Annotated in this window: 47 protein-coding genes (1 of these 47 only partly in view); 35 read left to right on the top strand and 12 right to left on the bottom strand. The window is 38.5% G+C overall.

Features of this window, described 5'->3' with window-relative positions; translation table 11 throughout:
- The first annotated feature begins 58 nt into the window (after positions 1-58).
- On the top strand, positions 59-2,722 hold the full coding sequence (locus tag AC3E7H_RS05340) for a YhgE/Pip domain-containing protein (RefSeq protein ID WP_000472054.1): 2,664 nt from the start codon (positions 59-61) through the stop codon (positions 2,720-2,722).
- A 31-nt stretch (positions 2,723-2,753) separates the two neighbouring features.
- On the opposite strand, the gene AC3E7H_RS05335 is transcribed toward AC3E7H_RS05340, so the two are convergent.
- Together AC3E7H_RS05335 and AC3E7H_RS05330 are read right to left on the bottom strand one after the other, a co-directional pair.
- On the bottom strand, positions 2,754-5,303 hold the full coding sequence (locus tag AC3E7H_RS05335; protein WP_075228434.1) for a YfhO family protein: 2,550 nt from the start codon (positions 5,301-5,303) through the stop codon (positions 2,754-2,756).
- Positions 5,304-5,364: 61 nt separating this feature from the next.
- Positions 5,365-6,987: an ATP-binding cassette domain-containing protein gene (locus AC3E7H_RS05330; RefSeq protein ID WP_000958799.1), complete on the bottom strand. Its 1,623-nt coding sequence runs from the start codon at positions 6,985-6,987 to the stop codon at positions 5,365-5,367.
- A gap of 206 nt (positions 6,988-7,193) precedes the next feature.
- Here AC3E7H_RS05330 and trpS point away from each other — a divergent pair, with 206 nt between their 5' ends.
- Both trpS and guaB read left to right on the top strand, forming a co-directional pair.
- Complete coding sequence (gene trpS / locus AC3E7H_RS05325; RefSeq protein ID WP_001039668.1) at positions 7,194-8,219, top strand: tryptophan--tRNA ligase; 1,026 nt, start codon at positions 7,194-7,196, stop codon at positions 8,217-8,219.
- Between the two features lie 161 nt (positions 8,220-8,380).
- Positions 8,381-9,859 (top strand): IMP dehydrogenase, encoded by a 1,479-nt coding sequence (gene guaB / locus AC3E7H_RS05320; protein ID WP_000073399.1) that lies wholly within the window; start codon positions 8,381-8,383, stop codon positions 9,857-9,859.
- Positions 9,860-9,910: 51 nt separating this feature from the next.
- Here the strand turns inward: guaB and recF are convergent, their stop codons facing one another.
- Together recF and yaaA are read right to left on the bottom strand one after the other, a co-directional pair.
- Positions 9,911-11,002, bottom strand: a complete 1,092-nt coding sequence (gene recF, locus AC3E7H_RS05315; RefSeq protein ID WP_000266314.1) for a DNA replication/repair protein RecF — start codon at positions 11,000-11,002, stop codon at positions 9,911-9,913.
- A gap of 2 nt (positions 11,003-11,004) precedes the next feature.
- Positions 11,005-11,373 (bottom strand): S4 domain-containing protein YaaA, encoded by a 369-nt coding sequence (gene yaaA, locus AC3E7H_RS05310; protein ID WP_000455869.1) that lies wholly within the window; start codon positions 11,371-11,373, stop codon positions 11,005-11,007.
- Between the two features lie 161 nt (positions 11,374-11,534).
- Here yaaA and yfmF point away from each other — a divergent pair, with 161 nt between their 5' ends.
- The 13 genes from yfmF (at position 11,535) to tsf (ending at position 24,328) form a co-directional block, all read left to right on the top strand.
- A complete protein-coding gene (yfmF, locus tag AC3E7H_RS05305) occupies positions 11,535-12,785 on the top strand; it encodes an EF-P 5-aminopentanol modification-associated protein YfmF (protein WP_000424581.1) in 1,251 nt (416 codons plus the stop codon).
- Positions 12,782-14,065, top strand: coding sequence for an EF-P 5-aminopentanol modification-associated protein YfmH (gene yfmH, locus AC3E7H_RS05300; RefSeq protein WP_000197955.1), 1,284 nt, complete (start codon positions 12,782-12,784; stop codon positions 14,063-14,065). Before yfmF ends, yfmH begins: the two co-directional genes overlap by 4 nt.
- 37 nt (positions 14,066-14,102) lie before the next feature.
- Positions 14,103-14,927 carry a cytoskeleton protein RodZ gene (gene rodZ, locus AC3E7H_RS05295; RefSeq protein WP_001227967.1) on the top strand — a complete coding sequence of 275 codons (825 nt, stop codon included), beginning with the start codon at positions 14,103-14,105 and terminating at the stop codon, positions 14,925-14,927.
- Positions 14,928-14,938: 11 nt separating this feature from the next.
- Entirely contained in the window at positions 14,939-15,478 is a 540-nt protein-coding gene (gene pgsA / locus AC3E7H_RS05290; protein ID WP_000711962.1) for a CDP-diacylglycerol--glycerol-3-phosphate 3-phosphatidyltransferase, read from the top strand.
- 2 nt (positions 15,479-15,480) lie between these two features.
- Positions 15,481-16,308 carry an energy-coupling factor ABC transporter ATP-binding protein gene (locus AC3E7H_RS05285; RefSeq protein WP_490676214.1) on the top strand — a complete coding sequence of 276 codons (828 nt, stop codon included), beginning with the start codon at positions 15,481-15,483 and terminating at the stop codon, positions 16,306-16,308.
- Positions 16,293-17,132 (top strand): energy-coupling factor transporter ATPase, encoded by an 840-nt coding sequence (locus tag AC3E7H_RS05280; protein ID WP_490676213.1) that lies wholly within the window; start codon positions 16,293-16,295, stop codon positions 17,130-17,132. The genes AC3E7H_RS05285 and AC3E7H_RS05280 overlap by 16 nt, the downstream gene beginning before the upstream one ends.
- A complete protein-coding gene (locus AC3E7H_RS05275) occupies positions 17,125-17,919 on the top strand; it encodes an energy-coupling factor transporter transmembrane component T family protein (RefSeq protein WP_061863872.1) in 795 nt (264 codons plus the stop codon). Before AC3E7H_RS05280 ends, AC3E7H_RS05275 begins: the two co-directional genes overlap by 8 nt.
- A gap of 21 nt (positions 17,920-17,940) precedes the next feature.
- The gene (gene mreC, locus AC3E7H_RS05270) at positions 17,941-18,762 is read left to right on the top strand and encodes a rod shape-determining protein MreC (protein ID WP_490676212.1); all 822 of its coding nucleotides are present in this window, start codon (positions 17,941-17,943) and stop codon (positions 18,760-18,762) included.
- The gene (mreD, locus tag AC3E7H_RS05265) at positions 18,759-19,253 is read left to right on the top strand and encodes a rod shape-determining protein MreD (RefSeq protein WP_490676211.1); all 495 of its coding nucleotides are present in this window, start codon (positions 18,759-18,761) and stop codon (positions 19,251-19,253) included. Before mreC ends, mreD begins: the two co-directional genes overlap by 4 nt.
- Positions 19,254-19,345: 92 nt before the next feature.
- A complete protein-coding gene (pcsB, locus tag AC3E7H_RS05260; RefSeq protein WP_485716733.1) occupies positions 19,346-20,581 on the top strand; it encodes a peptidoglycan hydrolase PcsB in 1,236 nt (411 codons plus the stop codon).
- Between the two features lie 195 nt (positions 20,582-20,776).
- Positions 20,777-21,991 carry an aminoacyltransferase gene (locus tag AC3E7H_RS05255; RefSeq protein ID WP_049503297.1) on the top strand — a complete coding sequence of 405 codons (1,215 nt, stop codon included), beginning with the start codon at positions 20,777-20,779 and terminating at the stop codon, positions 21,989-21,991.
- A gap of 435 nt (positions 21,992-22,426) precedes the next feature.
- Positions 22,427-23,209 carry a 30S ribosomal protein S2 gene (rpsB, locus tag AC3E7H_RS05250; protein WP_000268462.1) on the top strand — a complete coding sequence of 261 codons (783 nt, stop codon included), beginning with the start codon at positions 22,427-22,429 and terminating at the stop codon, positions 23,207-23,209.
- Positions 23,210-23,287: 78 nt separating this feature from the next.
- The gene (gene tsf, locus AC3E7H_RS05245) at positions 23,288-24,328 is read left to right on the top strand and encodes a translation elongation factor Ts (protein ID WP_490676210.1); all 1,041 of its coding nucleotides are present in this window, start codon (positions 23,288-23,290) and stop codon (positions 24,326-24,328) included.
- 119 nt (positions 24,329-24,447) lie between these two features.
- Here the strand turns inward: tsf and cysK are convergent, their stop codons facing one another.
- The 3 genes from cysK to AC3E7H_RS05230 form a co-directional block, all read right to left on the bottom strand.
- Positions 24,448-25,374, bottom strand: a complete 927-nt coding sequence (cysK, locus tag AC3E7H_RS05240; RefSeq protein WP_001029455.1) for a cysteine synthase A — start codon at positions 25,372-25,374, stop codon at positions 24,448-24,450.
- A 96-nt stretch (positions 25,375-25,470) separates the two neighbouring features.
- The gene (locus AC3E7H_RS05235; protein WP_075228431.1) at positions 25,471-25,914 is read right to left on the bottom strand and encodes a PH domain-containing protein; all 444 of its coding nucleotides are present in this window, start codon (positions 25,912-25,914) and stop codon (positions 25,471-25,473) included.
- 16 nt (positions 25,915-25,930) lie between these two features.
- On the bottom strand, positions 25,931-26,566 hold the full coding sequence (locus AC3E7H_RS05230; RefSeq protein ID WP_000456747.1) for a YigZ family protein: 636 nt from the start codon (positions 26,564-26,566) through the stop codon (positions 25,931-25,933).
- A 55-nt stretch (positions 26,567-26,621) separates the two neighbouring features.
- On the opposite strand from AC3E7H_RS05230, the gene AC3E7H_RS05225 reads away from it, so the two are divergent.
- The 9 genes from AC3E7H_RS05225 (at position 26,622) to polA (ending at position 37,369) form a co-directional block, all read left to right on the top strand.
- Positions 26,622-27,920, top strand: coding sequence for an ATP-dependent helicase ComFA (locus AC3E7H_RS05225; RefSeq protein WP_490676209.1), 1,299 nt, complete (start codon positions 26,622-26,624; stop codon positions 27,918-27,920).
- Complete coding sequence (locus AC3E7H_RS05220) at positions 27,917-28,579, top strand: ComF family protein (protein ID WP_000649950.1); 663 nt, start codon at positions 27,917-27,919, stop codon at positions 28,577-28,579. Before AC3E7H_RS05225 ends, AC3E7H_RS05220 begins: the two co-directional genes overlap by 4 nt.
- A 79-nt stretch (positions 28,580-28,658) precedes the next feature.
- Positions 28,659-29,201, top strand: a complete 543-nt coding sequence (gene hpf, locus AC3E7H_RS05215; protein WP_000599097.1) for a ribosome hibernation-promoting factor, HPF/YfiA family — start codon at positions 28,659-28,661, stop codon at positions 29,199-29,201.
- A gap of 148 nt (positions 29,202-29,349) precedes the next feature.
- The gene (locus tag AC3E7H_RS05210; protein ID WP_000739181.1) at positions 29,350-31,323 is read left to right on the top strand and encodes a DHH family phosphoesterase; all 1,974 of its coding nucleotides are present in this window, start codon (positions 29,350-29,352) and stop codon (positions 31,321-31,323) included.
- Positions 31,320-31,772 (top strand): 50S ribosomal protein L9, encoded by a 453-nt coding sequence (gene rplI, locus AC3E7H_RS05205; RefSeq protein WP_000864204.1) that lies wholly within the window; start codon positions 31,320-31,322, stop codon positions 31,770-31,772. The genes AC3E7H_RS05210 and rplI overlap by 4 nt, the downstream gene beginning before the upstream one ends.
- A gap of 42 nt (positions 31,773-31,814) precedes the next feature.
- The gene (gene dnaB / locus AC3E7H_RS05200; RefSeq protein WP_000852500.1) at positions 31,815-33,173 is read left to right on the top strand and encodes a replicative DNA helicase; all 1,359 of its coding nucleotides are present in this window, start codon (positions 31,815-31,817) and stop codon (positions 33,171-33,173) included.
- Positions 33,170-33,436, top strand: a complete 267-nt coding sequence (locus tag AC3E7H_RS05195; RefSeq protein ID WP_000128621.1) for a Veg family protein — start codon at positions 33,170-33,172, stop codon at positions 33,434-33,436. The genes dnaB and AC3E7H_RS05195 overlap by 4 nt, the downstream gene beginning before the upstream one ends.
- A gap of 101 nt (positions 33,437-33,537) precedes the next feature.
- Positions 33,538-34,671, top strand: coding sequence for an SH3 domain-containing protein (locus tag AC3E7H_RS05190; protein WP_490676208.1), 1,134 nt, complete (start codon positions 33,538-33,540; stop codon positions 34,669-34,671).
- Positions 34,672-34,735: 64 nt separating this feature from the next.
- Positions 34,736-37,369, top strand: a complete 2,634-nt coding sequence (gene polA, locus AC3E7H_RS05185) for a DNA polymerase I (protein ID WP_490676207.1) — start codon at positions 34,736-34,738, stop codon at positions 37,367-37,369.
- A 116-nt stretch (positions 37,370-37,485) separates the two neighbouring features.
- Here polA and AC3E7H_RS05180 read toward each other — a convergent pair whose 3' ends face one another.
- Entirely contained in the window at positions 37,486-38,934 is a 1,449-nt protein-coding gene (locus AC3E7H_RS05180) for an APC family permease (protein WP_075228428.1), read from the bottom strand.
- A gap of 425 nt (positions 38,935-39,359) precedes the next feature.
- Positions 39,360-41,444, bottom strand: coding sequence for a GH92 family glycosyl hydrolase (locus AC3E7H_RS05175; RefSeq protein WP_075228427.1), 2,085 nt, complete (start codon positions 41,442-41,444; stop codon positions 39,360-39,362).
- Positions 41,445-41,615: 171 nt separating this feature from the next.
- Here AC3E7H_RS05175 and AC3E7H_RS05170 point away from each other — a divergent pair, with 171 nt between their 5' ends.
- The 10 genes from AC3E7H_RS05170 (at position 41,616) to AC3E7H_RS05125 (ending at position 55,161) form a co-directional block, all read left to right on the top strand.
- Positions 41,616-42,896: a glycoside hydrolase family 125 protein gene (locus AC3E7H_RS05170; protein ID WP_075228426.1), complete on the top strand. Its 1,281-nt coding sequence runs from the start codon at positions 41,616-41,618 to the stop codon at positions 42,894-42,896.
- A 76-nt stretch (positions 42,897-42,972) separates the two neighbouring features.
- On the top strand, positions 42,973-45,618 hold the full coding sequence (locus AC3E7H_RS05165; RefSeq protein ID WP_075228425.1) for an alpha-mannosidase: 2,646 nt from the start codon (positions 42,973-42,975) through the stop codon (positions 45,616-45,618).
- Positions 45,619-45,702: 84 nt separating this feature from the next.
- Positions 45,703-46,572, top strand: a complete 870-nt coding sequence (locus AC3E7H_RS05160; RefSeq protein WP_075228424.1) for an ROK family protein — start codon at positions 45,703-45,705, stop codon at positions 46,570-46,572.
- Positions 46,566-48,446 (top strand): beta-N-acetylhexosaminidase, encoded by a 1,881-nt coding sequence (locus AC3E7H_RS05155; RefSeq protein WP_075228423.1) that lies wholly within the window; start codon positions 46,566-46,568, stop codon positions 48,444-48,446. The genes AC3E7H_RS05160 and AC3E7H_RS05155 overlap by 7 nt, the downstream gene beginning before the upstream one ends.
- Positions 48,447-48,652: 206 nt before the next feature.
- Positions 48,653-49,582 (top strand): ABC transporter permease, encoded by a 930-nt coding sequence (locus AC3E7H_RS05150; RefSeq protein ID WP_049530327.1) that lies wholly within the window; start codon positions 48,653-48,655, stop codon positions 49,580-49,582.
- A gap of 13 nt (positions 49,583-49,595) precedes the next feature.
- Positions 49,596-50,516: a carbohydrate ABC transporter permease gene (locus tag AC3E7H_RS05145; protein ID WP_001074703.1), complete on the top strand. Its 921-nt coding sequence runs from the start codon at positions 49,596-49,598 to the stop codon at positions 50,514-50,516.
- A 109-nt stretch (positions 50,517-50,625) separates the two neighbouring features.
- Entirely contained in the window at positions 50,626-52,113 is a 1,488-nt protein-coding gene (locus AC3E7H_RS05140; RefSeq protein WP_075228422.1) for an ABC transporter substrate-binding protein, read from the top strand.
- Positions 52,114-52,391: 278 nt separating this feature from the next.
- On the top strand, positions 52,392-53,066 hold the full coding sequence (locus tag AC3E7H_RS05135) for a CPBP family intramembrane glutamic endopeptidase (protein WP_075228421.1): 675 nt from the start codon (positions 52,392-52,394) through the stop codon (positions 53,064-53,066).
- Positions 53,067-53,194: 128 nt separating this feature from the next.
- Positions 53,195-54,181, top strand: a complete 987-nt coding sequence (trhO, locus tag AC3E7H_RS05130) for an oxygen-dependent tRNA uridine(34) hydroxylase TrhO (protein WP_075228420.1) — start codon at positions 53,195-53,197, stop codon at positions 54,179-54,181.
- 122 nt (positions 54,182-54,303) lie between these two features.
- A complete protein-coding gene (locus AC3E7H_RS05125) occupies positions 54,304-55,161 on the top strand; it encodes a DUF4299 family protein (RefSeq protein ID WP_000241129.1) in 858 nt (285 codons plus the stop codon).
- A gap of 158 nt (positions 55,162-55,319) precedes the next feature.
- Here AC3E7H_RS05125 and AC3E7H_RS05120 read toward each other — a convergent pair whose 3' ends face one another.
- From AC3E7H_RS05120 to AC3E7H_RS05110, 3 genes are all read right to left on the bottom strand, one after another.
- The gene (locus tag AC3E7H_RS05120) at positions 55,320-56,288 is read right to left on the bottom strand and encodes a DUF6574 domain-containing protein (RefSeq protein WP_000191314.1); all 969 of its coding nucleotides are present in this window, start codon (positions 56,286-56,288) and stop codon (positions 55,320-55,322) included.
- An 87-nt stretch (positions 56,289-56,375) separates the two neighbouring features.
- Entirely contained in the window at positions 56,376-57,284 is a 909-nt protein-coding gene (locus AC3E7H_RS05115; RefSeq protein ID WP_001233681.1) for a DUF4097 family beta strand repeat-containing protein, read from the bottom strand.
- On the bottom strand, positions 57,277-57,671 hold the 3' portion of the coding sequence (locus AC3E7H_RS05110; RefSeq protein WP_000198673.1) for a DUF1700 domain-containing protein. Its footprint extends 199 nt past the window's final position; only the last 395 of its 594 coding nucleotides appear in the window; its start codon lies off the right edge, out of view; it ends in the stop codon at positions 57,277-57,279. Before AC3E7H_RS05110 ends, AC3E7H_RS05115 begins: the two co-directional genes overlap by 8 nt.

The raw sequence follows: 57,671 nt of genomic DNA, 5'->3' as shown, positions 1-57,671 counted from the left end.
TTTATGTATAATCTATTATATCAAAAATTTAGACAAGTAGTTTAAAAAAGGAGACAATATGTTTAAAGAATGGAAAGCAATCTTTAAAAAACCGACATTTATTATTGTCATGATAGGAATTTCCTTAATTCCAGCTCTTTACAATATCATTTTCTTATCATCAATGTGGGATCCATATGGTAAACTTTCGGAGTTACCTGTAGCAATTGTTAATAAGGATCAAGCTGCTACTTATAATGATGAAAAACTCACTATTGGTGAAGACATGGTGTCTAATTTAAAAGATAGTAATAGCCTGGATTTTCATTTTGTAGATGAAGGTGAGGGAGAAAGAGGACTGCGGGATGGAGATTATTATATGGTTGTAACGTTGCCAAGTAATCTTTCTGAGAAAGCTTCTTCTATCCTTACAAATCATCCTGAACAGATGAAGATTGACTATCAGACATCAAGTGGTCATAGTTTTATTGCAAGCAAGATGAGTGATTCTGCCATGACACAAATCAAACAGACTGTGGCTACTAATGTTACTCAATCTTATACCAAAGCTTTATTTGAGAAGATGGGTGATTTAAAACTTGGTTTATCTCAAGCGGCAAATGCAAGTTTACAGTTGGCTGATGGTTCGAATCAACTTTCGGATGGGAGTCAAACCTTAACAACCAATCTTCAAACCCTAGCTCAATCGAGTCTCACATTTTCTAATGGTGCTGATCAATTATCTACAGGTTTAGGAACCTATACAGCTGGTGTAAATCAGTTAAATCTTGGTCTTGGTAATTTTAATACTGGTTTAAATCAATATACCAGCGCTATTTCACAAATTGATAATGGATTAAACCAACTGAATTCACAGACACCGGCACTGGTATCAGGATTGACTCAACTTGATGCAGGCACACAAGCCTATACAGGTGGTGTTTCTCAACTTAATTCAGGATTAAATCAATTTTCACTTGGTATTGATACTTATACAAATGGAGTTCAAAGTCTATCATCAGGTGCAAATCAGATTTCTACTAAATCAGAGACTCTACGTACAGGACTAACACAACTTAATCAAGGTATTCAAGAACTTTCTACTCAATTAGATGGGGCAAACCAACAGAAAGATCAGATTAAACAATTAGCAACTAGTTTAGAGCAATTTAATCAAGCTATTCAAAATATTCAAACAGCAGATAGTGGAGAGATAACACAAGTAACAAACCAGCTTTCTAGTAGTCTATCAACGATTGCAAATTCAGCACAGAGCATCATTACTTCAAATCAATCTGAAAAAGAAACTACTTTATCAGCTATTCAATCTACTAGTGCTTATCAAAGCTTAACTCCTGACCAACAGGCAGAGATAACTTCTGTGGTTTCTAATCCATCATCTTCTGCCAGTGAGTCAGCACGAACAATTTTAACTACAGTTCAAACGTTACAATCTTCTTTAGAAAATGTAACCACTCAAACAAATAGTTTAACTCAATTAAAGAATCATTCAAGTCAATTATTACCAACTGCTTCTTCAACATTGACAAGTTTGTCAAGTGGATTAACACAGGTTCAAACAGCAATTGATGGTCAGTTATTGCCAGCTAGTCAAACTCTTGCATCTGGTATTGACAGCTATACAAAATCTGTAGACCAAGTAGCTTTAGGAGCAAGTCAGTTGAGTTCGAAAAATTCGAACTTGACAGGAAGTTTCAATAAGTTGCTACAAGGCTCTAATCAGTTGACAGAAAAATCTTCTACATTGACAGGTGCTACTGCTAAATTAGCAGCGAATGGGCCAGAATTAACAACAGGAATTGATAAACTTGCATCAGGTGTCAACCAAGTAAACAATAAAACATCAGATTTAACTGCTGGATTTAATCAATTACAAGCGGGTTCTCAACAATTAGCTGATAAATCAGACCAGCTAGTTTCAGGAGCAAATCAACTGGCTAATGGTTCTGAAAAAATAGCTAGTGGAGCAGATCAACTTGCTCAAGGATCTGAAATTTTACAATCAGGACTCGGAAAATTAAGTGATGGTTCAAGTCAATTAAATCAAGGGTTGACAGATGCTGATAAACAATTGAATAAGGCTTCAACTGAACCAAAAAATGCAGACTTACTGGCTGATCCTTTGAGTCTTTCAAAAACTGATACGGATCAAGTAGCAGTTAATGGAATTGCCATGGCTCCATATATGATATCAGTTGCTCTCTTTGTTGCGGCTATTTCTACTAATATGATTTTTGCTAAATTGCCTTCTGGGCGCCATCCAGAAAGTCGCTGGGCTTGGTTTAAGTCTCGCTTTGAAATTAACGGTATCATTGCTGGTTTGGCAGGAGTATTAGTTTATGGTGGAGTACATTTAATTGGACTTACTGCAGTTCACGAATTCAAAACTTTAGCTTTGATCATTTTAACCAGCCTTGCTTTCATGGCGATGGTAACAGCATTGACAACCTGGAATTCTCGCCTAGGCGCCTTCTTCTCTTTAATTTTATTACTCCTTCAATTAGCATCAAGTGCAGGAACTTATCCTTTAGCTTTGACGAATCAATTCTTTAAAACTATTAATCCATGGTTACCTATGAGTTATTCAGTTTCAGGTTTTCGACAAACCATTTCTATGACAGGTAATATTCATAGTCAGATTATTTTCCTTATCTTTACAATAATGATTTTTGTTGCTTTAGGAATGCTAGCCTATCAACCTAAAAAAGCTGAAGAAGACTAAAAACAATCGACCAATTCGGTCGATTGTTTTTTTATCTAGAATATTTTTTTCTTTGAATATCATAAAAAATAAAGACAATAATAGCTATAAGAGAACAACTTGCACCAACAACAAATCCTTTTGGTATAAAGGAAAGGGTAATAGTTCCTTCACCTTCAGGAACATCAATTTTCATAAATCCAGTTTGTGCCTGTTGAATTTGTAATTTTTTACCATTTTGGTAAGCAGACCATCCTCGGTCGTAAGGAATTGTGAAAAAGATTGATGTATCATTCTTTACCTTATAATTTACAGTGACCTTGTTTTTATAAGAGCTCACTTCTACTGGATTTTCTTTTATTTTGCGTATAGCCTCCGTATATTTCTTAGTATCTAAGCGATAGAAAGTTGGAGATTCAAATGATACTTGAGCATTTCCTGGGAACTTAACCTGGATATCAAAAGTTTGTTTATGTTCTGCATATCCAAGATTAAAAAATGTAAAAGCATTATCTGTGGTAAAGGATTTTTTTTCACCGTTGACAATGATGTCAACTTGCTTTTTCTTATCGTTTGAAAAATTTAGCTTGGTCATGGAAAGGTAAACCTGACTATTATCTGGTACTTCAATGCTGTAGCTGGTAGTTGCATCTTCAGTATCAGTTCCGTTTAGATTGACAACGTTGTCACCAGAGTCTGTATGATGATTTATCGGATAAAAGTACTCTTCATTTAAGCCAGCAATTTGATTTAAAAATTGAGTTTGGTTATCAAGAGTATGGTCGTTAAAAGTGACATCTTTGTAAAGAGACTGTGTAGCAAAAGCAATTGGGAGAGCGAATTGATTTTTATAAAGGGTTAGATTATCTTTTTGATAGCTTGGATGAAAACCATATTTATCTGGATAGGTTTCAGAAATATTGTAGCTGATTCCAAATAAACTATCTGCAATGATAGTATTATTTGCATAACGAAGATTAAGGTTGGTACCTGAAGATTTAAAACCCAACTTATCTAACGTTGTACTTGCAGAACGATTACGAACAGATGAAAATTGTGAGATGCCATTGTAGTTAAATTTCATGCTATCGTTTCCAGTTTGAGTTTGTAACTTTTCAGTTCGTGTAAATGTATCTGGTTGCTGTTTGGTATACTCCAAAATAGCTTCCATACTTGGAATATCTTTATCATAGGTACTACGAGAAGCAAATCCCCATTCTTTCGTAATTCCATTTAGTTGAGATGAAGCATTAAAACTAATTTCACTTATTGTAAAGATCAAAATAAGGATTGAAAAGATTTTTAGAGAAATCAGTTTTTTAATAAGTGCTAATAATAACAGTAAGTATACCACTAAGAATTCAATCGTTAAGAGTATATTTAATTTAGTTAGAAATGAATAATGATTTTTAAAATAAATGGTTGCCAGATAGCCAAATAAAAGGAAGGTCATTGAGAATAAAATATTCCATAATTTAATATCCTTAAATCTATTTAAAACTTCTGCTGAAATATAAATCAAGAGAGTAGAGAAAATCCACGCATAGCGATGAAGAAACATATTTGGTGCGTGCATTCCTTGCCAAAATAAATCTAAGGCTTCTAGATAAAAACTAGCAATGATGATAATGAGTAGAGTTGCATAGCATAGTTTCACGTGAAACTTAATTGATTTTAATGTAAAGAATACAATTGTTAAGATAAAAGGAAGGAGGCCAACAAAAATCATTGGGATGGAACCATATTTAGTTGTATCGAAAGCACCAATGAATTGTTTAGCGAATAGATCTAGATACCAACTGGCATCTGTTTTTATTTTTGTAATAGCGGTTAGTTTTTCACCATGAGTTCTTAAATCAAACAAGGTTGGGAGTGTCATGATGAAACTTATTAAACCAGCGAGTAAGGATGTTAGGAAAAAATCAAGGAAAGAATACTTGCGACTTTTAAAATCCCAGGAAAGTTGGCAAAAATACCAAACTACCAAAAACAGGGCAGTCATATAACCAAAATAGTAGTTTTGGATAAATAATATTGACAAACTTGTAAAGTATAGAATCCGTTTTTTTTCCGCTACGAGTAGATGTAAACCAGTTAAAATTAAGGGAATTAAAATAAAAACATCTAACCAGGTTTTAATCTCAAGTTGACTAACTGTAAAGCTCATTAAAGCATATGAGGTAGATAGAGCTAATCTAAGTGGGGCTGGTATATTTTTAAATAGTTTACTCAAGCTAAAAAAGGTTGACAGACCTATCAAACCAAATTTCAACAAGGTTGATAGATAAACTGCGTCTGGCATGCTTGATACATCAAAAAAATAAACAAGAGGTGATAGAAAACTACCAAGATAATAACTGGACAAGGCATAAAAATTGAGACCTAGACCACTGGTAAAAGTATAAAATAGACTATCACTCCCATGTAAAATATTACGAAGATTAAGATCAAAAATAACATATTGATGAAATCCATCCCCTAATAAAGGTGAAGTATCACTGTTCCAGTAGATACATTGAGAAAGATAGACTCCGAACATAATTACTAGGGGAATGATGAAAGAAATAAAATAGGTCCAATAGTTTCTAAAAAATGTTTTCATGTTACCTCATAGAATGATAGAAAACTCAGTTGGTTAATCCAACTGAGTTTTAAAGTATTATTTAGTCTTTCCAAAGTTCTTTAACTTTTGCTTGTACTTCAGCATTTTCTAAGAATTCATCATAGGTTTCATCAATACGGTCGATTACACCGTTTTTAGATAGGACAATAATGTGGTTAGCCAATGTTTGAATGAATTCATGGTCATGACTGGCGAAGATGATTGATTCTTTGAAGTTTTTCAATCCATCGTTCAAACTTGAAATAGATTCCAAATCTAAGTGATTAGTAGGATCGTCAAGTACTAGAACATTTGATTTCAAAAGCATGAGTTTCGATAGCATCACGCGCACCTTTTCTCCTCCTGACAAGACGTTTACAGGTTTGTTAACCTCATCTCCAGAGAAGAGCATACGGCCAAGGAAACCACGCAAGAAGGTATTGTCATCTTCTTCTTTACTTGCAAATTGACGGAGCCAGTCAAGGATAGATTCACTCCCAGCAAAATCAGCTGAATTGTCTTTTGGTAAGTAAGAGCGACTAGTTGTAACCCCCCACTTGACAGTTCCCTCATAGTCAATATCACCCATAATAGCACGAATCAATGCAGTTGTTTGAATGTCGTTTTGACCGATAAGAGCTGTCTTGTCACCTGGACGCAAGATAAAGCTGATGTTGTCAAGAATAGTTTCGCCATCAATCTTGACAGATAGATTTTCTACTGTCAAGAGATCGTTTCCGATTTCACGTTCAGCTTTAAAGTTGATAAATGGATATTTACGACTAGATGGCACAATTTCTTCAAGTTCAATCTTATCAAGCATTTTCTTACGTGATGTTGCTTGTCTTGATTTAGAAGCATTAGCAGAGAAACGAGCAACGAATTCTTGGAGTTGCTTAATTTTTTCTTCTGCTTTAGCATTACGGTCTGCTAGCAATTTAGCAGCAAGCTCAGAAGATTCTTTCCAGAAGTCGTAGTTTCCGACATAGAGTTTGATTTTTCCAAAGTCAAGGTCGGCCATGTGAGTACATACTTTATTTAAGAAGTGACGGTCATGGGACACAACAATAACGGTGTTATCAAAATCAATCAAGAAATCTTCTAACCAAGTAATAGATTGGATATCCAAACCGTTGGTCGGCTCATCCAAAAGAAGGACATCTGGTTTACCAAATAGAGCTTTAGCAAGGAGTACTTTCACTTTGTCTCCATTTGCGAGTTCACTCATATTTTGGTAATGAAGATCTTCAGGGATATTCAAGTTTTGCAAGAGTTGTGAAGCTTCACTCTCAGCTTCCCAACCACCTAGTTCAGCAAATTCTCCTTCAAGCTCAGCTGCACGAACTCCATCTTCATCAGTAAAGTCTGCTTTCATATAGATAGCATCTTTTTCTTTCATGATGTTGTATAGTTTTTCATTACCCATGATAACAACATCAATAACACGTTCATCCTCATAGTCAAAGTGATTTTGACGAAGCACAGAAAGACGTTCATCAGGTCCAAGAGAAACATGACCAGTTGTAGGTTCAATATCCCCAGCTAAGATTTTTAAAAATGTTGATTTACCTGCACCGTTAGCACCAATTAAACCATATGTGTTTCCTTCTGTAAATTTGATGTTGACCTCATCAAAAAGTTTGCGATCACTAAAACGTAGTGAAACATCAGATACTGTTAGCAATTTTTTTCTCCTATTATATGTAATACTCTAATTCTACTAGAAAATCAGCAAATATTCAAATTTTTATCTGTCAATTATTTGTAAAGGGAGTTTACAGATAATTTACAGTTAAGGAGTTGAAATCGTAATTATTTGATAAAAAAAATTACCTGTCTTTTTATCAAAAAAATGCTATAATTGAAAGGACCATATCAAAGGAGAATAAGATGAATAAACCCATTATTTTAACAGGAGATCGTCCAACGGGGAAATTACATATTGGGCACTACGTTGGTAGCTTAAAAAATCGTGTCTTATTACAGCAAGAAGATAAATATGACATGTTTGTTTTTTTGGCTGACCAGCAAGCTTTAACTGACCATGCAAAAGATCCACAAACTATTGTAGAGTCTATTGGGAATGTTGCTTTGGACTATCTTGCAGTGGGATTGGATCCTAACAAATCAACGATTTTCATTCAAAGTCAAATTCCAGAATTGGCAGAGTTGTCTATGTATTACATGAATCTAGTGTCTTTGGCTCGTCTGGAGCGTAATCCTACTGTAAAGACAGAAATTGCTCAGAAAGGATTTGGAGAAAGTATTCCAACTGGATTTTTAGTTTATCCAATTGCTCAAGCAGCAGATATCACAGCTTTTAAGGCTAACTATGTTCCTGTAGGTACAGACCAAAAACCGATGATTGAACAAACGCGTGAGATTGTGCGTTCATTCAATCATGCCTATAATTGTGATGTTTTAGTAGAACCGGAAGGAATTTATCCTGAAAATGAAGGAGCAGGTCGCTTACCTGGTCTTGATGGAAATGCCAAAATGTCTAAATCGCTTAATAATGGTATCTACTTGTCAGATGATGCAGATACTTTGCGTAAGAAAGTAATGAGTATGTATACAGATCCAGATCACATTCGTGTTGAGGATCCAGGTAAGATTGAAGGAAATATGGTTTTCCATTACTTAGACGTATTCGGACGTCCTGAAGATTCTCAAGAAATTGCTGACATGAAAGAGCATTATCAACGTGGAGGTCTAGGTGATGTTAAGACAAAACGGTATCTACTTGAAATCCTAGAACGTGAACTTGGTCCAATCCGTGAACGTCGCCTAGAATATGCTAAAGATATGGGTGAAGTGTATAATATGTTACAAAAAGGTAGTGAAAAAGCTCGAGAAGTTGCTGGCCAAACGCTATCAGAAGTAAAATCGGCAATGGGTCTAAATTACTTTCATTAATAGATAAAATACGAACTCTAAAACTATCTCTTCTTTAAAATTAAAGGGATAGTTTTTTACATTATCTATTATCAATATAATTGACAAATTTTCATAGAATGGTATGATAGATACAATACAAAAAGCGTCAAGCTCAAAAAGAAAGAAAAGAGGAAACTTCAATGTCTAATTGGGACACTAAATTTTTGAAAAAAGGTTTTACCTTTGATGATGTATTGCTTATTCCAGCAGAGAGTCATGTATTGCCTAATGATGCGGATTTAACAACAAAATTGGCAGATAATTTGACTTTAAATATCCCAATTATTACAGCAGCCATGGATACTGTAACAGAAAGCCAAATGGCTATTGCTATTGCTCGTGCAGGTGGTCTTGGAGTTATCCATAAAAATATGTCAATTGCTCAACAAGCAGATGAAGTTCGTAAGGTAAAACGTTCTGAAAATGGTGTTATCATTGATCCATTCTTCTTGACTCCAGAGCATACAATTGCAGAAGCAGATGAACTCATGGGACGTTACCGTATCAGTGGTGTTCCAGTGGTTGAAACTCTTGAAAATCGTAAATTGGTTGGTATCCTAACAAATCGCGATCTTCGCTTTATTTCTGACTACAACCAACCAATTTCAAAACACATGACTAGCGAAAACTTGGTTACTGCACCAGTTGGTACAGATTTAAAAACAGCTGAGAGCATTCTTCAAGAACACCGTATTGAAAAACTACCTTTGGTTGATGAAGAAGGTCGTCTTTCTGGCTTGATCACAATCAAAGATATTGAAAAAGTAATTGAATTCCCAAATGCAGCAAAAGATGAGTTTGGTCGCCTTCTAGTTGCAGGTGCGGTAGGTGTTACTTCTGACACATTTGAACGTGCAGAAGCCCTCTTTGAAGCGGGAGCAGATGCAATTGTCATCGATACTGCTCATGGTCACTCTGCAGGGGTTCTCCGTAAAATCGCTGAAATCCGTGCGCACTTCCCAGACCGTACATTGATTGCCGGAAATATCGCTACTGCTGAAGGAGCTCGTGCCCTTTATGACGCAGGAGTTGACGTTGTTAAAGTTGGTATTGGGCCAGGTTCAATCTGTACAACTCGTGTTATCGCAGGTGTCGGAGTTCCACAAGTTACAGCTATCTATGATGCGGCAGCAGTTGCGCGTGAATATGGCAAAACAATCATCGCTGATGGTGGAATCAAGTATTCTGGAGATATTGTAAAAGCTCTTGCTGCTGGTGGAAATGCAGTAATGCTTGGATCAATGTTTGCGGGAACAGATGAAGCTCCAGGTGAAACTGAAATTTTCCAAGGACGTAAGTTCAAGACATACCGCGGTATGGGTTCAATCGCTGCTATGAAGAAGGGTTCAAGCGACCGTTACTTCCAAGGTTCTGTCAATGAAGCAAACAAACTTGTTCCAGAAGGAATTGAAGGTCGTGTTGCTTATAAAGGTGCAGCAGCTGATATTGTCTTCCAAATGATTGGTGGTATCCGTTCTGGTATGGGTTACTGTGGTGCTGCTAACCTTAAAGAATTGCATGACAATGCTCAATTTATCGAAATGTCAGGTGCTGGTCTAAAAGAAAGCCATCCACACGACGTGCAAATCACAAATGAAGCACCAAACTACTCAATGTAATAAAAAATCTCCTGTTGAACAGGAGATTTTTTATTTACAATGTTGTAAATATTAGTTTACAGATAATTGACCATCTTTTACTGTAAATACACTGAGATTATCAGGCAAGTTTTGAAGATGCTCTAAACTAGTGGTAGTAATAAAGGTTTGAATGTTATGAGAGATAGTCTCTAATAATTTAAGTTGACGATTATTGTCAAGTTCACTCATAACATCGTCAAGTAAAAGAATAGGCGCTTCCTTGGTGATGTTTTCCATCAACTCGATTTCAGCTAGTTTGATAGAGAGGACAAGGCTACGATGCTGTCCTTGACTGCCAAAACTCGCATCTATACTGTTGATCAAGAAAATCATATCATCCCGATGAGGACCAACTCCAGTATTCTTTTTAAATAAATCTCTTGCTCTACTTTTTTGAAGTGCTGTATAGAAAGATTCTGCTAGATGTTCCTTGCCAGTGAAGTTTACAGATGGTTGATAACGTATTGACAACTCTTCCAATTGGTCTGAGATATCAAAGTGCTTTTCACGACCAAAAGACTCCATTTTTTTGATAAATTCTGCTCTGTGAATCATCACTCGACAACCGTAGTCGACTAGCTGGTCATCGAGAACAGATAAAAATGTTTCGTCGATATGATTTGCTGACTTTAAGTAGGTATTTCTTTGTTTGAGCACATGGTTGTAGCTTGACAAGTCTGACAAGTATATGGGTTTGATTTGCCCTAGCTCCATATCTATAAACTTACGTCGGATAGCAGGTGCTCCTTTGACAAGTTGTAAATCTTCGGGTGCAAATAGAACAACATTCATGTGTCCAATATAGTCAGATAGCCGAGCTTGCTTTAAGTGATTGACCTTAGTAATCCGACCTTTTGGAGTCAAGTCAATCTCAAGTGGTACAGTAGCCGTTCGTTTTTGAAGAATTCCAGAAACTTGAAGCTGCTCTTCTTCAAATCGGATTAAATTCTTGTCTGTCTTTGTCCGATGACTTCTAGTTAAAGCTAAAAAGTAAATACTTTCCAGAAGATTAGTTTTGCCTTGAGCATTTCGACCCACAAATACATTTAATTTAGGATTAAATTCAATTTCGGTATTCTGATAGTTTCTAAATTGCTTGATGGATAAGTTTTTTAGCCACATACTTATCTACCTGGGAAACGTGGTGCAGTTTTTGTTTTAGCTTTCGGGGTCTTTTTTGTTGGCTTTTTTTTGACCGTCTTATTCATTTCTTTGACAAGTTTAGCCACACGTTCTTTCTCAAGTTTTTCTTGGAGATATTCTTCCTGTTCTTCTAAGCTCGGTTGCGTCAGAATGATTTGGATTTTCATGTCAGGAATGTCGATAGAGTCTCCGATTCTTACTTTTTTCCCACGACGATTTTCTAATCCCCCATTAAAGTAGACATGATGCTCAGCTAAAAAGGATTTAATAGCTCCGCCACTGTGTATAATACCAAGTTCTTTCAAGAGAGCTTGGAGAGTGATAAATTCTTCAAATAATTTGTATTCCATAGTTCACCTCAATCTTTGGTATTATACCATATTTTACCTTGAAATGGCAGAGGTAAATTCGTTAGAAATGAAAGCGATTTTAATTCTAAAAGGGGTAAAGAGAACAAGAAAATTTTCTCTTTTCATGGTATAATAGAACTCTATGTAGAAGGAGGTAAGAGATGGAGTTAGTACCTGGAATTACAGTGCATTTTATCCAATCAAAAAAATTTAAAACTAATAAAATTACTGTGCGTTTCACAGCTCCATTGTCTTTGGATTCAATTTCAAGTCGCATGTTAAGTGCCAGTATGCTTGAAACTGCCAACCAAAGTTATCCAACTGCTCAACTGTTTAGAAAACGTTTAGCAACCTTGTATGGAACTGATTTGTCAGCGCACGCCTATCGAAGAGGACAAAGTCATCTTGTGGATTTGAATATTACCTATGTGCGTGATGAATTTTTAAGTAAGAAAAACGTATTAACTTCTCAAATTTTAGAATTACTGCATCAGGTTCTGTTTACACCATTGTCGGATGAGGATGAATTTGAGAAAAATGCTTTTGACATCGAGAAAAAACAGATCTTATCAAGGCTGGAATCAGAATTAGAAGACCCATTCTTCTTTGCTCATAAAGAGTTAGATCAATTGTTTTTCCAAGAAGAATCAATGAAGCTAGTTCCTAAAGATTTGATTTCTAGAATTTCAGAAGAGACTTCAAAAACATGTTTTTCAAGCTATCAAAAAATGCTAAAAGAAGACCAAATAGATATTTTCTTCTTGGGTGATTTTAATGAAATTGAAGTTTTAGAGTTTTTACATAAATTTCCTTTAACAGGTCGTAAATCAGCTGTAAACATTCAATATCAGCAACCCTATTCTAATATTTTTAGAGAAGGTATTGTTAGAAAGAGATTAGGACAGTCTGTTTTAGAGATGGGCTACCATAGTTCAGTGGCATATGGTGATGAAGAACAGATGGCAGTGCTTCTTGTCAATGGTCTTTTAGGAGCCTTTCCTCATTCGAAACTATTTACCCAAGTGAGAGAAAAAGAAGGACTGGCCTATACGGTATCAAGTCATTTGGATCTCTTTAGTGGATTTTTACGATTGTTTGCTGGAATTGATCGGCAAAATCGAAACAAGGTAAGAAAATTGATGAATCATCAGTTGCTTGACATAAAAAATGGCAAGTTTACAGATAAGGAGATTGATCAGACCAAACAAATGATTCGTAGATCTTTACTACTAGCTCAGGATAATCAAGATTCTATTGTCGATAAATATTATCTGTCAACTTTTTTTGGGAAGGCGAATCTTGACACAAAAATTTTAATCGATAAGCTTGAACAAGTTGATAGAGAAGCAATTTGTGAAGCAGCAAACAGTTTTAAGTTGCAGGCTATTTATTTTATGGAAGGAGCAGAATGACCAGACCTACTTTTCAAAAGAAATATTATCCTGCTGTAAAAGAAACTTTGTATCAAACTAGCTTAGAAAATGGTTTGACAGTTACTTTACTACCTAAAAAGGACTTTAACGAGGTTTATGGCGTTGTAAGTGTCCAAGTTGGTTCTGTTGACACAAGGTTTACAGTGGATGGTAATGACTTACAACAATATCCACAAGGAATCGCTCATTTCTTAGAACATAAGCTTTTTGAAAGAGAAGATTCTGGAGATGTTATGGCAGCTTTTACAGAGTTGGGTGCTGAAAGTAATGCCTTTACGAGCTTTACGAACACTAACTATCTTTTCTCGACTTCTGAAAATGTTCTAGAGTGTTTAGATTTGCTAGAAGAACTTGTCACTACTTTCAATATGACTGAAGAATCTGTGGAGCGCGAAAAGGATATCATTCAGCAGGAAAGAGAGATGTATCAGGATGATCCGGATTCTTGTCTATTTTTCAAGACTTTGGCAAATCTCTATCCAGAAAGTCCTTTAGCTTCAGATATTGTTGGTAGTGAAAACTCTATTGATGCTATTTGTTTGGAGGATTTAAAAGAGAACTTTAAAGAGTTTTACAGACCTGTCAATAGTAATATCTTTTTGGTCGGTAATTTTAAACTTGAACTTCTTGAAGATTATTTTGCTAAGAAATCTTATCTGCAAGAAAAAAAATATGAGTTTAAAAGAGAACAAATATCTTTACATCATGTAAAGACTACTGAAAGTTTACGGATGGACGTTGCTTCTCCAAAATTAGCGATCGGTATTAGAGGGAATAAAGAAATCGGAAATCGAGATCAATATCGTTATCATCTTTTATTGAAATTGTTGTTTACAATGATGTTTGGTTGGACTTCACAAAGATTTCAAAGATTATATGAGTCTGGTAAACTGGATGCTTCCTTGTCTCTAGAAATAGAAGTGGATCATCGTTTCCATTTTGTGATATTAACAATGGATACAAAGGAACCTGTGGCACTTTCTCATCAATTTCGTAAAGCTATTCGTAATTTTATGAAAGATGAGGATGTCACTGAGGATCACTTGGATATTGTAAAAACTGAGATGTATGGAGAATTTCTTCATAGTATGGATTTCTTAGAATATATTGCCACTCAGTATCATCCAACTAAGACAGGTTCGACCCTGTTTGACCTTCCTAAACTTTTGCAGGAAATTACTCTAGAGAATGTTCTAGAAGCAGGACATGATTTGATAGATAATAGCGACATGGTTGATTGTACAATTTTTCCGATATAATCGCTAGAAAATACACTAGAAAGAAGGAATGTTAAGTATGAGAAAAAAAACAATTGGCGAGGTCTTACGCCTTGCTAGAATTAACCAAGGACTGAGCTTGGAGGAATTACACAGAAAGACGGATATTCAACTGGATTTGTTGGAGGCACTGGAAACAGATGATTTTGACAAACTACCGAGTACTTTTTATGCTCGATCTTTTTTGAGAAAATATGCTTGGGCAGTTGAATTAGATGAACATATTGTTCTAGATGCCTATGATTCAGGTAGTATGATTACCTATGAAGAAGTAGATGTTGATGAGATTGAGCTTTCAGGACGTAGACGTTCTAATCGCAAGAAGAATTCATTTCTCCCGCTGTTTTACTTTGTTCTCTTGTCTTTATCAATTTTAATTTTTGTAACCTACTATGTGTGGAATTACATTCAAACCCAACCAACTACGCCAGCTACAGCAAGTTATAGTGTGGTGAGTTCAACAAGTACTTCCAGTAGTGAGCCATCAAGTAGTAGCCAATTTACTAGTTCATCAAGTTCGAGTGATGCCTCTTCTGTGATCATTTCTGGTCAGGGAGATACGATAGCAGCAGAATACAAAACTTCTAAAGATTCAGTTGAGCTTCAATTCTCTGTTACCGATGTAACGAGCTGGATCAGTGTTTCGAATACTGACTTGGCAGGAGGAGTGACTCTCGAACCTAATAATAAAACAGCTAAAACAACGATTTCGAAAGACAATCCTGTAACAATTACATTGGGAGTTGTTAAAGGAGTAACAGTGAAAATCGATAATCAGGAAATCGATACTTCAAAATTGGCTGGGGAAACTGGCTGGATTAAACTGACAATGAGTTCAAATTAAGGAAGGATAATATGAAAAAAGAGAATATTCCTAACATACTAACGATTGGTAGAATTTTATTTATTCCCATTTTTGTTCTTCTTCTATCATTTGGACCGTCTCCGGTATTACATATAACAGCAGCAATTATTTTTGCTATTGCTAGCATCACGGACTATTTGGATGGATATTTGGCTAGAAAATGGCAGGTAGTTAGCAATTTTGGGAAATTTGCAGATCCAATGGCAGATAAGTTGTTAGTTATGTCAGCCTTTATTATGCTAGTTGGGCTAAATATGGCACCAGCTTGGGTGGTAGCAGTTATTATTTGTCGAGAACTTGCAGTTACCGGGTTGCGCCTGCTCTTAGTCGAAACAGGCGGGACTGTTCTAGCTGCTGCAATGCCTGGGAAAATAAAGACATTTAGTCAGATGTTTGCGATTATCTTCTTGTTGCTTCACTGGAATGTGCTTGGTCAGATAACTCTTTATATTGCCTTGTTCTTCACAGTTTATTCTGGTTATGATTATTTCAAGGGAAGTGCATATTTGTTTAAAGGAACCTTTCGCTAGATATGGAATCGATTATTGAAATTAAGAATCTGTCATTTCGATACCAGGCAGATCAAGAACACTATGATGTTCATAACATTTCGTTTCACGTGAAACGTGGAGAATGGTTGTCTATCGTTGGTCATAATGGTAGTGGAAAATCAACGACAGTTCGCTTGATTGATGGTTTGCTCGAGGCTGAATCTGGAGAAATTTGGATAGACGGTGACTGCCTAACTCCAGAAAATGTCTGGGAAAAAAGACGTAAGATTGGTATGGTCTTTCAAAATCCTGATAACCAATTCGTAGGAGCAACTGTTGAAGACGATGTTGCTTTTGGACTGGAAAATCAAGGAATCCCACTTGAAGAGATGAAGAAACGCGTTTCTGAGGCTTTATCATTGGTTGGGATGGCTGAATTTGCTAAAAAGGAACCAGCTCGCTTGTCAGGAGGTCAGAAACAGAGAGTAGCTATTGCAGGGGTTGTTGCTCTGCGACCAGATATTTTAATCTTGGATGAGGCTACAAGTATGTTGGACCCTGAGGGACGATTAGAGTTGATTAAGATAGTCCAGAAGATTCGCAAAGACCATCAGATGACAGTCATCTCCATTACGCATGATCTGGATGAGGTGGCCATGAGTGACAGAGTTTTGGTGATGAAAAAAGGAGAGGTTGAGTCAACAAGCACTCCTAGAGAATTATTCTCTAGGTCAGATTTAGATCAAATTGGCTTAGATCAACCCTTTGTCAATCAATTAAAACAATCACTGCGTGATAATGGCTTAAAATTACCAGAGCACTTCCTGACCGAGGAGGAGCTTGAGGAGGCTTTATGGGAATTATTCTAGACAATGTTAGTTATACGTATCAAGAAGGAACGCCCTTTGCCTCAGCTGCCTTGTCAGATGTCAGTTTGTCAATAGAGGATGGCTCTTATACTGCGATTATTGGGCATACAGGAAGTGGAAAATCTACAATTCTACAACTCTTAAATGGTTTGTTGGTTCCTACAAAGGGAAGTGTTCGTGTCTTTGATACATTGATTACATCAACATCCGTCAATAAGCAAATTCGTCAAATTCGTAAACAAGTTGGATTGGTATTTCAGTTTGCAGAGAATCAAATTTTTGAGGAAACTGTCCTAAAAGATGTGGCTTTTGGACCTCAAAATTTTGGAGTTTCTGTAGAAGAGGCAGAAGCTATCGCGCGTGAAAAACTAGCTTTAGTAGGAATCGATGAATCACTCTTTGAACGAAGTCCATTTGAACTCTCAGGTGGACAAATGAGGCGGGTTGCTATTGCTGGAATTTTGGCGATGGAGCCTAGCATTTTGGTCTTAGACGAACCAACAGCTGGTTTGGATCCAATTGGTCGAAAAGAGTTGATGGCCTTGTTTAAAAAGCTTCATCAAGATGGCATAACAATTGTTCTAGTAACCCACCTTATGGATGATGTGGCCGAATTTGCTGACCAAGTTTATGTGATGGAAAAAGGGAAACTAGTTAAGGGTGGGAAGCCAAGTCTTGTCTTTCAAAATGTCGAATTTATGGAAAAAATCCAATTGGGTGTTCCTAAAATCACACGATTTGCTCAAAGGCTAGTTGACAGAGGAATTTCTTTCAAACAATTGCCGATAACGATAGAGGAGTTTAAGGAGTTTATCAATGGATAATATGATTTTAGGTCGATACATACCAGGAAATTCGATTATTCATCGTCTAGATCCTCGTAGTAAGTTAGTAGCAATGATTTTATTGATCATCATCGCTTTTTGGGCCAATAATCCAATTACAAATCTCATACTCTTCATTGCAACAGGCATATTTGTCATTTTATCAGAAGTTCCCTTATCCTTTTTTATAAAAGGTTTGCGGTCTATGTTTTTTCTGATTGCTTTTACAACCCTTTTTCAACTGTTCTTTATCTCTGGTGGTCACGTCTTGTTCGAGATGGGGTTTATAAAAATCACAAGCTATGGTATTGAGCAGGCAGGAATTATTTTTTGTCGTTTTGTGTTGATTATCTTTTTCTCAACCTTGCTTACTTTGACAACCATGCCATTGAGCTTGGCAACAGCGGTTGAATCCTTGCTTGGACCTTTAAAAAGATTTAAGGTTCCAGTTCATGAGATTGGACTCATGTTGTCAATGAGTTTACGTTTTGTGCCAACCTTGATGGATGATACGATTCGAATTATGAATGCTCAAAAGGCGCGTGGTGTTGATTTTGGAGAAGGTAATGTAATTCAAAAGGTTAAGGCTATGATTCCTATTTTGATTCCTTTGTTCGCTACAAGTTTGAAACGAGCGGATTCTCTTGCTACAGCCATGGAAGCTAGAGGCTATCAAGGTGGAAATGGCCGCAGTCAGTATCGACAGTTAAATTGGATGAACAGAGACAGTATAGCGCTATTATTTGTTTGTGTATTGGGTGCAATTCTATTTTTGCTAAAATCTTAGAATGTAATATAAGGTAGAGGTATGAACCGTTTTAAAAAATCAAAATATATCATTGTTCTGTTTGTCGTTGTATTAGTAGTATCCGTTTTTTTAGTAACAACACAATCAAGTGCAGTTGTGACAAAAGCTGGAGATGGAATTTCGTTAGTCGATAGAATAGTGCAAAAGCCTTTTCAATGGCTTTCTTCCGTAAAATCTGATTTAGGTCTTTTGACTAGAACCTATAACGAGAATGAAACTCTCAAAAAAGAACTCTATCAGATGAAGAAGGAAACGAATGAAGCAGACAGTCTGAAGGAAGAAAATGAGCAACTGCGTCAGTTATTGGATATGAAGTCAAAATTGAATGCAACCAAGTTGATTGCTTCTGATGTCATCATGAGAACTCCTGCAACTTGGAAACAAGAGTTGACAATTGATTCAGGTTCTCAACAAGGTGTGACCAGTAATATGCTTGTGATTGCTGGTGGGGGACTGATTGGAAGCGTGGGAAAGGTTGAAGATAACTCTACTGTGGTCAACTTATTGACCAACGCGGAAAATACGGAGAAAATCTCCGTTAAAATCCAACACGGTTCTACTAGTATATATGGCATTATCATTGGGTACGACAAAGAAAAAGACTTGCTTAAAATAAGCCAGTTAAATAGTAGTAGTGATATCAGCCAAGGAGACAAGGTAGTTACAGGAGGTCTGGGCAACTTTAAAACTACAGATATTCCCGTAGGAGATGTTGTATCAGTTACCCATAGTAGTGACTATCTAACGAGAGAAGTTATGGTTAAACTCCATGCTGATCCAATGAATCTAAAAGTCGTAGAGTTAGTGGGGAATCCATCATGAGACTGTTGAAGCAGATAGGGATGTTTTTACTCTTGCCTATAGTTGTCTTAATAGACAGTCATTTAGGGCAATTTGTAAATAGTTTTTTTCCACATTTTCAAATTGTGAGCCACTTTATCTTCATCTTCTTGTTGTTTGAAACTATTGAAGTATCGGAATATCTATTTTTAGCTTATTGCCTAGTTCTAGGGCTTATATACGATATTTATTTCTTCCATTTGATTGGAATCGCTAGTCTTCTATTTGTGATTATTGGAGCAATAGTGTATAAAAGCAACTCAGTTATTTTGTCAAATAGATGGACTAGACTATTAGCTATTTTAATGATGACTTTCTCTTTTGAATTTGGTAGTTTTCTTCTAGCGCAAATGATTGGATTAACTGCTGAAAGCATAACAGTCTTTATCGTCTATGGTCTAGTTCCGTCAATGATACTAAACTTTCTATTGATGTTAGTTTTTCAGTTTATTTTTGAAAAAATATATCTATAAGAAAGAAATAAAACTGTAATAAAGGCGTAATATTTATTAAGCCTTTTTTTTGATATACTAGTATTGTCTTAAAAGGAGGAGTACTTACACTTATGAAGAAAAAAATCCTAGCAACACTTTTGTTAAGTACAGTATTAGTTTCACAAGGAACTGTTCTTTCAAGTGTTCAAGCAAATACAACAGATGAAAAGATTGCTGCTCAAGATAGCAAAATTAGTAGCTTGACAGCTCAACAAAAAGAAGCTCAAAAGCAAGTAGATGAAATTCAAACTCAGGTTTCAGCAATTCAAGCAGAACAAGAAAAATTGCAAGTTGAGAACGAAAAACTTCAAGCAGAATCAAAAAAACTTGAAGGAGAAATTACTGAGCTTTCAAAAAATATTGTATCACGTAATGAATCACTTGAAAACCAAGCTCGTAGTGCACAAACGAACGGAACTGCTACAAGCTACATCAATACGATTATTAACTCGGACTCAATTACAGAAGCTATTTCTCGTGTAGCAGCTATGAGTGAAATCGTATCAGCAAACAATAAAATGTTGCAACAACAAAAAGAAGATAAGAAAGCTATCTCTGAAAAACAAGTTGCAAACAACGAAGCAATCAATACAGTCATTGCTAACCAACAAACACTTGCTGACGATGCTCAAGCTTTGACAACAAAACAAGCAGAATTGAAAGTAGCTGAGTTAAATCTTGCAGCTGAAAAAGCTACAGCAGAAAACGAAAAAGCTAGCTTGCTAGAGAAAAAAGCAGCAGCAGAGGCAGAAGCTAAAGCAGCGGCAGAGGCAGAAGCAGCTTATAAAGCAAAACAAGCAAGTCAACAACAATCACTTGTAGCTTCAGCTAACACAACTTTTGTTGCCCAAGTACAAGCAACTTCAAGTTCATCATCAAGTTCATCAAGTTCATCAAGTTCATCATCAGATAATGATTCAAGCTACACACCTGCAGCGACTACTGTAATTCAACGTCCAACTTATAGTTCAAACGCTTCAAGTTATCCAACAGGTCAATGTACATGGGGGGCTAAGACCTTGGCTCCATGGGCTGGTGATTATTGGGGTAATGGTGGTCAGTGGGCAGCTAGTGCAGCGGCAGCTGGATTCCGTACAGGTTCTACACCACAAGTTGGTGCAATTGCTTCATGGGATGATGGAGGATACGGACATGTAGCGGTTGTTACTGCAGTTGAATCATCAACTCGTATTCAAGTTTCAGAATGTAACTATGATGGTAGCGGAACTCAACCAATCGGAAATTATCGTGGTTGGTTTAATCCGACAGCATCAAGAGGTACTGTAAGATACATTTATCCAAACTAATATATTAATTATTATTAAATTTAGGGTGAGGTTTTATTAATCTCACCCTTTGTATAGTATTAATAAAAAATTTTCATCAGAATGTTTTTGTCATTATGGAATTAAAGATGGGATGAAAATTATCGGATATGTAGCTAGGATAAGTATGTTTATCTAACGAAATAATATGTTTTTAAGAGAGTTGGTACTGGAATTATGTTTACTTATAAAATGAATGTTGATGTTCAAGAGTGGGATTTATTTTTAGAAAATCATCCTCAAGGGAATTTATTGCAGAGTAGTGATTGGGCCAAGATAAAGGATACTTGGGGGAATGAGAGAGTTGGATTTTATAAAGAGAATCAACTAGTTGGAGTAGCGAACATCTTAATTCAGCCTCTTCCATTAGGATTTTCCATGTTCTATATTCCAAGAGGCCCAGTTATTAATTATGAAGATAAAGAACTTCTGAAATTTGTGATTTTAACATTGAAAAAAATTGCTAAAAAAAGCAATGCAATAATGGTTAAATTTGATCCAAGCCTTTTTATCAGTCGAAGTCTGATCGACCAAAAAACTATTCAAAATTCTAAAACTTTTGAAATTGTTGAGGAATTGCAAAAAAATAAAGTTCATTGGACAGGATTGACAAAGGATATGGCAGAAAACATACAACCTCGTTTTCAAGCTAATATTCATAAAGAAAACTTCTCGCTGGATCAACTGTCCAAATCTACTCGACAGGCAATCCGAACTGCAAGAAATAAAGGATTGGAAGTAAAATTCGGTGGACTTGATTTATTAGATGAATTTTCATTTTTAATGAAGAAAACAGAGTCTCGTAAGAATATCAGTTTACGAGGCAAAGATTATTATCAGAAGTTATTGACTACTTATCCTGATCATTCCTTTATCACACTGAGCTATTTAGATTTACCTAATAGACTGAAAGAAGTTGAGCAGCAACTGGAAAAAAATCTTAAAATAGCGCAGAAATTCACTGATAAAACGAAAGAAGGCAAAATAAAAGAGAATCAGCAAGAGAGAAAACGATTAGAGGAAGAAATTTCTTTTCTTAAGAGCCATATTGATAGAGGGAACAGTGTCGTTCCATTGTCTGGAACTTTGACCATCGAATTTGGGAAAACTTCTGAGAACTTATATGCTGGAATGAATGAGGAATTTAGACATTATCAACCTGCTATTCCAACATGGTTTGAGACTGCTCAACATTCATTTGAACGCGGGGCAGAGACTCATAATATGGGTGGAATTGAAAACAACTTAGAGGGTGGGTTATTTAATTTTAAATCTAAGTTTAATCCCACTATCGAGGAATTTGCTGGTGAGTTTAATTACCCAACTAGCTCATTGTATTTCTTGTTTAATATAGCCTATAAAATCCGTAAGAAACTTCGAAGTAGCAAGTAGAAAGTCAAAGACTTATTGGCAAGTTTAATCTTTAGTAATTGTTTTTTTGATAACATAGAGTATGAAGATATGATACTTGCTATAAAAAATATAAAGTAGATTCTTTCATATCAAAACATTTAAGTTATCAACTCGAAATATTTTGTATTTATCTGAATCTCAACATAAGCGGTTATTGCACATTTAGCAGTAACAATTTATGTTGGGATGTTTTTTTATTTAAAGTTAATAAATTTTTTTAAAATTTCAGTTGGGGAGTTAGGTTATGAAGGAAAAACTAGCAAAATTACTTGAAAAAAAGGCTCAACTATGATACAATGTAACTTGTCGTGTAAACGATAATACTCATTCTTGATGAATTGTGAAGCTGTTGCCTTCGGGTCGTTTTGCAAGCTGAAATCAAGAAGAGGAAAAAAACAAAAAGGAGAAATACTCATGGCAGTAATTTCAATGAAACAACTTCTTGAGGCTGGTGTACACTTTGGTCACCAAACTCGTCGCTGGAACCCTAAGATGGCTAAGTACATCTTCACTGAGCGTAACGGAATCCACGTTATCGACTTGCAACAAACTGTAAAATACGCTGACCAAGCATACGACTTCATGCGTGATGCTGCAGCTAACGATGCAGTTGTATTGTTTGTTGGTACTAAGAAGCAAGCAGCTGACGCAGTTGCTGAAGAAGCAGTACGTTCAGGTCAATACTTCATCAACCACCGTTGGTTGGGTGGAACTCTTACAAACTGGGGAACAATCCAAAAACGTATCGCTCGTTTGAAAGAAATCAAACGTATGGAAGAAGATGGAACTTTTGAAGTTCTTCCTAAGAAAGAAGTTGCACTTCTTAACAAACAACGTGCACGTCTTGAAAAATTCTTGGGTGGTATCGAAGATATGCCTCGTATTCCAGATGTAATGTACGTAGTTGACCCACATAAAGAGCAAATCGCTGTTAAAGAAGCTAAAAAATTGGGAATCCCAGTTGTAGCGATGGTTGACACAAACACAGATCCAGACGATATCGATGTAATCATCCCAGCTAACGATGACGCTATCCGCGCAGTTAAGTTGATTACAGCTAAATTGGCAGATGCTATCATCGAAGGTCGCCAAGGTGAAGATGCTGTTGCAGCAGTTGAAGCAGAATTTGCAGCTTCAGAAGCTCAAGCAGACTCAATCGAAGAAATCGTTGAAGTTGTAGAAGGCGACAACGCTTAATTCATATAAATAGTAATTACCTAGGAGGGCGGGGCTTAGCCCGGCTCTCCTATTTTTAAAAAATATAGGAGAATCAAAATGGCAGAAATTACAGCTAAACTTGTTAAAGAGTTGCGTGAAAAATCTGGTGCTGGTGTTATGGACGCTAAAAAAGCATTGGTTGAAGTTGAAGGCGATATCGAAAAAGCGATCGAATTGCTTCGCGAAAAAGGTATGGCAAAAGCAGCTAAGAAAGCTGACCGTGTTGCTGCAGAAGGTTTGACTGGTGTTTATGTTGACGGTAACGTTGCAGCAGTTGTTGAAGTAAATGCTGAAACTGACTTCGTTGCGAAAAACGCTCAATTTGTTGAGTTGGTAAACGCAACAGCTAAAGCGATTGCAGAAGGAAAACCAGCTAACAACGAAGAAGCTCTTGCTTTGACAATGCCTTCAGGTGAAACTCTTGAAGCGGCTTATGTGTCTGCAACAGCAACTATCGGAGAAAAAATCTCATTCCGTCGCTTTGCTTTGATTGAAAAAACAGATGCACAACACTTCGGAGCATACCAACACAACGGTGGACGTATCGGTGTTATCTCTGTAATCGAAGGTGGAGACGAAGCACTTGCTAAACAAATCTCAATGCATATTGCTGCGATGAAACCAACAGTTCTTTCATACAAAGAATTGGATGAGCAATTTGTTAAAGATGAGTTGGCTCAATTGAATCACGTAATTGACCAAGATAACGAAAGCCGTGCTATGGTTAACAAACCAGCTCTTCCACACTTGGCATACGGATCTAAAGCTCAATTGACTGATGAAGTGATTGCTCAAGCTGAAGCTGATATTAAAGCTGAGTTGGCTGCAGAAGGCAAACCAGAAAAAATCTGGGATAAAATCATCCCAGGTAAAATGGATCGTTTCTTGCTTGACAACACTAAAGTTGACCAAGCATACACACTTCTTGCACAAGTTTACATCATGGATGACAGCAAGACAGTTGAAGCTTACCTTGAATCAGTTAACGCTTCAGTAGTTGAGTTCGCTCGCTTTGAAGTTGGTGAAGGTATCGAAAAAGCTGCAAACGACTTTGAAGCAGAAGTTGCAGCTACAATGGCAGCAGCCTTGAATAACTAAAAAAGTAAGGAAGCTAATTTGCTTCCTTTTCTTTTGTTAGAGGGGATTCATAGGAATCCTTTTTTTATTTTAAAAGGTAAACAAAAAGCCCTATACAAGGGCTTAGTGTATTTAGGAGACTACACTTCGAATTCATAGAGTGCTGTAGATAGGTAACGTTCTCCGTTATCTGGTGCAAGCGCAAGGACTTTTTTACCTGCTCCAAGTTTTTTAGCGACTTCAATTGCTGCATAGATAGCTGCTGCAGAAGAAATACCGACTAAGAATCCTTCTTTTCCACCGATTTCACGGCCAAGTGCAAGAGCATTATCTGATGTTACACGAACGACACCATCGTAAGCTTTTGTATCAAGTGTATCTGGAATGAATCCAGCAGAGATACCTTGAATTTTGTGAGGACCTGGCTTTTCACCAGACAAGATAGCTGACTCGTCTGCCTCAACAGCAAAAACTTGAATGTTTGAGTTAGCAGTTTTAAGAGCATGAGAAACACCAGAAATAGTTCCTCCAGTACCAACACCAGCAACAAAGGCGTCTAAACCATCAGCTCCGAAATCAGCTAGAATTTCAGCTCCTGTTGTTCTTTCGTGAACCTCTGGGTTAGCTTGGTTATTAAACTGTAATGGTAGGAAACCATCACGCTCAGCAGCAATTTCCTGCGCTTTTGCAATCGCACCTTTCATTCCTTCGCTACCAGGAGTGAGGACTAGTTCAGCTCCATAAGCTTGGATAATTTTACGACGTTCCACGCTCATTGTTTCAGGCATAACGATAACAACTTTGTAACCTTTAGCGGCACCAACCCATGAGAGACCAATACCAGTGTTCCCACTAGTTGCTTCTACAATGGTAGAACCTGGTTTCAATTTACCTTCTTGTTCTGCTTTTTCAATCATGCTTAGGGCGATACGGTCCTTAACTGACGATCCTGGGTTAAAAGCTTCAAGTTTTACATAAACATCTGCTGCACCTTCTGGTACAATGTTATTTAATTTAACAATCGGTGTTCTACCGATGAGTTCTGTGATATTGTTATAAATTGCCATATTAGCACCTCTTTATATAAGATGCTACTAGTATAACGCTAACTTTAACTTTTGTAAAATATAGAAATCCTATCGGAGTGATAGGATTTTTTTATATCAGTGATTCAAACCATTCATATTCAAACGATTATGATAAGCTAAGTCAAATAGATAGGTGTAAAGAGGTACAATATCAGTTTTCTTTGGAAATTCAAATTTGTGAGAATTAAAATGCTCATTGTGAGATTTTAAAAAGGCATTTTCTAAATAAGTAATCGTAATCTCGCTATCATCAATCCCAAGTCCAGCAGTTTCCATTTCAACATTGACGATGTTCATGAGGAAAATTGATTTGATAGACATCTTCCGTCCGGTTGCCCCTTGTTTATCTGTAAAGATGATTCGGATATTAGTAAAGATAATTGAATCACGAATGAGTTTATATCCGCTTTGAATTTCTTCATTTTCTAATAAATATTGTCCAAACTCCTTGGTAAGAGCTACTTTACTTTGCTCACTGAAGTTTCCAGCGAGTCCCTGAATTAATCTTCCAAAAGCCATATGATATTTCCTTTCTTTACGATAGGTTTACAGGTGCTTCAACTTCACGTAAACCTTTGTCGGTTAGAGTAACTTTTCCATTGAAAAATTCAATGAGATCAGCCTTGATACCGTCTTTCTTTTCTTTATCAATGAAAATCATAGTGTCAACTTGATCTGTAAAGTTTGTCTCTAATTCTATGAGATTATGCTCTTTAAGAAAATTCCCATATTCTTGATACTGGGCATAGGTCATGTGAATCTGTATCCCTGCTTGCTCTTTGATTTCAATAATGCCAATTTCCTTAACTGCTAGGGCAACACTACCAGCATAAGCGCGAATCAAACCACCAGCCCCTAGTTTGATACCACCAAAATAACGAGTAACTACAACACAGACATTAGTAAGGTTGTGATTCTCCAGAACTCCTAGCATAGGAACGCCAGCAGTCCCACTAGGTTCTCCATCATCACTAGTTCGCTTGATTTCACTACGCTCACCGACAATAAAAGCAGAGCAGTTGTGGGTAGCTTTATAGTGTTCTTTTTTAATAGTTGTGATAAAATCACGAGCCTCTTCCTCACTATAGACACGTTTGGCATGACAGATAAAGCGTGATTTTTTGATTTCTTCTTGGACTTGTCCGTCCTCTTTTATAGTTCTGTATTCCATATTTTTATTGTACTAAAAAATAGCGTAAAGTTCTACATTTTACGAATAAAGAAATATGAAAGTAAATCCAAATTATCTCGGTCGCCTTTTTACCGAGCAAGAATTAAGTCATGAGGAGAGACAACAAGCAAAACAAATTCCATCCATGAAAAAAGAAAAGGGTCAACAATATTGTCAGCGTTGTGGTAGTCAGATAGAAGAAGAATGGCATTTGCCTATTGGTGCTTTTTATTGCCGAGAATGCTTGATTATGAAGCGAATAAGAAGTGATCAAAATCTCTATTATTTTCCGCAAGAAAGGTTTCCACAGCAAGATGTACTAAAATGGTCAGGTCAACTGACTCCATTTCAAGAGCGGGTATCACAAGGACTCCTTCAGGCGGTAGATAAGAGGGAGGCTACCTTGGTACATGCAGTGACAGGAGCTGGTAAGACTGAGATGATCTACCAAGTTGTTGCCAAGGTGATTGATCAAGGTGGAGCTGTTTGTTTGGCCAGTCCACGAATTGATGTTTGCCTAGAGCTCCATAAACGATTACAAAATGATTTTGCATGTGAGATTGCGCTACTACATGGGGAGTCAGATCCCTATTTTCGTACACCTTTAGTTGTAGCAACCACTCACCAACTATTAAAATTTTATCAAGCTTTTGATTTATTGATTGTGGATGAAGTGGACGCCTTTCCTTATGTTGATAACCCAGTACTTTACCATGCTGTCAACAATTGTGTAAAGGAAAATGGATTGAGAATATTTTTAACAGCAACGTCAACTGACGAGTTAGATAGAAAAGTTAAACAAGGGGAGTTAAAGCGTCTTAGTTTACCTCGTCGTTTTCATGGAAATCCTCTCATTGTTCCCAAGCCAATCTGGTTATCGCATTTTAATAGATATTTAGAAAAAAATGACTTACCTCCAAAATTAAAACTTTACATTGAGAAACAGAGAAAGACGGCCTATCCCTTACTAATCTTTGCCTCTGAGATTAAAAAGGGAGAAAAGTTAAAAGAAATTTTGCAGGAGAAGTTTCCGAATGAGAAAATAGGCTTTGTATCCTCAATTACGGAAGACCGATTAGAGCAGGTACAGGCCTTTCGAGATGGAGAGTTAACGATATTAATAAGCACAACTATATTAGAGCGTGGAGTTACCTTCCTTCGTGTAGATGTTTTTGTGGTGGAAGCCAATCATCAACTCTTTACCAAGTCAAGTTTAGTACAAATTGGTGGGCGAGTTGGAAGAAGCATGGATCGTCCTACTGGAGAACTGATATTTTTCCATGACGGATTCAATCTGTCCATTAAGAAAGCCATAAAGGAGATTAAGCAAATGAATCAGGAGGCAGGAGTATGAAGTGTTTATTGTGTGGTAAAAGCTTGCAAACAGAGATAACTTTTACTAACCTGCTCTGTTTTAAAAAGGAGGAGGAACTAGTTTGTGAATCCTGTATTTCGTCTTTCGAGAGCATTGGTGGTAATCATTGTCCTACTTGTTTTAAAAAAGGAATGTCAATCATCTGTCAAGATTGTCAATTTTGGTGTAAAAAAGGTGTAAAGGTTGATCATGTGGCTCTTTATTCCTATAATCAGGCTATGAAAGAATATTTTAGTCGCTATAAATTTGATGGTGATTATCTTCTTAGAAAGATATTTTCTGAGATATTGCAAAAAGAGTTAAAGAAGTATAAGGACTATCATATTGTGATTGTTCCTCTGAGTTACCAGCGTTTAAAAAGCAGAGGATTTAATCAAGTTGAAGGTTTGATAAAGGAGACAGGGTTAACATATCTGGATATTTTGGTTAAAAAAGAAGTGGAGGCTAGTTCTTCAAAAAATCGATCTGATCGTTTACTTACAGAGTTTCCATTTTTATTGAAAGATGGCGTGAAGCCCCCAGAAAATATCTTACTCTTTGATGATATTTATACAACTGGAACTACCTTGAATCGTCTTAAAAGTATGCTATTAGAGGCTGGTTGTCAGAATATTAAAACTTTTTCCCTCGCAAGATAAGGAAAAAGTTTGCAAAAAAAATATGAAAGCGTTATAATATAGTTAGAAAAACAAATATGTTTAGAAAGAAGGTACTTATATGATTAAATATAGTATCCGTGGTGAAAACCTAGAAGTAACAGAAGCAATTCGTGATTATGTAGTTTCTAAACTCGAAAAGATCGAAAAATACTTCCAAGCAGACCAAGAATTGGATGCACGTGTTAACTTGAAAGTTTACCGTGAAAAGACTGCTAAAGTAGAAGTAACTATTCCGCTTGGATCTATTACTCTTCGTGCAGAAGATATTTCTCAAGATATGTACGGCTCTATTGATTTGGTGACAGATAAGATTGAGCGTCAGATTCGTAAAAACAAAACTAAAATTGAACGTAAGAACAGAAATAAAGTATCTACAAGTCAACTCTTTACAGATGTTTTAGTTGAGGACTTAGATGTATCACAACCAAAAGTTGTTCGTTCAAAACAAATTGATTTGAAACCAATGGATTTGGAAGAAGCTATCTTACAGATGGATTTATTGGGACATGATTTCTTTATCTATGTAGATGTTGAAGATGAAACAACAAATGTTATTTATCGTCGTGAAGATGGAGATATTGGTCTTCTAGAAGTTAAATAATCAAAAAAATTAGTCTTTGAAAGTGGTTTACACTAGTGTAAACCACTTTTTAGTTTGGATGTTTTACTATTATTTGAAAATAGTGTTTCCTCTTTAAAAGTCGCATTTTGGCTACATTTATGGTATAATAATGCGCAAGAGGTTTGTAATGAAAAAAAATGAAATAAATCCCTTTTTTATGTATCTGATTGCTATAGTAACCTTTACGATTATGACCATTTTGATTGTGTTAGTAAAGGATAATCTGATCACTATAGCAAGTCTATTTTTATTTATCGTATTCTATGTTCTGCTATTTAATTTCCAGAAAAAATATTACAAAAAAACGGATATCGAGCAAATCCAGTATGTCAATCATCAGGCTACGGACAGTTTGAGTGCCCTCCTAGAGCAAATGCCTGTCGGAGTTGTTAAATTAAACATGAACAGCAGTGAGATTGAATGGTTCAATCCCTATGCGGAATTAATTTTAACAACTGAGGATGGAGAAATTGATTTTCCTCAATTTCAAAAGATTTTAAAGAGTTCGATTTCTACTCCAGGGGCTTATGCCATTATTGGGGAGAAACGTTATGCAGTGCATTTAGATAGAAATTCAGGTGTCTTATACTTTTTTGATGTTTCTGGTGAGTATGAGGCGACTGCTGAGCTTGTGACAAGTAGACCGGTAATCGGGATTATCTCAGTTGATAACTATGATGATTTGGAAAATGAAACGTCTGAATCAGACATTAGTCATATTAATAGCTTTGTTGCAAATTTTGTTTCAGAATTTGCTGGGAAACATGCCATGTTTTCTCGTAGAGTGAGTATGGATCGGTTTTATCTATTTACTGACTACACTGTACTTGATCACTTGATGCAGGATAAGTTTTCTGTAATTGATACCTTTCGTGAGGAAGCTAAGCAACGGAATTTACCACTAACGATGAGTATAGGAGTTTCCTATGGTGATGGGAATCATGACCAGATTGGGAAGGTTGCTCTCCTCAATCTCAACTTAGCCGAAGTTCGTGGTGGTGACCAAGTAGTTGTAAAAGAGAATGATGAAACCAAAAATCCAATCTACTTTGGAGGCGGTTCAGCAGCATCTGTTAAACGAACTCGGACACGAACTCGTGCCATGATGACAGCTATCTCAGACAAACTTAAAAGTGTTGATCGAGTTTTTGTTGTTGGTCATAAGAATCTGGATATGGATGCTCTTGGCTCAGCGGTTGGGATGCAGTTGTTTTCGAGTAATGTTCTAGAAGATAGTTATGTGGTTTATGATCCTACACAGATGTCTCCAGACATTGCTCGAGCTATCAACTATTTGGAAGAGGAGGGTGTTTCAAAACTTCTTCCTTTAGGACAGGCTATGACAATGGTTACCAAACGTTCTTTGCTTGTGATGGTTGACCATTCCAAGACAGCTTTAACCCTATCCAAAGAGTTTTATGACTTGTTTACCCAGACGATTGTTATTGACCATCACCGTCGGGACCAAGATTTTCCAGATAATGCGGTCATTACCTATATTGAGAGCGGTGCTAGCAGTGCCAGCGAGCTGGTTACGGAGTTGATTCAATTTCAAAACTCTAATAAGAAACGTTTGAGTCGCATTCAGGCTAGTGTTCTTATGGGGGGAATGATGTTGGATACTAAAAATTTCACCTCTCGGGTAACTAGTCGAACTTTTGATGTTGCAAGTTATCTCAGAACGAGAGGGAGTGATAGCATTGTCATTCAGGAAATTTCGGCCACTGATTTTGAAGAATATCGATTGGTAAATGAACTCATTTTGCAGGGGCAAATGGTACAGCCATCAATCCTGGTTGCTCAAGCTTTGGAGGATAAAGAGTACGATACGGTTGTTATTAGTAAGGCTGCTGATGCTATGCTTGCCATGTCTGGTATAGAGGCCAGCTTTGTAGTTGCTAAGAATAGTCAAGGAGCAATCTCCATTTCTGCGCGAAGCAGAAGTAAGATCAATGTCCAGCGAATTATGGAAGAGTTAGGTGGCGGTGGTCACTTTAACTTAGCTGCGGCACGTTTGACAGATATGAGCCTGCAAGAAGCAGGAGATAAACTGAAAACAGTTATTTTTAATGAAACAAAAGAAAAGGAGTCAGAAGAATGAAAGTAATCTTTTTAGCAGATGTTAAAGGTAAAGGGAAAAAAGGTGAAATTAAGGAAGTGCCAACTGGATATGCACAAAACTTTTTAATTAAGAAAAACCTTGCTAAGGAAGCTACAGCTCAAGCCATTGGTGAGTTGCGTGGTAAGCAAAAATCAGAAGAAAAAGCACATGCAGAGATGCTTGCAGAAGCGAAGGAAATTAAAGCAAAACTGGAAGCAGAAGAAACAATCGTTGAGTTTGTCGAAAAAGTTGGTCCAGACGGACGAACTTTTGGGTCAATTACTAACAAGAAGATTGCAGAAGAATTGCAAAAACAATTTGGTATTAAAATTGATAAACGCCACATTCAAGTTCAATCACCAATCCGAGCAGTTGGTTTGATTGATGTTCCGGTTAAGATTTATCAAGATGTAACAAGTGTAATCAATCTTCGTGTCAAGGAAGCTTAATTTACGATTGGTTGACAATATTGTAAAAGGAAGGAAAGTCTGATGGCAGAAGTTGAAGAACTGCGTGTTCAGCCTCAAGATATCCTGGCAGAACAATCTGTTTTAGGAGCCATTTTTATTGATGAGACTAAACTCGTTTTTGTCCGAGAATATATCGATTCACAGGACTTCTTTAAGTATGCTCACCGTTTGATTTTTCAAGCTATGGTTGATTTGTCTGATCGTGGAGATGCTATTGACGCAACCACAGTTCGGACGATACTAGATAGCCAGGGTGATTTACAAACTATCGGAGGCTTGTCTTATCTGGTTGAGATTGTCAATTCGGTGCCAACCTCTGCCAATGCGGAATACTATGCTAAAATTGTAGCAGAAAAGGCTATGCTTAGACGTCTAATTGCTAAGTTGACAGAGTCTGTAAACCTAGCCTATGAAGCTTCTCAACCTGCTGACGAAATTATTGCTCGTGCAGAAAAAGGCTTGATTGACGTTAGTGAGAATGCCAATCGAAATGGCTTTAAAAATATTCGCGATGTATTGAATATCAACTTTGGGAATTTAGAAGCTCGTTCGCAACAGACTTCAGATATCACGGGTATTGCGACAGGTTATCGAGATTTAGATCACATGACGACAGGTCTGCATGAGGAAGAATTGATTATTTTGGCAGCTCGTCCTGCGGTTGGTAAGACAGCCTTTGCTTTGAATATTGCGCAAAATATCGGAACCAAACTAGACAAGACAGTTGCTATTTTCTCTCTGGAAATGGGTGCTGAAAGTTTGGTCGATCGTATGCTGGCTGCGGAAGGGTTGGTAGAGTCGCATTCTATCCGTACAGGTCAATTGACTGAGGAAGAATGGCGCAAGTATACGATTGCTCAGGGTAATCTGGCTAATGCAAGTATCTACATTGATGATACACCAGGGATTCGGATCACAGAAATTCGCTCTCGTTCCCGTAAACTAGCTCAAGAAACAGGTAATCTAGGCTTGATTTTGATTGACTATCTTCAGCTGATCACAGGGACTGGTCGAGAAAATCGTCAACAAGAAGTATCTGAGATTTCCCGTCAGTTGAAAATCCTAGCAAAAGAACTCAAAGTTCCAGTTATAGCTCTTAGTCAGCTTTCTCGTGGTGTAGAGCAACGTCAAGATAAGAGACCAGTTTTGTCTGATATTCGTGAATCTGGATCTATTGAGCAGGATGCTGATATCGTAGCCTTTCTCTATCGTGATGACTATTATGAGCGCGGTGGTGAAGAGGAGGAAGGCATTCCAAATAATAAAGTAGAAGTGATTATCGAGAAAAACCGTAGCGGTGCTCGCGGAACGGTAGAATTGATTTTCCAAAAAGAATATAATAAATTTTCAAGTATTTCGAAGATGGAGGAACCAAGATGACAGACGCATTTACAGATGTGGCTAAAATGAAAAAAATCAAAGAAGAAATTAAGGCGCATGAGGGACAAGTGGTGGAAATGACCTTAGAAAATGGTCGTAAACGTCAAAAGAATCGTTTGGGAAAACTAATTGAGGTTTATCCATCGCTCTTCATCGTTGAGTTTGGAAATGTTGAAGGAGACAAACAGGCTAATGTCTATGTTGAATCTTTCACCTATTCAGATATTTTGACAGAAAAGAACTTAATTCATTATTTGGATTAAGGATAATCATGAAAGTGAGAAGATTTCTCACTTTTTTTATTTTCTTTCGAATGATATAGATGAGGTCAACCTCAAAAATCTAATTATTTGAAGGAGAATGAATGACATTTACTAAAGCAGGACATAAAAAGGGAACTTTTCTCAGAAAGACAGCTGTAGGATCAGCTTCACTATTACTAGCAGGAGCTTTTTTATTTGGTGGAGGAACTGTTCATGCCAACCAGGCAAACAATGGATCACAGGCACGTGGAGATGATTATCCCTATTATTATAAAAATGGAAGTCAAAAAATTGATAAGTGGCGCATGTACTCAGGACAGTGTACCTCTTTTGCTGCTTTTCGTTTAAGTAGTGTCAATGGTTTTGAGCTACCAGCTGCTTATGGGAATGCTAATCAATGGGGTTATCGAGCCCAAAAAGAAGGCTATCGTGTGGACCAGCAACCAGCAATTGGTGCGATTGCTTGGAGTACAAGAGGGCAATATGGTCACGTGGCTTGGGTATCTAACGTGATTGGAGACATGATTGAAATTGAGGAGTACAATTACGATTATACAGAAACGTATCATCGTAGAATTGTAAAGGCGAGTTCTATGACTGGTTTTATTCACTTTAAAGATGTTGGGAATGCTAGTGTAGGGTCTCATCAGTCTCTACTATCCTTCAGTGGTACTCATCACTTCACAGAAAAATCAGCTATTATGGATCAGCCATCATTGACATCTACCGTTATCGATTACTACGAAGCTGGAATGAGTGTTCATTATGATCAAACCTTTGAAAAAGAAGGTTATAAATGGATTAGTTATATTTCACGAAGTGGAAACAGACGCTATATCCCCTTAACTAAAACAAGTAGTTCTAAAAATGGTTGGGAAAAAGAGGGAACAAGTTGGTACTACTATGACAATGGTCAAAAAGCAGTCGGTTGGAAGAAGATTAATGGGAACTGGTATCATTTGCAAGCTGATGGTAGAATGACGACAGGCTGGTTAAAAGAAGGTTCGAATTGGTATTACTTGAAGTCATCTGGTGAAATGCAGACAGGTTGGTTAAAGGATAAGGGCATTTGGTATTATCTGGAAAGTTCTGGAGCTATGAAAACCAGTCAGTGGTTCCAGGTTTCAGGAAAACATTACTATGTAAATGCTTCTGGAGAATTGGCAGTAAATACTACTATCGATGGATTTCAAGTTGATGGTGATGGAGTTCGAGTAGAAAACCCAGCCTCATAAGTGTTATTCAGCATTTGGGCTCTTCCTAATGGTATTTTTCCCTGCTTTCCTTTATAATGGGTGTATGGACAAGAAAAAATTATTACTAATTGACGGTTCTTCAGTTGCTTTCCGAGCATTTTTTGCCCTTTATCAGCAACTGGATCGTTTTAAAAATGACAATGGACTACATACCAATGCAATCTACGGTTTTCACCTGATGCTAAATCACCTGTTGGAACGTGTCCAACCGAGTCATATCTTGGTTGCTTTTGATGCGGGGAAAACGACTTTCCGTACAGAGATGTATGCAGACTACAAGGGTGGTCGTGCCAAGACTCCGGATGAGTTTCGCGAGCAATTCCCTTTTATTCGTGAGTTGCTAGATCATCTTGGGATTCGTCATTATGAGTTAGCCCAGTATGAGGCGGATGATATCATTGGTACCTTGGGTCGTTTGGCTGAAAAGGATTCATTTGATGTAACTATCGTCAGTGGAGACAAGGACTTGATCCAGTTGACAGATGAACATACAGTGGTTGAGATTTCTAAGAAAGGTGTAGCTGAGTTTGAGGCATTTACACCAGAATATCTCATGGAAAAGATGGGCATCACACCTGCTCAGTTCATTGATCTTAAAGCCCTCATGGGAGATAAGTCAGATAATATCCCTGGCGTAACCAAGATTGGTGAAAAGACTGGTATCAAGCTCTTGTTAGAACATGGCTCGCTCGAAGGTATTTATGAAAATATTGATGAGATGAAGGCTTCTAAGATGAAGGAAAATCTCATTAACGACAAGGAACAAGCCTTCCTATCTAAAACACTAGCAACGATCGATACGAAAGCACCGATTGAGATTGGACTGGATGATTTGGTTTATAGTGGTCCAGATGTGGAAAATCTTGGGAAATTCTACGATGAGATGGGCTTCAAACAACTCAAGCAGGCTTTAAATGTATCATCAGCTGATGTGGCTGAGAGTTTGGACTTTACTATTGTTGACCAAGTCAGTCAAGATATGCTAAGCGCGGACTCCATCTTCCACTTTGAACTCTTTGGAGAAAACTACCATACAGATGACTTGATTGGTTTTGCTTGGTCGTGCGGAGACAAACTCTATGCTACAGAAAAGCTGGAACTCTTGCAGGAGCCGATTCTTAAGGATTTTCTAGAAAAAACAGCTCTGAAAGTGTATGATTTTAAGAAAGCAAAAGTTCTCTTAAATCGCTTTGGTTTGAATTTGCAGGCTCCTGCTTTTGACAGCCGCTTAGCAAAATATCTCCTATCAACAGTCGAGAATAATGAAATCTCAACCATTGCTAGTCTCTACGGTCAAACATACTTGGTCGATGATGAAACCTTCTATGGTAAGGGCGTTAAGAAAGCTATTCCAGAGCGAGAAAAATTCTTGGAGCACTTGGCTCGTAAGGTTGCTGTATTGGTTGAGACAGAGCCTATTTTACTTGAAAAATTAAGCGAAAACGGACAACTTGACCTTCTTTATGATATGGAGCAACCTCTAGCCTTTGTCCTTGCTAAGATGGAAATCGCTGGAATTAAAGTTAAAAAAGAGACCTTGCTTGAGATGCAGGCCGAAAATGAGCTTGTCATTGAAAAGCTGACGCAAGAGATTTATGACCTAGCAGGTGAGGAATTTAATATCAATTCACCTAAACAGTTGGGTGTCCTTCTTTTTGAAAAACTAGGTCTCCCTCTCGAATATACCAAGAAAACCAAGACGGGCTACTCGACAGCCGTGGATGTATTGGAGCGTCTAGCTCCTATTGCACCAATCGTCAAGAAAATTCTCGATTACCGTCAGATTGCTAAGATTCAATCCACTTATGTGATTGGTTTACAGGACTGGATTTTAGCTGATGGCAAGATTCACACGCGCTATGTACAAGATTTGACTCAGACAGGGCGTCTGTCTAGTGTGGATCCAAACTTGCAAAATATTCCTGTTCGTTTGGAGCAAGGGCGACTTATCCGTAAGGCTTTCGTGCCAGAATGGGAGGATAGTGTCCTTCTCAGCTCGGACTACTCACAGATTGAGCTACGAGTTTTGGCCCATATTTCTAAAGATGAGCACTTGATTAAGGCCTTTCAAGAGGGGGCTGACATCCATACTTCAACAGCCATGCGGGTTTTTGGAATTGAACGTCCTGAGGATGTGACTCCAAACGACCGTCGTAATGCCAAGGCGGTTAACTTTGGAGTGGTTTACGGAATTTCAGATTTTGGTTTATCGAATAATCTAGGTATCAGCCGTAAAGAGGCTAAGGCCTACATTGATACCTACTTTGAACGCTTCCCAGGAATCAAAAACTACATGGATGAAGTGGTACGTGAGGCGCGTGATAAGGGTTATGTAGAGACCCTCTTCAAACGTCGTCGTGAGTTGCCAGATATCAATTCGCGCAACTTTAACATTCGTGGTTTTGCGGAACGTACAGCCATCAACTCACCTATCCAAGGATCAGCTGCAGATATTCTCAAAATCGCTATGATTCAGCTAGATAAAGCCTTGGTAGAGGGTGGTTATCAGACTAAGATGCTTCTACAAGTACATGATGAAATCGTTCTTGAAGTGCCTAAGTCAGAATTAGCTGCCATCAAAAAACTCGTCAAGCAAACCATGGAAGAAGCTATTCAACTCAGTGTGCCCCTCATTGCTGATGAAAATGAAGGCGCAACTTGGTATGAGGCCAAGTAGAAAATAGACTATTAAACAAAAAGAAATCCCCTTGAACAGTAACGTTTAAGGGGATTTTTGCTGAGAAAATTTTTGTAAGCAAAGATAAAATCGATTTTATCTAACTAATAGTAGCATTATTTGATTTGTTTCTTTTGTTCTTTTTTGGCAAGTACTGGTAGAATCACACCTAATCCAATCAGAATAATTGGAGTCAAGATGTTTGTAAGTAGAGAGAATTGCCAAGCTGTTGGATTCTCAGCGTAGTTAATTTTTGGAACCATACCAAGGATACAAGCAAAGGCTGTAAAGAGGAAGCACCAAGTACCGATAACAAAGCCAAGTTTAGGATTGTTCACAAACTTGTATTCGGCATTTTTGTATGTCTTCCAAGCACGGTTAAGCATCATGTAGGCAAGGAATACCCAGAGGTAACGCATTGGCATTACGATAGAATTGAGGTTGGTCATCCATTTTACAAGTCCGTCAATTTCCTGAATACCAAAAATTGGAAGGATGATGATAAGGCTAACGAGGATACCTGTAAGAAGGTAGCCGTTAATGAGGACACCTTTTTCAGTACGTTTACGAAGCCAGCTTGGGATATAGTTTTCATCAGCGTTATTGAGAAGGATTTGCAATGGTGCGTCAATAGAGAAGGCAAGCGCAGCGATTTGTCCGACCATGTTTGTAAGAGCGTAGATCACGACAAAGAGGTTTCCAACTCCCCAAGAATTTCCTAACATTTGGAAGGCTTGATAAGCGCCATTACGCATGAGGTCTTCAGGGATGTTATTGCCATCAAATAGCATTCCCATGGCAACTGATCCGAGGATAGCAGAGAGCCCCACCATGATGGCCATGACAATCATACCTTTTGGAAATTCTTTTGCAGGGTTGCGAGTTTGATTCACATAAGGGGAAATTTTTTCACAACCACCAACTGCAAAGACCAGTAGTGAAATCGTTGTAAAATAAGAAAAATCAAAGTTTGGAATATAGGTGCTTAGTTGATCCATGTGTGGTGTCGCAAACTGAATATCTGGCTTGATGAAAGGCAGACCGACAGCCAAAAGCACGAAGAGTAAAGACATAATCAACATAGCACTTCCTGCCAAGCTACCAATGACTTTTAGAGTTGCCAATCCCTTTGTAGAAAGGTAGAGGAAAAGTCCAAAGATTAGCAAGCAGAGAATAACGATCCAGTGGATGTCGATTTGTTTAAGGAATTGTCCGTTACCTTGTAAGGCCCAACCAAGTGGAATTAGAATTCCTTGAGGTTTTTGTGCGAGATAAGGGATATGCACAACCCAGTAGGTCCAAGCAGCAAAGTAGGCGAGACGTTTGGTTGATGTTTTTTCAACCCAGTCACTAACACCGCTTCCGCTTTCCTTAAAGGTAGAACCTAGTTGTCCAACGATGAGGGAATAGGGGATAAAGTAGAGTGCGAGGATTAAAATCCAAGATACGACGACTGAAATTCCCTGTTGAGAATAGTTGTTGACGACGTTTCCTAGCCCCCAAACCATGTTGAAGGCAATCAGAGAAACCATCAGCCAATTAAGTTGGTGTTGATCTTTTTTCATAATGTCTCCTTTTCTATTAGTTTCAGTATATCATGTTTTTTTGAAAGCGCCTAACAAAATCCGAAATTTCCTATAAAAAATGTAGGGGGAATTTATCAGCTGGAGTTTGTACTTGAGTAAAAGTTATACACAATCTGTGGATAACTTTGTGAAATAAAAAATTGTTTTCCAAATGTTAGTTTAGAAAAAAGAGATAGAATGTATGAGTTGGGTACTAAGCTAGTCGGTTATAAAGACTGATAGAACAGGATATTGAGGGTGTTTTAGTTTAGGATGTCAAAAAAATAGTTGAGAGAAATCGTTTGTAAGTACATGAAATTGATTTGAAAGTTAATTGAAAGTTATACACAATCTGTGGATAACTTTGTGGAGGATTTGGTATAAATCAGAAAATCCCCTTGTACATGACAAAGGGATTTGAACTATTAGTGATTTGGTAACCAGCTGAGGGTAAAGTCAAGAGTCTTGGCATTGAGCAGTTCCTGATGGCTGATGCTTTGTTTCTCTTTTCCGTCAAGATGACAGTTTTTTACAAAGTGGAAGTGTTCATGATTTTGTTGTGTACGAATATCCAACCACTGATTTTTTTCTGTCAGATAGATACGAAGGTGGCCAAAGAGTGGAATCCCAAGATCATAGCTTGCTTTTCCTGGGCAAGTTGGGTAAAGCCCAAGAGCAGACCAGACATACCAAGCCGATAAACTACCGTTATCCTCATCTCCTGGATAAGCATCCCAGCCAGCTCGAAAGGCTTTTTGACGGAGAGTCTTGATTAAGAGACTGGTGTATTGAGGATAATTGCTATAGCGGAAGAGATAAGGGATGTGAAAGCTTGGTTGGTTTGAAATGGCTAGTTGCCCAAATGGCGCTGTTGCCATTTCGCTCATCTCATGGATTTCATATCCATAACCCGTCGTTTCAAAGAGTGGGAGACTTTGACAAGTTTTTAAGAGATAGTTGCTAAAGGCTTCTTTTCCACCCATTAGTTGACCAAGTCCAGAAATATCGTGCAAGACGCCGAGACTGGCTTGAATAGCTGAGCATTCGGCATAGTCCCGCCCCCAACTATAAGGAGAAAAGTCAGGACGGAAGTTGCCATCTACATCACGCGCCCTCATGTAGCCTGTTTCAGAGTCAAAGAGGTTCTGATAATTCTTAGCATATTGAGCATAAGTTTGGGCTATTTCTTCTTGACCTAATCTTGCTGCACAAGTAGAGATACAAAAATCACTGTAAGCATAGTCTAGTGTGTGACTGACACTTTCATGATAATCTGTGGATAGGTAGCCAAGTTCTTGATATTGGGCCAGGCCGTGTCGCCCGTTGATAGCTTTTGGATCTGCCTTAGTAGCAGTTTCAATCATGGCTTTGAGAAATTCATCCTCAAGCTCAGGCGCCATGTCTTTGCAAGCACTATCTGCAATAAGGCCATCAATCAGGGTTCCAGGCATCATTCCTCTTTCGTCAGGGGCAAGCCACTTAGGCAGATATCCAGTATCACGATAGCTATTGAGGAAGCCCTCAAGAAATTGGCGATAGTATTCCGAAATAATCAAGGCAAAGAGTGGGAATGAAGTACGGAAGGTATCCCAAAAACCATTATTGGTAAAGAGTAGACCAGGCTTGATCGTTCCTGAAGCAAGGTCTATATGAATAGTCTCGCCTTGCTCATTTACCTCATAGAAGGTTTGTGGGAAGAGGAAAAGTCTGTAGAGGCAGTGATCAAAAAATGTTCGATCTACTGGTCCAGTTTCCACGACATCAAAACGATCTAGAAGATCTTCCCAACTCGCTTTAGCGTTTATTTTCGTTTCTTCAAAATCTTGTTTAGGAAGATTAAAGAGGGCTTGTTCTTTGGAAATAAAGGAAGTCGCCAGTTGAACCTGAGCTTCCGCTCCAGCCAAGTCAATACGCCAGTCCTGTCCCTCTTGCTTGATAGATAAGATTTCTACTGAAAATGTGAGGGCAGTGAACATGGCTAGGGGACTTTTATTGGTTTCGGTTTCTCCTGCTTGTCTCAGGGCCAGAGTACGCTTATGGACTTGTTCGACTGTCAGTTCATCTGCGGCATGAAGATAGAGGGAGAGGTTCTTTCCTTGTCCTTGTCTTATCTGAAGGGAAGCACCATAGCAAGTAGGACTTAGTTGCGTTTCAATCTGGTAACGCTCAGAAAAAATCTTTAGAAAATGAGGATTAAAAATAGCACATTCAAGATTATAAGAAGATTGACGATGAAAGAGAGTATCGCCGCTGATTTCTCCTGTAATTGGTGTCAGCAAGAGCCAGGAGTAATCGCCAATCCAAGGGCTAGGTTGGTGGGTTAGTCGAATACCCTGAAAGATAGGAAGATGGGGATCAAAGAACCAAGATCCTTCCTGGTCACTAGTCTGGGGTACAAAGTAATTCATCCCAAAAGGAACACCTGTGTAGGGTAGGGTGTTTCCTCGCGAAAAAGCGTGTTTACTGGCTGTTCCAAAACGCGTATCAATGGTTTCAAGTATAGGTTTCATAGTAGTTCCTTCAGTAGTTTTCTACATTATATCAGAAAAAGGATACTTTTAGAAAATGACTTTCAAATATAACAATTTTGTAGAATAATGACTAACATTTGTGTATATATTTTCTGGACTAAAAGCTATATACTGAAAATGAAAATTTGTTTGAAAGAGGCAAAATAGTTTATGGTTTATTCAAAAGAAATTGTCAGAGAGTGGCTAGATGAGGTAGCAGAGCGTGCTAAAGATCATCCGGAATGGGTGGATGTCTTTGAACGTTGTTACACAGACACTTTAGACAATACAGTTGAAATCTTAGAAGATGGCTCGACCTTTGTGCTGACGGGGGATATCCCAGCTATGTGGCTTCGGGACTCGACTGCTCAGCTTAGACCATACCTTCATGTGGCAAAAAGAGACCCTCGTTTACGTCAGACTATTGCAGGTTTGGTCAAACGCCAGATGACTTTGATTCTCAAAGATCCCTATGCTAATTCTTTCAATATTGAGGAGAACTGGAAGGGTCACCACGAGACAGATCATACAGACCTCAATGGCTGGATTTGGGAGCGCAAGTATGAAGTGGATTCGCTTTGCTACCCCTTGCAGTTAGCATATCTTCTGTGGAAAGAAACTGGTGAAACTAGCCAATTTGATGAAACCTTTGTTACAGCGACCAAGGAAATTCTTCATCTGTGGACGGTAGAACAAGACCACAAGAACTCTCCTTATCGCTTTGTCCGTGATACTGATCGCAAGGAAGATACCTTGGTAAATGATGGTTTTGGGCCAGACTTCGCCGTAACAGGGATGACTTGGTCAGCCTTCCGTCCAAGTGATGACTGCTGTCAGTACAGCTACTTGATTCCATCAAATATGTTTGCAGTGGTTGTCTTAGGTTATGTCCAAGAAATCTTTGCAGAATTGAATCTAGCTGATAGCAAGAGCATCATTGCTGATGCCAAACGACTCCAAGCTGAGATTCAAGAAGGAATTGAGAACTACTCCTACACTACAAACAGTAAGGGCGAGAAAATCTATGCCTTTGAGGTAGACGGTTTAGGAAATGCTAGTATCATGGATGATCCAAACGTGCCAAGCTTATTGGCGGCTCCGTATCTGGGTTACTGTGATGTTAACGATGAAGTGTATCAAGCAACTCGTCGCACTATCCTGAGCCCTGAAAATCCATATTTCTACCAAGGAGAGTACGCAAGTGGACTCGGAAGTTCACATACCTTCTACCGTTATATCTGGCCGATTGCTCTATCTATCCAAGGATTGACAACGACGGATAAGGCAGAGAAGAAATTCTTGCTAGATCAGTTGGTTGCCTGTGATGGTGGAACAGGTGTGATGCACGAAAGCTTCCACGTAGACGACCCGACACTCTACTCACGCGAATGGTTCTCATGGGCCAACATGATGTTCTGCGAATTAGTCTTGGATTACTTGGATATCCGCTAATGAGCTTTTGCTCGACAGATTCTTGTACAGAATCACAAATATATTTTTAAATTTAAGTTAGAATGAGGTTTTACTCATGGAAAATGTTGTTGTACATATTATCTCTCACAGCCACTGGGATCGTGAGTGGTACTTACCTTTTGAAAGTCATCGTATGCAATTGGTGGAACTTTTTGACAATCTTTTTGATCTTTTTGAAAATGACCCTGAGTTCAAGAGTTTCCATTTGGATGGACAAACCATTGTCCTTGATGACTATTTAGAAATTCGCCCTGAAAACCGTGACAAGGTTCAGCGCTATATCGACGAAGGCAAGCTCAAGATTGGTCCTTTCTATATCTTGCAGGATGATTATTTGATCTCCAGCGAAGCTAACGTCCGCAATACCTTGATTGGACAAGCTGAATGTGCTAAATGGGGCAAATCTACGCAGATTGGTTACTTCCCAGATACCTTTGGAAATATGGGGCAAGCTCCTCAAATTCTTCAAAAATCAGGCATTCACGTAGCAGCCTTTGGTCGCGGTGTTAAACCAATCGGATTTGACAACCAAGTTCTCGAAGATGAGCAATTCACCTCTCAATTTTCTGAGATGTACTGGCAGGGTGCTGATGGTAGCCGTGTGCTTGGTATTCTCTTTGCTAACTGGTACAGTAACGGGAACGAAATTCCAGTGGATAAAGATGAAGCCTTGACCTTCTGGAAACAAAAATTGGCAGACGTACGTGACTATGCTTCTACTAACCAATGGTTGATGATGAATGGTTGTGACCACCAACCAGTACAGAGAAATATTAGTGAAGCTATTCGTGTGGCCAATGAACTCTTCCCAGACGTGACCTTTATTCACAGCTCCTTTGATGAATACGTTCAAGCAGTGGAAAGTGCACTTCCTGAACACCTATCAACAGTTACAGGTGAGTTGACTAGCCAAGAAACAGATGGTTGGTACACTCTTGCTAACACCTCTTCTTCACGCGTTTATCTCAAACAAGCCTTCCAAGAAAACAGCAACCTGTTAGAGCAGATCGTGGAACCGTTGACTATTCTCACAGGTGGACATAACCACAAGAATCAATTAACTTATGCTTGGAAAGTACTTTTGCAAAATGCACCACACGATAGCATCTGTGGATGTAGTATTGATGAAGTACACCGTGAAATGGAAACTCGCTTTGCCAAGGTCAATCAAGTCGGAAACTTTGTCAAAACAAACCTTCTCAATGAATGGAAACACAAAATAGCAACTCAAGAAGCGCAAAGTGACCACCTCTTTACCGTTGTCAACACAGCTTTACATGACAAGGTTGATACGGTTAGTGTTGTAGTGGATGTTGTCACTTGTGATTTCAAAGAATTGCATCCGACTGAAGGCTACAAGAAGATGGCAGCTGTGACCTTGCCAGATTATCACGTTGAAGATTTGGATGGTCATGTCATTGAAGCCAAGATTGAAGACTTGGGAGCAAGTTTTGGCTATACTTTGCCAAAGGATAAATTCCGTCAGCCATATATTGCACGTCAAGTGCGCGTGACAATCCCAGTTCACCTTGCTCCTCTTTCTTGGGCAAGCTTCCAATTGGTTGAAGGTCAAGTAAATCACCGTGATGGTATTTACCAAAATGGAGTCATTGATACACCATTCGTAACTGTGAGTGTAGACCAAGGAATTACAGTCTACGACAAGACTACAAACGAAGCTTATGAAGATTTCATCCAATTTGAGGACCGTGGTGATATCGGTAACGAGTACATTTACTTCCAACCAAAAGGAACAGAGCCAATCTTTGCGCAACTGAAAGGTTATGAAGTTCTAGAAAACAATGCTCGCTATGCTAAGGTCTTGCTCAAACACGACTTGACTATCCCAGTCAGTGCAGATGAAAAATTGGATGCTGAACAAAGAGGAATCATCGAATTCATGAAACGAGACGCAGGTCGTTCAGAAGAGTTGACAACCATTCCTCTTGAAACAGAGATGACTGTCTTTGTGGACAATCCACAGATTCGTTTCAAGACTCGCTTTACCAATACAGCCAAAGACCACCGCATTCGTCTCTTGGTCAAAACTCATAACACACGCCCAAGTAATGATTCTGAAAGCATCTATGAAGTTGTGACAAGACCAAATAAACCGGCAGCTTCTTGGGAAAATCCTGAAAATCCACAACACCAACAAGCCTTTGTCAGTTTGTATGATGATGTAAAAGGAGTGACCGTATCCAATAAAGGATTGCACGAATACGAAATCCTTGGAGACGACACCATGGCTGTAACTCTTCTCCGTGCTTCAGGTGAGCTAGGTGACTGGGGCTACTTCCCAACGCCAGAAGCCCAGTGCTTGCGCGATATCGAAGTTGAGTTTGCAGTAGAATGCCATCAAGCAGGCGAACGTTTCTCAGCCTTCCGTCGCGCCAAAGCCTTCCAGGTGCCATTTACAGCTCTTCAAGTTGCAAAACAAGAAGGTAGCGTCGCAGCAACAGGTAGTCTCTTCAATCATGCGGCACTGAACTTGCCACAAGTCTGCCCAACAGCCTTTAAAGTTGCCGAAAATGAAGAAGGCTACGTCCTTCGTTATTACAATATGAGTCAAGAAAATGTTCGCGTGTCTGACAAACAACAAACCATTCTTGACTTATTGGAACGACCATATCCAGTTCATTCAGGACTATTGGCGCCACAAGAAATTCGTACAGAATTGATTAAAAAAGAAGAAATTTAATTTCAAAAAGAAAACATAAACAGAAAGGAGGAGCGAAAAAGTAAGAACCAACTGCTGATTCGCTCCTTTTTACAGGTGAAAGCCATGACCCTTGCAACCATTGATATTGGAGGAACTGGCATTAAGTTTGCTAGTCTAACTCCTGATGGAAAGATTTTAGATAAGAACAGCACACCAACCCCAGAGACTCTAGAAGAGTTGCTTGCTTGGTTGGACCAACGTTTGTCAGAACAAGACTATCGTGGGATTGCTATGAGTGTGCCAGGTGCAGTTAACCAAAAAACAGGAGTGATTGAGGGAATTAGCGCCATTCCTTACATCCATGGTTTTTCTTGGTATGAGGCCCTTGCTCATCATAAGCTTCCTGTCCACCTAGAAAATGATGCCAACTGTGTTGGGCTCAGTGAATTGCTAGCTCATCCTGAGATTGAAAATGCAGCCTGTGTCGTGATTGGCACAGGAATCGGTGGAGCCATGATTATCAATGGAAAACTTCACCGAGGTCGTCATGGCTTGGGCGGTGAGTTTGGCTACATGACAACCATCGAGCCTGCAGAAAAGCTCAACAACTGGTCGCTACTAGCTTCTACGGGAAACATGGTTCGTTATGTGATTGAGAAATCAGGTCAGTCTGACTGGGATGGCCGTAAGATTTACCAAGAGGCTGCAGCAGGAAATGCCCTCTGCCAAGAAGCCATTGAACGCATGAACCGTAACCTAGCTCAAGGCCTGCTCAATATCCAGTACTTAATCGACCCAGATGTCATTAGCCTAGGTGGTTCTATCAGTCAGAACCCAGATTTTATCAAAGGCGTTCAAAAAGCAGTAGACGCCTTTGTGGAAAGATATGAAGAATATACTATCGCTCCAGTCATTCAAGCTTGCACCTATCATGCAGATGCCAATCTATACGGTGCCCTTGTCAACTGGTTACAGGAGGAAAACCAATGGTAAGTTTTACAGGACTTAGTCCCAAACAAGCCCAAGCTATCGAAGTCTTAAAAAATCACATTTCTCTACCGGATGTAGAAGTGGCAGTTGCTCAGTCTGACCAAGCTTCTATCTCTATCAAGGGTGAGAATGGGCAGTATCAACTGACCTACCGTAAACCTCATCAACTCTACCGTGCCTTGTCTGTGCTAGCAACAGCTTTAACAGAAGGAGACAAAGTAGAGATTGAAGAACAGGCTGCTTACGAAGATTTAGCCTATATGGCTGACTGTTCGCGCAATGCCGTGCTCAATGTCGCATCTGCCAAGCAGATGATTGAAGTCTTAGCTCTGATGGGTTATTCAACCTTTGAGCTCTACATGGAAGACACTTATCAAATCGAGGGGCAACCATACTTTGGCTATTTCCGTGGAGCATACTCAGCTGAAGAGTTACAGGAAATTGAAGCCTACGCCCAACAGTTTGATATGACTTTTGTTCCTTGTATTCAGACCTTGGCTCACTTGTCAGCCTTTGTCAAATGGGGTGTCAAAGAAGTCCAGCAACTTCGTGATGTAGAGGACATCCTCCTTATCGGCGAAGAAAAAGTCTACGATCTGATTGACGGCATGTTTGCGACTCTGTCTAAACTGCAAACTCGCAAGGTCAATATCGGTATGGACGAAGCCCATTTGGTTGGTTTGGGACGCTACCTCATCCTAAATGGCGTTGTTGATCGTAGCCTCCTTATGTGCCAACACTTGGAGCGTGTGCTAGATATCGCAGATAAGTATGGTTTCCATTGTCAGATGTGGAGCGATATGTTCTTCAAGCTAATGTCAGCAGATGGACAGTACGACCGTGATGTGGAAATTCCAGAAGAAACTCGTATTTACTTAGATCGTCTTAAAGACCGTGTGACCTTGGTTTACTGGGATTATTATCAGGATAGCGAAGAAAAATACAACCGTAACTTCCGCAATCACCACAAGATTAGCCAAGATATCGCCTTTGCAGGTGGGGCTTGGAAATGGATCGGTTTTACGCCTCACAACCATTTCAGCCGTCTAGTAGCTATTGAGGCTAATAAAGCCTGCCGTGCCAATCAGATTAAAGAAGTCATTGTGACTGGTTGGGGAGATAATGGTGGTGAAACAGCCCAGTTCTCTATTCTGCCAAGTCTACAAATCTGGGCGGAACTCAGCTATCGCAATGATTTAGAGCGCTTATCTGCACACTTCAAAACTAATACTGGTCTATCGGTTGAGGACTTCATGCAACTTGACCTTGCTAATCTTTTGCCAGACCTACCAGGAAATCTTAGTGGTATCAACCCTAACCGCTATACCTTTTATCAGGATGTTCTTTGCCCAATTCTTGATCAGCACATGACACCTGAACAGGACAAGCCTCACTTTGCCCAGGCAGCTGAGACTCTTTCTGACATTAAAGAAAAAGCTGGAGTTTACGCGTATCTTTTCGAAACTCAGGCTCAGTTGAACCAGATTTTAAGCAGCAAGGTTGATGTGGGACGACGCATTCGCCAAGCCTATCAAGCAGATGATAAAGACAGCTTGAAACAAATTGCCAGAGAAGAATTACCAAAACTCCGAAGCCAGATTGAAAACTTCCACAAGCTCTTTAGCCAACAATGGCTAAAAGAGAACAAGGTCTTTGGCTTGGATACAGTGGACATCCGTATGGGTGGACTCTTGCAGCGGATCAAGCGAGCAGAAAGTCGTATCGAGGCTTATCTTGCTGGTCAAATTGACCGCATCGAAGAACTAGAAGTAGACATCTTGCCATTTAATGATTTCTACGGAGATAAGGACTTCGCAGCAACGACAGCCAACCAGTGGCACACCATTGCGACAGCTTCGACCATTTATACGACCTAGAAAAACTCTATTCAGGAAGAAAGTTTCTCGTGAAACACACTTCTTATTATAAAAAAAGTTCTCCACATAAAATAATTTGTGGAGTTTTTTCTATAATTAGTAGTTTAAACTATCCTTAAAATAAGAGTATACTATTTTTGTAAACGTTATCAAATCTAAAAATTATGAGATTATCAAGTTTTAGAAAAATAAAAAGGGAGGAAATTATGAACAAGTTTTCAAAAACTTTGAGAGATAATTGGATATTTCTCTTAATGGTTTTACCAGGGACATTATGGTTGATTTTATTCTTCTACATCCCAGTATTTGGAAATGTGGTTGCCTTCAAAGACTACCATATGACTGGTGAAGGATTCGTTCACAGTATTATAAATAGTAAATGGGTCGGACTAGATAACTTTAAATTCTTGTTTAGTTCCAAAGATGCCTTTGTCATCACTCGAAACACTGTCCTTTACAACCTTGGATTTATCTTTATCGGTTTGATCGTGTCAGTTGGTATCGCTATTATCCTTAGTGAACTTCGCTCTAAGCAAATGGTTAAAATCTACCAAACATCTATGTTGTTCCCTTACTTCCTATCTTGGGTTATCATCAGTTTCTTTACAGATGCTTTCCTAAATATCGATAAAGGGCTTATCAATCACACCTTAGAAGCTCTCGGAATGAAAGGGATTAACTTCTACGCAGACATCAGTATCTGGCCTTACCTCCTCCTTTTCCTAGGTATCTGGAAAGGCTTCGGATACAGTAGTGTTATGTACTACGCTACAATCATGGGTATTGACCCAACTTACTACGAAGCAGCGACAGTGGACGGTGCTAGCAAATGGCAACGTATTCGCAACGTAACCATCCCTCAGTTGACACCACTTGTGACAGTATTGACCATCCTTGCAGTCGGAAACATCTTCCGTGCAGACTTCGGTCTCTTCTATCAAATCCCTCACAACGCTGGTCAGCTCTATAGCGTAACAAACGTATTGGACGTCTATGTCTTTAATGGTTTGACACAGACAGCAGACATCGGTATGGCTTCAGCAGCCGGTCTCTATCAGTCAGTCGTCGGTTTGATTCTGGTTATCCTATCAAACTTACTTGCAAGACGTGTTGATCCTAACTCAGCACTATTCTAGAAAGGAGGAGCATATGGCAAAAAAAATTCAAAAAGAAAAAATTGATAATGTTGGCATACACTCCTTCAGCAAGAAAGCAGATATCTTCTTTAGTATCATTTCTGGTTTGCTGGCCTTCTCTTGTATCTTGCCTTTCATCTTTGTCATCATTATCTCGATTACAGATGAGAAGAGTATCGTTCAATATGGATATAGCTTCTTCCCATCACAATTTGGATTAGATGGTTTTGAGTTTTTGGCTCAGTTCAAAGATAAGATTTTACAAGCGCTCTTTATCTCAGTATTTGTGACAGTTGTCGGTACATTGACAAACGTCTTTATCACTACAACTTACGCCTATGCCATCTCACGTTCAACATTTAAGTATCGTAAATTCTTTACAATCTTCGCTCTTCTTAGTATGTTGTTCAATGCTGGTTTGGTACCAGGCTATATCGTGGTGACTCAATTGCTTCACCTTGGTGATACTATTTGGGCCTTGATTGTTCCAATGCTTCTATCACCATTCAACATCATGTTGATGCGTTCCTTCTTCAAGAAAACCATCCCAGAAGCAATCCTCGAATCAGCTCGTATCGATGGAGCTAGTGAAGCTCGTATCTTCTTCCAAATCTGTTTACCGCTCTCACTACCAGGTATCGCAACGATTACACTATTGACAGCGCTTGGATTCTGGAATGACTGGTTTAACGCCCTTCTTTACATCAAGAGTGACAACTTGTATCCATTGCAATATTTGCTCATGCAAATTCAAAACAACATGGATTACATTGCTAAGTCAGTTGGTATGTCAGGACAACTTGCGGTTGCCCTACCAAAAGAAACAGGTCGTATGGCCATGGTCGTAGTTGCGACTGTTCCGATTGCGATCCTCTACCCATTCTTCCAACGCTACTTTGTAAAAGGTTTGACTATCGGTGGTGTTAAAGAGTAAGGAAGTCTAAGAAACAATGTTTCTTCTCTAACTCTGATTTTTCTGGCAAAGGAAAATCAACAATCTCAATTTGTTAATAACTTTAAAAATAAAAAAAGGAGTTTTTATAATGAAAAACTGGAAAAAATATGCTTTTGCATCTGCTAGCCTTGTCGCTTTAGCTGCTAGCCTTGCTGCTTGTGGAAACCTTAAAGGAAACAACCAAAAAGCTGCTGAATCATCGTCATCAGGTGATACAACTGTTATCAAAATGTACCAAATCGGTGACAAACCAGATAACTTGGATGAATTGCTAGAAAATGCAAACAAAATCATCGGAGAAAAAGTTGGCGCTAAATTGGATATCCAATACCTTGGTTGGGGTGACTACAGCAAGAAAATGTCAGTTATCACTTCATCAGGTGAAAACTATGATATCGCCTTTGCAGATAACTATGTCGTAAACGCTCAAAAAGGTGCTTATGCTGACTTGACAGAATTGTACAAGAAAGAAGGAGCTGACCTTTACAAAGCTCTTGACCCAGCTTACATCAAAGGTAACACTGTAAACGGTAAAATCTATGCAGTTCCAGTTGCAGCTAACGTTGCATCTTCACAAAACTTTGCTTTCAACGGCCCACTTCTTGAAAAATATGGAATCGATATCTCAGGTGTAACTTCATACGAAACACTTGAACCAGTCTTGAAACAAATCAAAGAAAAAGCTCCAGATGTAATGCCATTCGCTGTTGGTAAAAACTTTATTCCATCAGAAAACTTTGACTACCCAGTTGCAAATGGACTTCCATTCGTCATCGACCTTGAAGGCGACACTACTAAGATCGTTAACCGTTACGAAGTGCCTCGTTTCGTAGAACACTTGAAGACTCTTCACAAATTCTATGAAGCAGGATACATTCCAAAAGACGTAGCAACAAGCGAAACTTCATATGACCTTACTCAAGATACTTGGTTTGCTCGCGAAGAAACAGTAGGACCAGCTGACTACGGTAGCAGCTTGCTTTCTCGTGTTGCTAACAGAAACATCCAAATCAAACCATTTACTAACTTCATCAAGAAAAACCAAACAACTCAAGTTGCTAACTTTGTAATTTCTAACAACTCTAAGAACAAAGAAAAAGCAATGGAAGTGTTGAACCTCTTGAACACTAACCCAGAACTCTTGAACGGACTTGTTTATGGACCAGAAGGCAAGAACTGGGAGAAAGTTGCAGGTAAAGAAAATCGTGTTAAAGTCCTTGATGGATACAAAGGAAACACTCACATGTCAGGATGGAACACTGGTAACAACTGGATTCTTTACATCAACGAAAACGTAACAGATGAGCAAATTGCACAATCTAAGAAAGACTTGGAAACTGCAAAAGAATCTCCAGCGCTTGGATTCATCTTTAACACTGACAATGTGAAATCTGAAATCTCAGCTATCACTAACACTATGCAACAATTCGATACAGCTATCAACACTGGTACTGTAGACCCAGAAAAAGCTATTCCAGAATTGATGGAAAAACTTAAATCTGAAGGTGCTTACCAAAAAGTATTGGATGAAATGCAAAAACAATACGACGAATTCTTGAAAAGCAAAAAATCATAAGATAGATTGATTTCGTGTATTCATTCCTAAAAAGAGCGATCACTGCCTTGTCTAGAGCCTTCTAGATAAGGTGGTGATTCTTTTTATAATAAATACATATAATTATTTGTATTTTGTTCAGAGTTTTGCTCTTACATTTAACATTGGTTATAGACATATGAAAAAATACCATCTTATACTCAATGAAAATCAAAGAGCAAACTAGGAAGCTAGCCGCAGGCTGTACTTGAGTACGGCAAGGTGAAGCTGACGTGGTTTGAATTTGATTTTCGAAGAGTATTATTTTCAAAACTAGTGCAATCTTATCCTACTTATTTTTCGTATATGGGCTTTCTCAGTTGACTCTTGTTATCCAAAACTATTGGAAATTTTCTTCTCAGATTGGCAATTTTTTCTGGATTCGAAATCTTATCAGTCTTGCCTTTATTGGCATTATGATAGGTATTTTAGTCAAGACAGGACATGGATATCTTTTTGTTATTCCAAAGAAAAAATGGCTTTGGTATACAGTTTTGACGATTCTCGTAACTGTACTTTCCATATCTTTTAATTTTCAAACTGCGAGACATGTACAATCAACTTCTGAAGGGTGGGCTGTACTAATCGGCTATAGCGGGACAAATTTTGCTGAGTTGGGTCTCTACTTGACCTTATTTTTCCTAGGTCCTCTGATGGAAGAGTTGATATATAGGGGCTTGTTCCAACATGCCTTTTTTAAAGATTCGAAATTTGGGCTTGACCTGATTCTTCCTTCGGTTTTGTTTGCTCTTCCTCACGTTTCAAGCTTTCCCAATTTTCTAGATATTCTTGTTTTTTCGTCATTTGGAGTGTTTTGTGCGGGTTTAATTCGTTATACCAAGAGTATCTATCCTGGCTATGCAGTCCATGTGATTAATAATATCGTAGCTACCTTACCATTTTTGTTAACCTTTCTTCATCGAATATTTAGCTGAAACAAGATCTGAAACTGGGTCTTGTTTTCATTTTTCGGTCAAATAAATTGCATTCGCTTTCTTGGGAGAGTATACTGGTATAGTTGAATGAAAAATTCTGATAATTTAATCTTAGAAAAGAGAAGCAAATGTCAAAAGATATTCGAGTTTTACTTTACTATAAATATGTTCCAATCGAAAACGCGGAACAATTTGCTGCAGACCACTTGGCTTTCTGTAAGTCAATCGGCCTCAAGGGCCGTATCCTAGTTGCTGACGAAGGGATCAACGGAACTGTTTCTGGTGACTATGAGACTACGCAAAAATATATGGACTATGTCCACAGCCTTCCAGGTATGGAAGACCTTTGGTTCAAGATTGACGAAGAAAGTGAGCAAGCCTTCAAGAAGATGTTTGTTCGCTACAAAAAGGAAATTGTTCACCTTGGTTTAGAGGATGATAACTTTGATAACGACATCAATCCTCTTGAAACAACAGGTGCTTACTTGTCTCCAAAGGAATTTAAAGAAGCTCTTCTAGACGAAGATACAGTTGTCCTTGATACTCGTAATGACTATGAGTACGACCTTGGACACTTCCGTGGGGCTATTCGTCCAGACATCCGCAACTTCCGCGAGTTGCCACAATGGGTCCGTGATAACAAAGAAAAATTTATGGACAAGCGTGTCGTTGTTTACTGTACAGGTGGAGTCCGTTGTGAGAAATTCTCAGGTTGGATGGTCCGTGAAGGCTACAAAGATGTCGGTCAATTGCACGGCGGAATTGCAACTTATGGGAAAGATCCAGAAGTTCAAGGGGAACTTTGGGATGGGAAAATGTATGTCTTTGACGAACGTATTGCAGTCGATGTCAATCATGTCAATCCAACCATTGTAGGGAAAGATTGGTTTGATGGCACACCATGTGAACGATATGTCAACTGTGGTAATCCTTTCTGTAACCGCCGTATCTTGGCATCAGAAGAGAATGAAGACAAGTATCTCCGTGGCTGTTCGCACGAGTGCCGTGTTCACCCACGTAATCGCTATGTTTTGGAACATGAATTGACACAAGATCAAGTCATCGAGCGTTTAGCAGCGATTGGTGAGAACTTGGATCATTCTGAAGTTGTATAAAAGTAGGACAGTCCTGACGGGCTGTTTTTCTATGCTTTTGACCAAAAAATCTTAAATTTGTTTCTGCATCTTTCAGGAAAATGGTGTATACTATATGTAAACGATTTCAAAGGAGACCATTTATGGTGAAAACATTTTTTATTCCAAATAAACAAAGTATTTTAGGACAACAGGAGATTTTAACAGCTAAGTCAGTCTTGGCCCTAGTAGATGGCTTAGAGTCACATAGTTATGATGCTGTCTATCTCCGTCAACCACTTAATCGCCTTGAGTATATCGAGTGTGGAATCGTAGGCAAGTCTCAATTTCTCTTTAAAGTTCGTTATGCAGATGCTCAAAAAGGCTACCAAGTAATCATTCCTGACTTGATTACAAGAGCTGACTGGGAGATTGTAGAAGCTCTCTTACAAGCCTTGTCTAGCAAGGTTGGTGAAGCAGTTGAAGGTTTGTCAGACTTTGACTTGGAAGACTATTTCCGAGAAACTGTTAAAAACTATCTAGCGGATAAGGCTGCTCATTTGGCCTTCTGCCAAGGAATTCTATCAACTATTTACTTTGATAAGAAGGACTTAGAAAGCTTCTTGGAAGAAGATGGAGTGGCACGTTTTGAAGCATTAGTCAAAAAGGTTCAAGAGTCAGATGCCTACCCTGCAAGTGCAAAATTCTACCCAGATAGTGAAGGTAAGATCCACGGCATCTATCACCTGGCTCAAGGGGTTAAGACAATTTTGCCCAAAGGTCCTGTTGTTCCCGTGCCTTATGTTGAGCAGTTGGCTGGCAAGGAACTTATCTGGGAGATTGACTTGGTGAAAATATCTGGAGATGGTTCTAAGCCTGAAGACTACGAAGCAGTAGCTAGACTGGATTACCAAGCCTTTTTAGAAGCTCTTCCAAAGGAACTTTGTCAGGATTTGGATGCCAACCAAGTAGAGGTAGGACCAGTTTCAGGAGAGGATTTTGAAGCCTTAGCAAATAGATAAAAAAGAAATTTGGGGTAAAAGTCCAAATATAAAGTTAAAAAGCGAACAAGATTAGTTTTCTGATTATCAGAATTCTGTCTTGTTCGCTTTTTTTATTTCTAAAATTTTATAGTAATAATTCCCTAAAACTAAAATCTTTCTATCTCGCTACCTTTATCTTACATAAAAGCTAGGATTCGTAGATATTCAAAAACCAGAGTCATTTCTGCTAGGAAGAAGAGAAATAGGATACCACCGTTAACTAGAAATGCCAAGAGAAGGCGATAGAAGGGATCAGTTTGGCTATCTTTACTTGGTCTTGAGATGGTATAGAGGTTGGCAAGAAGTACCAGACCAATGCTAATGAGGCAGAGAAGAGCCGCAAAGCGTAGACTATTAAAGAAGGCAAAGAAACTGGCAATACCTGTGAGCAGGAGAGGAAGGGCGAAGAGTTTGCTGTACTCTTGCAAGGATTTTTCCAGTGTCCAGTCATTGTCCTGATTGACAAAACGTTTAACCACGAATCCACCCATAAGGATAGAAAAGAAGAATAAACTTGTCGCTACCAAGATGGAGAAGATAGAAAAGAGATTCAGTGAAGGGAACTGCTCGCTGACATGAGAGTTGATAGCCGCCATATGGCCGTAGTAGTTATGCTTGATATGATAAATCGCACAGAAGAAACTAAGAGCAGAAAAGATAGTCAGCAGGGCAAAGGCATTATAACTATGTTTTTTATCTGTATCAATGCTTGTTGTCGGTTCTTTAAGGGCACCTTGTAGCCAAAACCAAAGATCAGCCAGTTCTTCTTTGAATACTGCGAATAGCGCTGTTTTGGTAGATACAGAATCTGGTAAAAACGGGCTTTCCAAAGATTGACTTTTCTGAGAAGCTTCTTTAATAGGTTCTTCTGACTCGTCTATCTTTTCTGATTTTTCAGCGATCTCTTCAGTCTCTACAGTTTCCTCACTAGTTTCCTTATCTTCTGGATTGGTATGAGGATTTTCTTGAGGATTTTCCTCAACTACTGGCGCCTCTTCTCTTGTCTCTGAATCTTCTTCAAGGAGAACTGAGTCGGATGGGCTATCTTTTTTATCATTGTTGGCTGTTTTTTCGAAATCAGCACTTTCAAACCATTCTTGAGTCATAATAGACCTCCCTTTTTTGATTAATTTTTGAGTAGTAACTACTAGTTGTCTTTATTCATGATTTCTATAAGAAAGCAAGCAATCTTATTATGGGAAATAGATACTTTGATTAGATTTTGCGACGAGGAGATCTTGCGTATCTTTTTTTTCTGTTTTGTAAGGGTTCGCTAATGCTTCACCTTTACTACCTCCCGTAGGTATGTCACGTCTGTCTCGATGCCAACGATAGATATCACCATGTTCAGCAGAAAATTCAAGATTGATTCGATCAAGTTCCTTCTGAGATAACTCGAGTGAGATATCTTTTCTTGCCTCGAATTCCACTCGACCATGCACTTGGATATCGTCTGCCTTGATATGTTCATGGTCTGCTTGAATGCGGCTATCTGTTAGACTGGTTTCAAATACATTGACAATTCCAACTGTGATTAGTTGGCTATTTTTAATCTCGCTATCAGTGATACGAAGGAGATATCCATTTGACAGAATCTTGGCATTGCTGAGTTTTGCATTAGCAATTGAAAGGATACGATGGTTTACCTGGGCAGTTAGATTTTTTAAGTCTTTTCCTCTTGGTAATGAGAGAACAACTTCATCATTGCGACTAGAAATTCCGCTTGCGATATAGAGAATACCCTCGATACTAGAACCTATAGAGCGACGTGTAGTTGACTTGGTGTCAGTTATTTCAAGACTTTTCTCTTTGATAGAGTGTTGAAGATTTTCTTTTTCAGAGATGGTTGGATGATACTGGATGTGAATCTTATCATCGCTTGACTCCGTAATGACGAGCGAATGTTCTGTTAGTGAAATGTTTAGATTTTCAATATCTTGATCAAAAACGAGTTCTTCCATTCGACTTTCAAATACTGGATTTTGAGACATTGCAAGGAGGCTTCTGACACCATCTGTTTGGATCCCGATGATCATCATGGAAAAACCAATGATACTAGTAACAACACCAAAGATAAGAAATCCTTTTGTCCATTTACGCATGTCTTTCACCTCTCTTTCCTCTATTAAGAATCCATTGGATAAGTCGAAGGACTAGTAATCCAAAGAAACGGGTCACATAGGAAGTTGCTAGCAAGACTAGGGATGAAGCTCCGATAGCTAGTAAACCTCCACCAAAAATCAGAATAAAAGCAGATGTCGATTCCGCCAGAATGTAGAAGCTTTCAAATAGGAGAACAGCTCCGAGAACCATTCCAGCTGCTGATACAGCAAAGAAGGCTATAAGTACGCTGACAGCAGCGATAAAAATCCCGATGATAGCCATGAGAAGACCAATTCCGACCGGAATTCCGATAGGAGCTGCAAGAAGGGCTAGTAGAGCGATGCGTAAAATATGGCGGTCGTTCTTGCTGGAATTTTCTTCGTTGA

The organism is Streptococcus sp. SCPM-O-B-15304 (M98), from assembly GCF_058200215.1.
Note: the sequence above shows the minus strand (reverse complement) of the source record. Positions and strands in the feature narration are given on the sequence as shown.

Coding starts and splice junctions, on each gene's coding strand:
- AC3E7H_RS05340 (WP_000472054.1), top strand. CDS start 59: ATGTTTAAAGAATGGAAAGCAATCTTTAAAAAACCGACATTTATTATT.
- AC3E7H_RS05335 (WP_075228434.1), bottom strand. CDS start 5,303: ATGAAAACATTTTTTAGAAACTATTGGACCTATTTTATTTCTTTCATC.
- trpS (WP_001039668.1), top strand. CDS start 7,194: ATGAATAAACCCATTATTTTAACAGGAGATCGTCCAACGGGGAAATTA.
- guaB (WP_000073399.1), top strand. CDS start 8,381: ATGTCTAATTGGGACACTAAATTTTTGAAAAAAGGTTTTACCTTTGAT.
- recF (WP_000266314.1), bottom strand. CDS start 11,002: ATGTGGCTAAAAAACTTATCCATCAAGCAATTTAGAAACTATCAGAAT.
- yaaA (WP_000455869.1), bottom strand. CDS start 11,373: ATGGAATACAAATTATTTGAAGAATTTATCACTCTCCAAGCTCTCTTG.
- yfmF (WP_000424581.1), top strand. CDS start 11,535: ATGGAGTTAGTACCTGGAATTACAGTGCATTTTATCCAATCAAAAAAA.
- yfmH (WP_000197955.1), top strand. CDS start 12,782: ATGACCAGACCTACTTTTCAAAAGAAATATTATCCTGCTGTAAAAGAA.
- rodZ (WP_001227967.1), top strand. CDS start 14,103: ATGAGAAAAAAAACAATTGGCGAGGTCTTACGCCTTGCTAGAATTAAC.
- pgsA (WP_000711962.1), top strand. CDS start 14,939: ATGAAAAAAGAGAATATTCCTAACATACTAACGATTGGTAGAATTTTA.
- AC3E7H_RS05285 (WP_490676214.1), top strand. CDS start 15,481: ATGGAATCGATTATTGAAATTAAGAATCTGTCATTTCGATACCAGGCA.
- AC3E7H_RS05280 (WP_490676213.1), top strand. CDS start 16,293: ATGGGAATTATTCTAGACAATGTTAGTTATACGTATCAAGAAGGAACG.
- AC3E7H_RS05275 (WP_061863872.1), top strand. CDS start 17,125: ATGGATAATATGATTTTAGGTCGATACATACCAGGAAATTCGATTATT.
- mreC (WP_490676212.1), top strand. CDS start 17,941: ATGAACCGTTTTAAAAAATCAAAATATATCATTGTTCTGTTTGTCGTT.
- mreD (WP_490676211.1), top strand. CDS start 18,759: ATGAGACTGTTGAAGCAGATAGGGATGTTTTTACTCTTGCCTATAGTT.
- pcsB (WP_485716733.1), top strand. CDS start 19,346: ATGAAGAAAAAAATCCTAGCAACACTTTTGTTAAGTACAGTATTAGTT.
- AC3E7H_RS05255 (WP_049503297.1), top strand. CDS start 20,777: ATGTTTACTTATAAAATGAATGTTGATGTTCAAGAGTGGGATTTATTT.
- rpsB (WP_000268462.1), top strand. CDS start 22,427: ATGGCAGTAATTTCAATGAAACAACTTCTTGAGGCTGGTGTACACTTT.
- tsf (WP_490676210.1), top strand. CDS start 23,288: ATGGCAGAAATTACAGCTAAACTTGTTAAAGAGTTGCGTGAAAAATCT.
- cysK (WP_001029455.1), bottom strand. CDS start 25,374: ATGGCAATTTATAACAATATCACAGAACTCATCGGTAGAACACCGATT.
- AC3E7H_RS05235 (WP_075228431.1), bottom strand. CDS start 25,914: ATGGCTTTTGGAAGATTAATTCAGGGACTCGCTGGAAACTTCAGTGAG.
- AC3E7H_RS05230 (WP_000456747.1), bottom strand. CDS start 26,566: ATGGAATACAGAACTATAAAAGAGGACGGACAAGTCCAAGAAGAAATC.
- AC3E7H_RS05225 (WP_490676209.1), top strand. CDS start 26,622: ATGAAAGTAAATCCAAATTATCTCGGTCGCCTTTTTACCGAGCAAGAA.
- AC3E7H_RS05220 (WP_000649950.1), top strand. CDS start 27,917: ATGAAGTGTTTATTGTGTGGTAAAAGCTTGCAAACAGAGATAACTTTT.
- hpf (WP_000599097.1), top strand. CDS start 28,659: ATGATTAAATATAGTATCCGTGGTGAAAACCTAGAAGTAACAGAAGCA.
- AC3E7H_RS05210 (WP_000739181.1), top strand. CDS start 29,350: ATGAAAAAAAATGAAATAAATCCCTTTTTTATGTATCTGATTGCTATA.
- rplI (WP_000864204.1), top strand. CDS start 31,320: ATGAAAGTAATCTTTTTAGCAGATGTTAAAGGTAAAGGGAAAAAAGGT.
- dnaB (WP_000852500.1), top strand. CDS start 31,815: ATGGCAGAAGTTGAAGAACTGCGTGTTCAGCCTCAAGATATCCTGGCA.
- AC3E7H_RS05195 (WP_000128621.1), top strand. CDS start 33,170: ATGACAGACGCATTTACAGATGTGGCTAAAATGAAAAAAATCAAAGAA.
- AC3E7H_RS05190 (WP_490676208.1), top strand. CDS start 33,538: ATGACATTTACTAAAGCAGGACATAAAAAGGGAACTTTTCTCAGAAAG.
- polA (WP_490676207.1), top strand. CDS start 34,736: ATGGACAAGAAAAAATTATTACTAATTGACGGTTCTTCAGTTGCTTTC.
- AC3E7H_RS05180 (WP_075228428.1), bottom strand. CDS start 38,934: ATGAAAAAAGATCAACACCAACTTAATTGGCTGATGGTTTCTCTGATT.
- AC3E7H_RS05175 (WP_075228427.1), bottom strand. CDS start 41,444: ATGAAACCTATACTTGAAACCATTGATACGCGTTTTGGAACAGCCAGT.
- AC3E7H_RS05170 (WP_075228426.1), top strand. CDS start 41,616: ATGGTTTATTCAAAAGAAATTGTCAGAGAGTGGCTAGATGAGGTAGCA.
- AC3E7H_RS05165 (WP_075228425.1), top strand. CDS start 42,973: ATGGAAAATGTTGTTGTACATATTATCTCTCACAGCCACTGGGATCGT.
- AC3E7H_RS05160 (WP_075228424.1), top strand. CDS start 45,703: ATGACCCTTGCAACCATTGATATTGGAGGAACTGGCATTAAGTTTGCT.
- AC3E7H_RS05155 (WP_075228423.1), top strand. CDS start 46,566: ATGGTAAGTTTTACAGGACTTAGTCCCAAACAAGCCCAAGCTATCGAA.
- AC3E7H_RS05150 (WP_049530327.1), top strand. CDS start 48,653: ATGAACAAGTTTTCAAAAACTTTGAGAGATAATTGGATATTTCTCTTA.
- AC3E7H_RS05145 (WP_001074703.1), top strand. CDS start 49,596: ATGGCAAAAAAAATTCAAAAAGAAAAAATTGATAATGTTGGCATACAC.
- AC3E7H_RS05140 (WP_075228422.1), top strand. CDS start 50,626: ATGAAAAACTGGAAAAAATATGCTTTTGCATCTGCTAGCCTTGTCGCT.
- trhO (WP_075228420.1), top strand. CDS start 53,195: ATGTCAAAAGATATTCGAGTTTTACTTTACTATAAATATGTTCCAATC.
- AC3E7H_RS05125 (WP_000241129.1), top strand. CDS start 54,304: ATGGTGAAAACATTTTTTATTCCAAATAAACAAAGTATTTTAGGACAA.
- AC3E7H_RS05120 (WP_000191314.1), bottom strand. CDS start 56,288: ATGACTCAAGAATGGTTTGAAAGTGCTGATTTCGAAAAAACAGCCAAC.
- AC3E7H_RS05115 (WP_001233681.1), bottom strand. CDS start 57,284: ATGCGTAAATGGACAAAAGGATTTCTTATCTTTGGTGTTGTTACTAGT.